Source organism: Variovorax sp. KK3 (assembly GCF_001984055.1).
GTDB lineage: Bacteria > Pseudomonadota > Gammaproteobacteria > Burkholderiales > Burkholderiaceae_C > Variovorax.
On record NZ_LYVO01000060.1, the window covers coordinates 1 to 44,303 of the forward strand.

44 protein-coding genes and 1 pseudogene are annotated in these 44,303 nt (G+C 68.1%); 29 read left to right on the plus strand and 16 right to left on the minus strand.

The window, feature by feature from the left end:
* Positions 1-24: 24 nt before the first annotated feature.
* The 4 genes and pseudogenes from B0W80_RS24100 to B0W80_RS36515 all read right to left on the minus strand — a co-directional run.
* A complete protein-coding gene (locus B0W80_RS24100) occupies positions 25-1,014 on the minus strand; it encodes an isoaspartyl peptidase/L-asparaginase family protein (RefSeq protein WP_077001695.1) in 990 nt (329 codons plus the stop codon).
* Positions 1,011-1,970 carry a MurR/RpiR family transcriptional regulator gene (locus B0W80_RS24105; RefSeq protein WP_083745589.1) on the minus strand — a complete coding sequence of 320 codons (960 nt, stop codon included), beginning with the start codon at positions 1,968-1,970 and terminating at the stop codon, positions 1,011-1,013. The genes B0W80_RS24100 and B0W80_RS24105 overlap by 4 nt, the downstream gene beginning before the upstream one ends.
* 206 nt (positions 1,971-2,176) lie before the next feature.
* The gene (locus B0W80_RS24110; RefSeq protein ID WP_256856675.1) at positions 2,177-2,914 is read right to left on the minus strand and encodes a LysR substrate-binding domain-containing protein; all 738 of its coding nucleotides are present in this window, start codon (positions 2,912-2,914) and stop codon (positions 2,177-2,179) included.
* A gap of 21 nt (positions 2,915-2,935) precedes the next feature.
* A pseudogene (locus tag B0W80_RS36515) lies at positions 2,936-3,112 on the minus strand (LysR family transcriptional regulator); the annotation flags it as partial.
* Positions 3,113-3,209: 97 nt separating this feature from the next.
* Here B0W80_RS36515 and B0W80_RS24115 point away from each other — a divergent pair.
* Genes B0W80_RS24115 through B0W80_RS24135 form a run of 5 tightly spaced genes read left to right on the plus strand, consistent with a single transcriptional unit; the run spans position 3,210 to position 8,110 of the window.
* Positions 3,210-4,094, plus strand: coding sequence for a TauD/TfdA family dioxygenase (locus B0W80_RS24115; RefSeq protein ID WP_077001697.1), 885 nt, complete (start codon positions 3,210-3,212; stop codon positions 4,092-4,094).
* Positions 4,095-4,108: 14 nt separating this feature from the next.
* Positions 4,109-5,197: a mandelate racemase/muconate lactonizing enzyme family protein gene (locus tag B0W80_RS24120; RefSeq protein ID WP_179107011.1), complete on the plus strand. Its 1,089-nt coding sequence runs from the start codon at positions 4,109-4,111 to the stop codon at positions 5,195-5,197.
* A 40-nt stretch (positions 5,198-5,237) separates the two neighbouring features.
* Complete coding sequence (locus B0W80_RS24125; RefSeq protein WP_077001699.1) at positions 5,238-6,221, plus strand: tripartite tricarboxylate transporter substrate binding protein; 984 nt, start codon at positions 5,238-5,240, stop codon at positions 6,219-6,221.
* 37 nt (positions 6,222-6,258) lie between these two features.
* Complete coding sequence (locus tag B0W80_RS24130) at positions 6,259-7,245, plus strand: tripartite tricarboxylate transporter substrate binding protein (protein ID WP_077001700.1); 987 nt, start codon at positions 6,259-6,261, stop codon at positions 7,243-7,245.
* Positions 7,246-7,255: 10 nt separating this feature from the next.
* Positions 7,256-8,110, plus strand: coding sequence for a fumarylacetoacetate hydrolase family protein (locus B0W80_RS24135; protein WP_077001701.1), 855 nt, complete (start codon positions 7,256-7,258; stop codon positions 8,108-8,110).
* A gap of 9 nt (positions 8,111-8,119) precedes the next feature.
* On the opposite strand, the gene B0W80_RS24140 is transcribed toward B0W80_RS24135, so the two are convergent.
* Positions 8,120-8,947 (minus strand): alpha/beta fold hydrolase, encoded by an 828-nt coding sequence (locus B0W80_RS24140; RefSeq protein ID WP_077001702.1) that lies wholly within the window; start codon positions 8,945-8,947, stop codon positions 8,120-8,122.
* A gap of 165 nt (positions 8,948-9,112) precedes the next feature.
* On the minus strand, positions 9,113-10,096 hold the full coding sequence (locus tag B0W80_RS24145; RefSeq protein WP_077001703.1) for a LysR family transcriptional regulator: 984 nt from the start codon (positions 10,094-10,096) through the stop codon (positions 9,113-9,115).
* Positions 10,097-10,328: 232 nt separating this feature from the next.
* Between B0W80_RS24145 and B0W80_RS24150 the strand changes: the two genes are divergently transcribed.
* The 15 genes from B0W80_RS24150 (at position 10,329) to B0W80_RS24220 (ending at position 26,841) form a co-directional block, all read left to right on the plus strand.
* Positions 10,329-11,096, plus strand: coding sequence for a phytanoyl-CoA dioxygenase family protein (locus B0W80_RS24150; RefSeq protein WP_077001731.1), 768 nt, complete (start codon positions 10,329-10,331; stop codon positions 11,094-11,096).
* A gap of 26 nt (positions 11,097-11,122) precedes the next feature.
* Positions 11,123-12,172, plus strand: a complete 1,050-nt coding sequence (locus tag B0W80_RS24155; protein ID WP_256856676.1) for a TRAP transporter substrate-binding protein — start codon at positions 11,123-11,125, stop codon at positions 12,170-12,172.
* A 64-nt stretch (positions 12,173-12,236) separates the two neighbouring features.
* Positions 12,237-13,031: a phytanoyl-CoA dioxygenase family protein gene (locus B0W80_RS24160; RefSeq protein WP_077001704.1), complete on the plus strand. Its 795-nt coding sequence runs from the start codon at positions 12,237-12,239 to the stop codon at positions 13,029-13,031.
* Positions 13,032-13,089: 58 nt separating this feature from the next.
* The gene (locus B0W80_RS24165) at positions 13,090-13,503 is read left to right on the plus strand and encodes a nuclear transport factor 2 family protein (RefSeq protein WP_077001705.1); all 414 of its coding nucleotides are present in this window, start codon (positions 13,090-13,092) and stop codon (positions 13,501-13,503) included.
* A gap of 46 nt (positions 13,504-13,549) precedes the next feature.
* Complete coding sequence (locus B0W80_RS24170; protein WP_143684766.1) at positions 13,550-15,424, plus strand: TRAP transporter large permease subunit; 1,875 nt, start codon at positions 13,550-13,552, stop codon at positions 15,422-15,424.
* A gap of 26 nt (positions 15,425-15,450) precedes the next feature.
* On the plus strand, positions 15,451-17,001 hold the full coding sequence (locus B0W80_RS24175) for a class I adenylate-forming enzyme family protein (protein WP_077001707.1): 1,551 nt from the start codon (positions 15,451-15,453) through the stop codon (positions 16,999-17,001).
* Positions 17,002-17,029: 28 nt separating this feature from the next.
* Complete coding sequence (locus B0W80_RS24180; RefSeq protein WP_077001708.1) at positions 17,030-18,283, plus strand: thiolase family protein; 1,254 nt, start codon at positions 17,030-17,032, stop codon at positions 18,281-18,283.
* Positions 18,284-18,335: 52 nt separating this feature from the next.
* Positions 18,336-19,367 carry a TRAP transporter substrate-binding protein gene (locus tag B0W80_RS24185; protein ID WP_077001709.1) on the plus strand — a complete coding sequence of 344 codons (1,032 nt, stop codon included), beginning with the start codon at positions 18,336-18,338 and terminating at the stop codon, positions 19,365-19,367.
* 11 nt (positions 19,368-19,378) lie between these two features.
* Positions 19,379-20,188, plus strand: coding sequence for a phytanoyl-CoA dioxygenase family protein (locus B0W80_RS24190; RefSeq protein ID WP_077001710.1), 810 nt, complete (start codon positions 19,379-19,381; stop codon positions 20,186-20,188).
* On the plus strand, positions 20,185-21,768 hold the full coding sequence (locus B0W80_RS24195; RefSeq protein WP_077001711.1) for an AMP-binding protein: 1,584 nt from the start codon (positions 20,185-20,187) through the stop codon (positions 21,766-21,768). The genes B0W80_RS24190 and B0W80_RS24195 overlap by 4 nt, the downstream gene beginning before the upstream one ends.
* A 14-nt stretch (positions 21,769-21,782) precedes the next feature.
* Positions 21,783-22,586, plus strand: coding sequence for a phytanoyl-CoA dioxygenase family protein (locus B0W80_RS24200; protein WP_077001712.1), 804 nt, complete (start codon positions 21,783-21,785; stop codon positions 22,584-22,586).
* A gap of 24 nt (positions 22,587-22,610) precedes the next feature.
* Positions 22,611-23,627: a TRAP transporter substrate-binding protein gene (locus B0W80_RS24205; protein ID WP_077001713.1), complete on the plus strand. Its 1,017-nt coding sequence runs from the start codon at positions 22,611-22,613 to the stop codon at positions 23,625-23,627.
* Positions 23,628-23,709: 82 nt separating this feature from the next.
* Positions 23,710-24,957: an acyl-CoA dehydrogenase family protein gene (locus B0W80_RS24210; protein WP_077001714.1), complete on the plus strand. Its 1,248-nt coding sequence runs from the start codon at positions 23,710-23,712 to the stop codon at positions 24,955-24,957.
* A gap of 11 nt (positions 24,958-24,968) precedes the next feature.
* Positions 24,969-25,769: an enoyl-CoA hydratase/isomerase family protein gene (locus tag B0W80_RS24215; RefSeq protein ID WP_077001715.1), complete on the plus strand. Its 801-nt coding sequence runs from the start codon at positions 24,969-24,971 to the stop codon at positions 25,767-25,769.
* A gap of 40 nt (positions 25,770-25,809) precedes the next feature.
* Complete coding sequence (locus B0W80_RS24220; protein ID WP_256856677.1) at positions 25,810-26,841, plus strand: phosphotransferase family protein; 1,032 nt, start codon at positions 25,810-25,812, stop codon at positions 26,839-26,841.
* Between the two features lie 37 nt (positions 26,842-26,878).
* Here B0W80_RS24220 and B0W80_RS24225 read toward each other — a convergent pair whose 3' ends face one another.
* From B0W80_RS24225 to B0W80_RS24255, 7 genes are all read right to left on the minus strand, one after another.
* Entirely contained in the window at positions 26,879-27,856 is a 978-nt protein-coding gene (locus tag B0W80_RS24225; RefSeq protein WP_077001716.1) for a tripartite tricarboxylate transporter substrate binding protein, read from the minus strand.
* Between the two features lie 40 nt (positions 27,857-27,896).
* Positions 27,897-28,445: a VOC family protein gene (locus B0W80_RS24230; protein WP_077001717.1), complete on the minus strand. Its 549-nt coding sequence runs from the start codon at positions 28,443-28,445 to the stop codon at positions 27,897-27,899.
* 64 nt (positions 28,446-28,509) lie between these two features.
* Positions 28,510-29,487, minus strand: a complete 978-nt coding sequence (locus tag B0W80_RS24235) for a tripartite tricarboxylate transporter substrate binding protein (protein ID WP_179107012.1) — start codon at positions 29,485-29,487, stop codon at positions 28,510-28,512.
* A 61-nt stretch (positions 29,488-29,548) separates the two neighbouring features.
* A complete protein-coding gene (locus tag B0W80_RS24240; protein ID WP_077001718.1) occupies positions 29,549-30,331 on the minus strand; it encodes an SDR family oxidoreductase in 783 nt (260 codons plus the stop codon).
* 37 nt (positions 30,332-30,368) lie between these two features.
* Positions 30,369-31,352, minus strand: coding sequence for an NAD(P)H-quinone oxidoreductase (locus B0W80_RS24245; RefSeq protein WP_077001719.1), 984 nt, complete (start codon positions 31,350-31,352; stop codon positions 30,369-30,371).
* Positions 31,349-31,945, minus strand: a complete 597-nt coding sequence (locus tag B0W80_RS24250; protein WP_083745596.1) for a cupin domain-containing protein — start codon at positions 31,943-31,945, stop codon at positions 31,349-31,351. The genes B0W80_RS24245 and B0W80_RS24250 overlap by 4 nt, the downstream gene beginning before the upstream one ends.
* 1 nt (position 31,946) lies before the next feature.
* On the minus strand, positions 31,947-32,513 hold the full coding sequence (locus tag B0W80_RS24255; protein ID WP_077001720.1) for a cupin domain-containing protein: 567 nt from the start codon (positions 32,511-32,513) through the stop codon (positions 31,947-31,949).
* A 153-nt stretch (positions 32,514-32,666) separates the two neighbouring features.
* Between B0W80_RS24255 and B0W80_RS24260 the strand changes: the two genes are divergently transcribed.
* Complete coding sequence (locus B0W80_RS24260; RefSeq protein WP_179107013.1) at positions 32,667-33,584, plus strand: LysR family transcriptional regulator; 918 nt, start codon at positions 32,667-32,669, stop codon at positions 33,582-33,584.
* Positions 33,585-33,599: 15 nt separating this feature from the next.
* Here the strand turns inward: B0W80_RS24260 and B0W80_RS24265 are convergent, their stop codons facing one another.
* Positions 33,600-34,403, minus strand: a complete 804-nt coding sequence (locus tag B0W80_RS24265; protein WP_077001722.1) for a 2-keto-4-pentenoate hydratase — start codon at positions 34,401-34,403, stop codon at positions 33,600-33,602.
* Positions 34,404-34,644: 241 nt separating this feature from the next.
* Here B0W80_RS24265 and B0W80_RS24270 point away from each other — a divergent pair, with 241 nt between their 5' ends.
* On the plus strand, positions 34,645-35,397 hold the full coding sequence (locus B0W80_RS24270) for an SDR family NAD(P)-dependent oxidoreductase (protein ID WP_077001723.1): 753 nt from the start codon (positions 34,645-34,647) through the stop codon (positions 35,395-35,397).
* 176 nt (positions 35,398-35,573) lie between these two features.
* Positions 35,574-35,807: a hypothetical protein gene (locus B0W80_RS24275; RefSeq protein ID WP_077001724.1), complete on the plus strand. Its 234-nt coding sequence runs from the start codon at positions 35,574-35,576 to the stop codon at positions 35,805-35,807.
* Here B0W80_RS24275 and B0W80_RS24280 read toward each other — a convergent pair.
* Positions 35,804-36,760: a LysR substrate-binding domain-containing protein gene (locus B0W80_RS24280; RefSeq protein WP_077001725.1), complete on the minus strand. Its 957-nt coding sequence runs from the start codon at positions 36,758-36,760 to the stop codon at positions 35,804-35,806. The genes B0W80_RS24275 and B0W80_RS24280 overlap by 4 nt on opposite strands.
* Positions 36,761-36,894: 134 nt before the next feature.
* Between B0W80_RS24280 and B0W80_RS24285 the strand changes: the two genes are divergently transcribed.
* Genes B0W80_RS24285 through B0W80_RS24305 form a run of 5 tightly spaced genes read left to right on the plus strand, consistent with a single transcriptional unit; the run spans position 36,895 to position 42,048 of the window.
* Positions 36,895-37,746, plus strand: coding sequence for a MaoC family dehydratase N-terminal domain-containing protein (locus B0W80_RS24285; RefSeq protein WP_077001726.1), 852 nt, complete (start codon positions 36,895-36,897; stop codon positions 37,744-37,746).
* Positions 37,747-37,779: 33 nt separating this feature from the next.
* Entirely contained in the window at positions 37,780-38,940 is a 1,161-nt protein-coding gene (locus B0W80_RS24290) for an acyl-CoA dehydrogenase family protein (RefSeq protein ID WP_077001727.1), read from the plus strand.
* Positions 38,941-38,956: 16 nt separating this feature from the next.
* On the plus strand, positions 38,957-40,135 hold the full coding sequence (locus B0W80_RS24295) for a CaiB/BaiF CoA-transferase family protein (protein WP_077001728.1): 1,179 nt from the start codon (positions 38,957-38,959) through the stop codon (positions 40,133-40,135).
* Positions 40,136-40,167: 32 nt separating this feature from the next.
* Entirely contained in the window at positions 40,168-41,166 is a 999-nt protein-coding gene (locus B0W80_RS24300; protein ID WP_083745598.1) for a tripartite tricarboxylate transporter substrate-binding protein, read from the plus strand.
* 18 nt (positions 41,167-41,184) lie between these two features.
* Positions 41,185-42,048: a CoA ester lyase gene (locus tag B0W80_RS24305; protein ID WP_077001729.1), complete on the plus strand. Its 864-nt coding sequence runs from the start codon at positions 41,185-41,187 to the stop codon at positions 42,046-42,048.
* Here B0W80_RS24305 and B0W80_RS24310 read toward each other — a convergent pair.
* Positions 42,045-42,476: a CopG family ribbon-helix-helix protein gene (locus tag B0W80_RS24310; RefSeq protein ID WP_077001730.1), complete on the minus strand. Its 432-nt coding sequence runs from the start codon at positions 42,474-42,476 to the stop codon at positions 42,045-42,047. The two genes, B0W80_RS24305 and B0W80_RS24310, sit on opposite strands and share 4 nt — an antisense overlap.
* A gap of 180 nt (positions 42,477-42,656) precedes the next feature.
* Here B0W80_RS24310 and B0W80_RS24315 point away from each other — a divergent pair, with 180 nt between their 5' ends.
* Positions 42,657-44,186 carry a DUF4331 domain-containing protein gene (locus tag B0W80_RS24315; protein ID WP_083745599.1) on the plus strand — a complete coding sequence of 510 codons (1,530 nt, stop codon included), beginning with the start codon at positions 42,657-42,659 and terminating at the stop codon, positions 44,184-44,186.
* Positions 44,187-44,303: the final 117 nt, after the last annotated feature.

Sequence of the window (44,303 nt, forward strand, 5' to 3'; positions counted from 1 at the left end):
CGGGGGAGGGCGACATCACGGCGCTCATCGGTGGATCGCCGTCTGCGGCGCCTCGTTGCCGCGTGCATGGCCGCGGTACATGCCTTCGGTGTTGAAGGGCATGCAGACATTGCCCGCGCGGTCGACCGCGATGAGCCCGCCGCTGCCGCCGATGGCCGGCAGCGACTGCATGACCACCGCCTGCGTGGCCTGCGCCAGCGACTCGCCGGCGTAGCGCATGCGCGCGCAGACGTCGTAGGCCGCGGCCACGCGAATGAACATCTCGCCGCTGCCCGTGCAGGAGACGGCGGCGCGCTGGTCGTCGGCGTAGGTGCCGGCGCCGATCAATGGCGAATCGCCGACGCGGCCGACCCGCTTGTTGGTCATGCCGCCGGTGGACGTGGCGGCCGCCAGGTGCCCCTGCAGGTCGAGCGCCACGGCGCCGACCGTGCCGAACTTGCGGCCCTCGTCGAGCGGCGCACCGGGCAGGGTGGTGGTGGCGGCGGTGGCGGTGGCGGCCGACGCCGCGCCGTCGTGATCGAGCACCACGCGGCCGGCAGCCTGCGCGCGATGCAACTGGGCGCGTCGCGCCTCGGTGGAGAAGTAGGCCGGCTCCACCATCTCCAGCCCGCGCTGGCGCGCGAAGGCTTCGGCGCCGGCGCCGGCCAGCAGCACGTGGGCGCCGTCCTCCATCACCGCGCGGGCCGCGCGCACCGGGCGGCGGACGTGGCTCACGCCGGCCACGGCGCCCGCACGCAGGTCGGCGCCGTTCATCACGGCGGCGTCGAGTTCGTGCGTTTCGCTGGCGGTGAACACCGCGCCGTGGCCCGCGTTGAAGAGCGGGCAGTCTTCCAGCATTTCGACCGCGAGGCACACCGCATCGAGCGCCGAGCCGCCCTTCAGCAGCAAGGACTGGCCGGCCTGCACGATGGCGCGCAGGGCCTCGTGGTACGCCTCGGCCGCCGCTGCGTCGAGCGCGGCGGCACTGATGGTGCCGGCGCCGCCGTGAATGGCGATGACGGGTGTGCTTCTCATCGGGTGTTCTTCTTTCTGGAGGACCTGGTGAGCCGGACCGGTGCCGGCCCGGGCTTGATTCTGGCCCCGCCGTGCGGATCGCGCAGATCCTTGGCGCCGTGCAGCCAGGGCATGACGGTCTGCACCACCTTGCTGGCGGCCTGGAAGGCGCCCGGCGCGCGCAGGGCGACGGCGCTGGTCAGTGCTTCGACCAGCGCGAGCACGCTGGTTTCGCAGTTGGGGCGAAAGCGCGTTTCGGTCTGCGCATAGAGCGTGATGTCGGCCAGCGGCGCGAGCGGCGAGCTGGGCCGGTCGGTCAGCGCCAGCACGCCCACGCCCTGCTTGCGGGCGATCTGGGTCAGGGCCAGCGTGTCGGTCAGGTAGCGCGGAAAGGTCAGTGCCACCAGCAGGTCGCGCGGCCCGCCGCGGGACAGCGCGCGGGCGCCGTGCGTCACGCCGCTCATCGATGGCAGCAGCCGCACGTCGGCGCAGTAGGCGTCGAGCCCGTGGTGCAGCAGCCCGGCCAGCCAGGCGCTGGCGCCGAAGCCGGCCACGAACACAGTGCGCGCGCCGAGCACGCGCTCGACCGCCGCCTCGCACGAGGCTGGGCTCAGCGCATGACGGGTGCTCTCGATGTTGCGCTGGCTTTCTTCCAGCGACATCGCGAACACCTCCGCCACCGTCGACGGGTTGGCCAGGTTGCCCCGCAGCCGCTCGACCGGCGCCACCAGCGGCTCGAAGCCGCGGACGAGCTCGGCCCGGAAGCTCGCGTAGCCGTCGAAACCCAGCGCCCGCGCGAACCGGTTGGCCGTGGCCACCGACACGCCGGCCATGGCCGCCAGCTCGTCGATGGGCAGCGTGGCCACCTGCAGCGGACGCTCCAGCACGTAGTCAGCCACCTGGCGGTGCGAGCGCGTGAGCTGCGGCAGGGCCTGGGCGATGCGCTGCGGGACGGTGACGGCGTGGGCGGGTGGCATGCGGCTGCATCGAGTGCATCGAGGGGAGCGGAATGCTCCCTCAAGGTGCGGAAAATGTAAACGGAATTACAACAAGGTGCGCGGGAAGAAAATTTTCGATCATCGCGGCACGATAAGCAAGCGACGGGCCAAGCAGGCCGATCACGACGCGAGTTCGATGGTGCAGCGTCCAGCGTCTGCCCTGATCAATCTGGCCTCGAGAGCATCTAACGCGTGCGGCGCCGGCGACGCACGCCGACAGCGAGACCCGTTCTTTGCTGCGCGATTTGCGCGCATAGCTCGACGAAGAGGGCGGCCGACGGCGATGGGGAGCGATTCTTCGGGGTGATCGCGCAGATCGTCCGATAGGCCGCCGCGCTGTGCATTCGCAAAGGCACCAGGCCCACAAGCCCGATGTTCTCGATCAACGACTCGGGCAGTTCTCCGATCCCGAGATGGGCCGCGATCAGTCCCAGCATGGTGCCGACGTGCGCGACTTCGAACGCCGGCCGCAAGCGCACGTTGTGGCGTGCGAACTCGGTATCGATCAACTGTCGCACGCCGCTGCTGCTGTTCATCACGATGTGCGGATAGGCTTGCACGTCGCGCCATCGCACCTCCGCACGCTGCGTCAGCGCGTGGCCAGCCGGGCAGATCACCACCAGTGGATCGCGGAACAGCTCCAGTTGCACCAGGTCGTCCGCCTTCTGCATGAACGGCGCAAGGGCGAGGTCGGCGGTGCCGCTTCGAACCATTTCCACGCACACGTCCGAGAGCACATCGTGGAGTTCGATGTCGACGTCCGGATGGCGCTGCGAGAAGCGCGCGATGACCCCCGGCGCGAAACTCGCGGCCATCGACGGCGCCGCTGCAACTACCAGTCGGCCGCGCTTGCCGGCGACGAAGTCCTGCACGCGAATGAGCGCCAATGCCATGTTTTCCGTCATTGCGGCGGCCATGCTCATGAACTCGTGGCCCACCGGCGTCAGAGCCACCTTGCGCGTGTGCCGGTCGAACAAGCGGGCGCCCAACGTGTCCTCCAGCCGCTTGATGTTGGCACTGAGGGCGGGCTGCGACAGGTGGCACAACTTGGCTGCCTGGCTGAAGCTCATGGTTCTGGCGACCGCGAGGAAGACCTCGATCTGGCGAAGCGAGACATTCATACTTCAGATGGATAAATACATAACAAAATGAGAATAGACGGATAAATAGGCGGGAATTATCTTCGGTTGTCTGCTCCAACCCGAATGGGAAATCGCCATGAATCACACCGCCGATATTTCGGTCGTTCCGTCCGTCCGTCCCACCGGCGCCGCGCTCGGCGCCGATGTCGAGGGCATCGATCTGAACGATGCGCTGTCCGCTGAGCAGGTGACTGCCGTAAAGGCCGCCTGGGCGCAGCATCAGGTGCTGCGCTTTCGTGGCCAGCAGTCCCTGGACGTCCAGGGACTGGCCGCGTTCTCGCGCCACTTCGGCCCGCTCGACCGGCGTCCGACCGCGAGCGGCGGCATGAGCAGCGTGCACGACGCGCTGCCACCTGAAATCACCGTGATCTCCAACGTCAAGGTCGAGGGCAAGCCGCTTGGTGCGCTGGGCGACGGCGAAGCCGTCTGGCATGCCGACATGACCTACAACCCGCACCCGCCGAAGGGCGCCTGCCTGTACGCGGTTGAAGTGCCACCGGCGGGCGGCAACACCCATTTCTCGAACATGTACCTGGCCTATGAAACGCTGCCGGAGGAGTTGAAGCAGCAGATCGAGGGCCTGAGCTGCGTCCACGACGCCAGCCGGAACAGCGCCGGCGAACTGCGCCTGGGATTCGCTGACAACACCGACCCGCGCCAGACGGTCGGCGCGCAGCACCCTCTGGTGGCGGTGCATGCCGTCACCGGGCGCAAATGCCTGCTGCTTGGGCGGCGTCGCAATGCCTATGTGCCCGGATTGCCGCTGGAGCAGAGCGAGGCCCTGCTGGACCGGCTCTGGGCCCACGCCACACAGCCGCAGCTGACCTGGACCCAGGTCTGGAGCGTCGGTGACGTCATGATGTGGGACAACAGCTGCACGATGCACCGTCGCGACTCGTTCGACCCCGCTTCGCGCCGACTGATGTATCGCACGCAGATCGCCGCCAGCGTCGCGTCATGAGCGCAGGACACCGCATGAAGATCGACAGCGTGTGCGTTCGCCAATTGCACTTTCCGCTGGTCACGCCGTACAAGGTGTCGCTGCTCACGATGCGCGAGTTCGATCCGTTCGTCGTCGAGGTTCGCGACACCGAAGGCCGCAGCGGATTCGGCGAGGCACTGATCGTGCCGGGCTACACCACCGAAACGGTCGAGGGCTCATGGCGACTTTGCTGCACGCTGGCCGAACGCATCGCCGGGCTGGATGCAGCCGACGCCGCGGCGGTGGCCCGTTCCGAAGTCCACGCCGGTGTCGGCGCGGCCAGCGCCGTGCTGGCTGCACTCGACATGCTCGCCGGGCACGAGGTCCTGCGTCCCGTCGAGCAGGTGTCGGTGCCGCTGCTCGCACCGTTGCATTCCGAGGACCCCGGTGCATTGGCGGAAGAGATCGAACAGGCGCTGGGGCGCGGCTTTCGCACACTCAAAGTCAAGGTCGGATTCGCATGGCAGCGTGACCTCGATCAGGTCGAGACGATCCAGCGCCTGGTGGCCGGGCGGGCCACGTTGCGGCTCGACGCCAACCAGGGATTCGACTCGGCCGATGGCATCGCATTTGCCAAGCGCCTGACGCCGCAAGGCATCGAGCTGTTCGAGCAACCTTGCCTGCTGGACGACTGGCGCGCCAATGCCGCTGTGGCGGCGGCCTCCAGGGTGCCGGTGATGCTGGACGAATCGATCTATGACGAGTCCGACATCGACCGCGCTGCCGGCGTGGCCGGCGTCGGCTTCGTCAAGCTCAAGCTCAAGAAGATCGGAAGTGTCGACATGTTGCTGGCCGCCCTCGGGAGGATCCGCGCACTTGGCCTGACGCCAGTGTTGGGCGATGGTGTCTCGCTCGAGATCGGCTGCTGGATGGAAGCTTGCATCGCGGTTCGCGCCATCGACAACGCCGGCGAGATGAACGGCTTCCTGAAAACCCGCGAGCGGATTTTCGAGAACCCGCTGCCGTTCGCGCAGGGCGCCATTCAGATCCCTGCCGGTTATGCACCGCGCATCGATCGCGACATGCTGGTACGCAGCACCTTGCGCGAATCGTCGTTCGCCGCGCGCGCCGTCGTTGCCTGAACCGAACAACAGTGCGTTTGCCGCACGAAATGGAGACACCATGACCCGGTCCATGACAAAGATCCTCGTCCAGCTCGCTTCGGCTGCCTTGTTGCTGGCGGCAGGAGCAGGGGCCGCGGCGGCGACCTTTCCCGCCAAGCCCGTGGTGCTGATCGTCGCCGGGGCGCCCGCCGGCGGTACCGATGCCATCGCGCGCATCGTGTCGGCCGAGCTGTCGCAGTCGCTGGGCCAAAGCGTGGTGGTCGAAAACCGTGCCGGTGCCGGCGGCATCATCGGCACCAAGGCCGTGGCGGGCGCGCCCCCCGATGGCCATACGCTGTTGATGGGCCATGTCGCCACGAATGCCATCGTGCCTGCACTGATCAAGCCACGCCCGTACGACCCCGTCGCCGATTTCGTGGCCGTTGCGATGGTGGGCAGCGCACCCGACCTGCTGGTGGTGTCGTCCAAGAGTGGCATCGACAACCTGGCCGATCTGCTTGCCAAGGGCAGGGCCACGGGCAGCCTTAGCTACGGATCGCCCGGCGTGGGGCTGCCGCAGCACATCTCCGGCTTCGCGCTGGCAAAGGCCTCCGGCGTACCGATGCAGCACGTGCCGTACCGCGGCAGCGCGCCGGCCATCACGGACCTGATCGGCGGCCAGATCTCGATGATGTTCGTCACACCCGGTGCCGCGGTGCCATACCTGAAGTCCGGCCAACTGAAGGCCATCGCCGTCACCTCGCCCAAGCGCAACCGTTTCTTTCCGGAAGTGCCCACCGTGGGCGAGCTGGGCTTTGCCTCGGTGGAGCAAACGGGCTGGTTCGGCGTGTTCGCACCGGCTGGCACCCCTGCCGCGGTGGTTCAGGCGCTCAGCACCGAGATCGGCCGTGCCGTCGGCAAGGCCGAAGTGCGCGCCAGGCTTGAAGCGATGTACCTGGAGCCGGCGACGGATCCGTCCTCGCGCACGTTCAGCGCCTTCGTGAAGGCCGAAGTGGACAAGTGGGCGGGCGTCGTCAAGACGCTCGGCGTCAGCGCCGAATGACGCACCGCTTCGACAACACGAACCCAAGGAGACTTCCATGCAATTGAACATCGGTATAGGTGCCCCGTTGCGGCTGGCCACGGCCGCCGTGGCGCTGCTGGTCGCCTTTGGCTCGCAGGCGCAAGGCGACTACCCGGCTCGCCCGGTGCAGGTCGTGGTGGCCTATCCCGCAGGCGGTGGCACCGACACTCTGGCGCGTCTCATCACGAACGAACTCACGAAGGACCTCGGCCAATCCTTCGTGGTGGTCAACAGGCCCGGTGCGTCGGGACTGATCGGCACCAGTTCGGTGGCGCGGGCCGCGCCGGACGGCTATACCCTGCTGCTCGACACCGGCAACGTCACGCTGCGCCCCGCCATCGAGCCGAGCACGCCGTTTCGGCCCAAGGACTTCGCGCCGATCGCGTTGCTCACCGAATCCCCGGTGGCGCTGGCCGTGAATGCCGACCTGCCCGTGAACTCGGTGCCTGAGCTGATCGCCTACAGCCGCGCCAATCCGGGCAAGGTCAACTACGCGTCAACTGGCCCCGGCTCGCCTCAGAACCTGGTCGGTGAACTCATGAAGAAACAGGCTGGAGTCGATTGGGTCCAGGTGCCCTATCAGGGCGGTGCCGCCGCCCTCAACGATCTGAACGCCGGACGCGTGCAAGTGATGTTCAGCAATCCGGTTCCGCTGATGCCCTACGTCGCCACCCACCGACTCAAGGTGTTGGCCGTGACTTCGCGCGAGCGACTTCCTGCGCTCGACAGCGTGCCCCACATGGCTGAAGCGGGGCAGCGCGATTTCGTCATCGGCTTCTGGAATGGCGTGCTCGCGCCCGCCGGCACGCCCGCGCCCATCGTGAAGAAACTGGGCGACGCCTTGCTGAAGACCGTGGCCCTGCCGCATGTGCGCGAGGCACTGGTGCGACAGGGCAGCGTGCTGACACCACTGGGCCCCGCTCCTTTTGCCAAGTACATGACCGAAGACAGCGCGCGCTGGGAACGCATTGCCAAGACCATCGACTACAAACCCGCTCAATGAAAGATTGCGAATGAAGCTTGGATCGTTCTGGATGGGCGGCAAGCCCGGCTATGGCGTTGTGACCGACGGGGGCATCGTCGATCTCGGGACCGCGCTGGGCGATCGCTACGCCGATCTGCGCAGCCTGCTGGCAGCGCCGGAAGGCCTGGCGCGGGCGCGCGAATACGCGGCCGGCCGCAAGGCCGACGCCGCGTTCGAAGAGGTGGGCTACCTGCCCGTCATTCCGAACGCGGCCAAGATCTTCTGCATCGGGGTCAACTACGCCGACCATCTCGATGAAACGAAGCTCCGCTCGGCCGCCCACCCCACGGTGTTCTTGCGCTACGCCGAGTCTCAGGTCGGCCACCAGCAGCCGATGCTGCGACCGCGCGAGTCGACCCAGTTCGACTTCGAAGGCGAAGTCGCACTCGTCATCGGACGCGGCGGAAGGCGCATCGCCGCGGCCGATGCGTGGCAGCATGTGGCGGGGTTCAGCTGCTACAACGACGGCTCGGTGCGAGACTGGCAATTCCACACCACGCAGTGGGGCCCGGGCAAGAACTTCGCGGCGTCCGGCGCATTCGGCCCGTGGATGACGACTGCCGACGAGTTCGACTTGAACACCACCCCGCTCACACTGACCACACGGCTCAACGGCGATGTAGTACAGCAGTCCGACACCAGCTTGCTGATCTTCTCGGTTCCTGAACTCATCACCTATTGCTCGACCATCCTGCCGTTGGCGCCGGGCGACGTGATAGTGACCGGCACGCCCGGCGGGGTCGGCATGGCACGCCGTCCGCCGCTGTTCATGAAGCCCGGAGACGCTGTCGAAGTCGAAGTGAGCGGTGTCGGCAAGCTTCGCAATACCGTCGAGGCTGATTGAATCGACCCCTTACGCCAACGGTTGCTCGTGCTTCGTGCCGTCGCCCGCCCGCCGCGAAAACGTGTCGAGAATGAGCTGCGTGGTTTCACGCGGAGCATCCCAATGCGGGAAGTGGCCACAGCGTTCGAACCAGTGCATTTGCGCGTCCGGAAACATGGACAGTGCCCGCTTCGCTTGGCGCGGGAAACAGACCTTATCCTGGCGGCCCCACCCGATGACGAGTGATGCATCGATGCTGCCGCGGGGAGCGCCTTTTTGTTCTTCGCCATAGGCCAGTCGATGCAGCAATTCGTCGAACGAGCGTGAGTGTGCATAACTGCGCATTTCGTCGAGGACGACGTCGGGATCGAGCGCCCAAGGTCTTCTGGAAAACTGTGCCAGCAGCATGGTGCGTGCAATCTTGTTGCAGGTGATGGTCGGCATGAGCGGCTGCAACATGCGCACGGCGCGAATCGAGAGCCAGATCGAGGAGAAGAAGGCGTGGCGCTCCCAGCCGCGCCAGAAGCCTCCGGGATCGAGGGAAACGACGGACCCCAAGACGCCGCCGCGGCGCGCCAACTCGAGCACGAGCCTGGCGCCCATCGAACTGCCGACCGCGTCCACGTCGCGCAGGCCCTGTGTGTCGATAAACGAAGTGACTGCATCGCACAGCGAGCGAATCGAAGTTTCACCGCGCAAGGGCGGTGTGGCGCCGAAGCCAGGCAGGTCGACGGCAATGACGTCGTGGCGTGCAGCCAGTGGTTTCCAGATGGTGGACCAGGATCGGGCGCTGCCGCCCAGCCCATGGATGAGCAACAGCGGCTTGCCTGTGCCTGATCGCAGGTGATTCATATTCATGGGTTGATCTCATGTCGGAACGACATCGCGGACTTGTCCGGATGCGCGGTCTTGGACGATCATGCGCCTGATGCAACGTGAAGCGCGTCGGCCATGACGACATCCGGGAACACGGTGCGGGCCTCCCGAGCAGCCGCGCGCGGCCCGCCAACGCTTTCAAGCCGCTCAAGCCCGCGGCCCTTTCTTCTTCGCCGCACGAACCTTGCCCGCCGCAGGCACATCCCCCGGCCCGCTGCGCAGCGCCGCGCGCAGCGTCTCTTCCACCTTCAGCGCAGCGAACTCCGTCTGCACCGCATCCACCATCTTCGCGCTCGCCACCGACACCTTGCGGTTGCTCGGCCAGGCCACCACCCAGGCGGTCTCGAAGCCCTTGATCGGCGCCAGCGAGACGGAGCCGGCCTCGTACTCGCGCAGTGCCGCCGAGAAGGGCACCACCATGTAGGCGACGCCGCGGCACACCAGGTCGATGCTCAGGTGGAGCGGCTGCACGTCCATCAGCACGTTGAGCGGCAGGCCCAGCCGGCTCGCTTCCTTGCTGAGGCCGCTGGTCACGCGGTTCGAGCGCGAGATCAAGAGCGGATGCTTCGCGACGAACTCGAGGTCCACGGGCTGGTCCATGCGCAGCCCCGCGCGCGAAGGGCCGCCGACGACCAGCGGCTCATTCACCAGCAAGCGCGTGCTCAGCGCCTTGCCCTCGGCGTCGTTGCGCAAGAAGATGCCGACGTCGCAGACGCCGCGCGCCAGCGAATCGGCGATCACGTGGGACAGGTTCTCGATCACGCTCAGGCGCACCTTGGGGTAGCGGCGCAGGAAGCCTTCGAGCACGGCGCCGCCGATCAGCACGCGCGTCGATGGCGTCATGCCCAGCACCAGGTGCCCCGATGGCACCTCCGACTCGGCCTGCAGGTCTTCCTTCAGCTGATGCACGTCCTGCAGCAGTTGCCGCGCACGTTCGCCGAGGATCTCGCCGGCCCGCGTGAGCACCACGCCGCGCGAGGTGCGCTCCAGCAGCTTGGTGCCGGTTTCCTCTTCGAGCAGCTGCATCTGCCGCGTGAGCGCGGACTGCGAGATGTAGCGTACCCGTGCCGCCGCAGCGAAGCCGCGGTGCTCCACGATCGAAAGAAAGTAGCCCAGTTGGCGCAGGTCCATGCGCGCCAGTATAGGAAGCGCCCACCGGAATTTTCGATAGGCACCTCGCGAACAGAGTACGTTTGTTTTAAGTAAAAACGCGAATCTCGGCCTCAGCCATCTAATTATTGGATAGCCGACTCGCCCAAATTGAATTTCCTCCCCCTTGGGCATTGGATGACACTGCCATCGAGGACGCGGCGATGCACCGCTTCCATCCAAGGCACGAGAGACAGAGACAGGAGACATGACCATGCTGACCCGGCAACAGATCACCAGCTACGAGGAGCAGGGCCTGCTCGTGCTGCCTTCGTTCTTCGATGCCCAGGAAATCGGCGAACTGATGGCCGACATGCCGCGCATCTGCGAGCTCCAGCGCCCCGAGATCGCGCGCGCTGCCACCGGCGAGATGCGCACGGCGCTGGCCTTGCACCGCTACAGCGAGCCGTTCCGCCGCTTCATGCACAACCCGCGCCTGCTGGAAATCGCGCGCCAGCTCATCGACGACGACGTGTATTGCCACCAGTACAAGATCGTCTGCAAGGACCCGATGGGCACGCTCGACTTTCCCTGGCACCAGGACTACGGCAACTGGCAGGACCTCGACGGCATGCCCGCGCCCCGTGCGCTGAACATCTCGATCTACCTCGATCCGGTCACGGAGTTCAACGGGCCCGTGGCCTTCATCCCGGGTTCGCACAAGCGCGGCCGCATTCCTTCGCTGGCCGAGCAGCCTGCGGGCTTGGAAGGCATGACCACACTGGCGCGGCTCAATCGCGGGGTGATCGAAGACCTGGTCAACGAATTCGGCATGGTCTCGCCCAAGGGGCCGGCCGGCACGGTCGCGATCTTCCACGGGCTCACCGCGCATGCGTCCACGCCCAACATCAGCCCGTGGACGCGCCACATCCTGTACTTCACGGCCAACGGCGTGCGCAACGCGATCCGCCAACCGACCCGCCCCGACTACGTCGCGCATCGCACCTTCGATGTGCTCGAGCCCGAGCTCGCCGCGGCTTGATGCATGAACACGGCAGGAGACAAGGCATGGACTCGCGCATGAACAACACCCAGGCTTCCACCACGAACCGGCGCGGCTTCCTGGCCGGCAGCGCGGCGATGGCCGCCGCCGGCGCACTGCCGCTCTTCAGCATTCCGCGCTATGCGCGTGCGGCAGAGATCAACCTGAAGTACGGCAGCGAGCTGCCGCTCGAGCATCCGCAGGTGGTGCGCATCAAGGAAGCGGCCGAGGCCGTGGGCAAGGAAACCAATGGCCGCGTGAACATCGAGGTGTTCGCGAACGGCGCGCTGGGCAGCATCACCGACATGATTTCGCAGACCCGTTCGGGTGCGATGCAGATGCTCAGCGTCGCCATGGCCAACATGACCACCTTCGATCCGAAGGCGTCGCTCAGCATTCCCTACGCTTTCAGGGACTACGACGCCGTGTGGGCCGCGATGGACGGAGACGTGGGCGCGCATTCGCGCCGCGTGATCAGCCGCTTCGGGCTGCACGTGTTCGACAAGATGTGGGACCACGGCTTTCGCCAGATGACCTCGCGCGTGAAGCCCATCGCCTCACCCGACGACCTGAAGGGCGTCAAGATCCGCGTGGCCGTCGTGCCGATGTACGTGTCGCTCTTCCGCTCGCTCGGCGCGGCGCCCACGCCGATCAACTTCAGCGAGCTCTACACCTCGCTGCAGACGCGCGTGGTCGACGGCCAGGAGAACTCGCTTGCGCTCATCGACAGTGCGCGCTTCTATGAAGTGCAGACCTTCGTGTCGATGACCAATCACATCTGGGAAGGCTACGTCACGGTCTTCAACGACGCGGCGTGGAAGAAGATTCCCGCCAACCTGCAGGACACCATCGCGAAGAGCTTCGCGCAGGCCACGCTTGCGCAGCGCCAGGACATGGTGGCGCTGTCGGGCAAGCTGCAGGCGCAGCTTCAGACCAAGGGCATGAAGTTCAACCAGCCCGATCCGGCGCCGTTCCGCAAGGCCTTGACCGACGCCGGCTTCTACAAGGAGTGGCGCGAGAAGTTCGGGCCCGAGTCGTGGGCCGTGCTCGAGAAGTACAGCGGCAACCTGGCCTGAGCGGCCGGCGGCACGGCAAGACAACCTCAGTCAACACAAGACAAGCCCTCCAAGGAGACCCGAATTGCTGACCCGAGAACAGATCGAAAGCTATGAACGCGACGGCTACCTGGTGCTGCCGGAGCTGTTCACGCCCGAAGAAATCGCGGTGGTGCGGCGCGCCGCATCCGACGTCTACGCCATGGACCGCCCCGAGATCTGGCGCGGCAAGGGCGGCGAATTTCGCCTCGCTTTCGGCGTGCAGCACTACCACCCGGTGTTCGACCTCTTCCTGCGCCACCCGCGCCTGGTCGAGCCCACGCGCGACCTGCTGGGCGGCGATGTGTATTGCCACCAGTACAAGCTGATCAACAAGCAGCCCTTCGGCAAGCTCGACTTCCCCTGGCACCAGGACTTCGCCAACTGGAACGTCTTCGACGGCATGCCCGAGCCGCGCGCGCTGAACATCTCGGTGTTCCTCGATGAAGTCCACGAATTCAACGGCCCGGTGATCTTCATCCCCGGTGCGCACAAGGAGGGCCTGATCCACGCCGACGTGCTGCCGATGGATGGCGTGGACCAGGACGGCGCGCACACCATCACGGGCAAGGAGCTCGAGCGGCTCGCGCGCGCCAACGGCATGGTCGCGCCCAAGGGCAAGGCCGGCACGGCGGTGCTGTTCCACCCGTACATGCCGCACGCCTCATCGCCGAACCAGTCGCCCTGGCCGCGCAGCACCATCTACCTCACGAGCAACCGGGTGGACAACCACATCCGCAAGCCCACGCGCCCCGAGTACGTGGCGCACACCGACTTCACGCCGATCGTGGAAGTCGCCGACGACGCACTCCTCACCTACGAGGAAGCGGCGGCCGCCTGACGACCGGCGCCCCTCCACCGAATGACGAACACCCCGCCGCGGCGGGAATGGCCGAGCCATGCCTGAAAACTTCGAAGCCCGAACCGAGCGAGCACCGGATGCCGACAAGGCCGCGGTGATCGCCGCCGACGACGCGCGCCTCGCGGCCATGTGCGGCAACGACCTGCACGCGCTCGGGCAGTTGCTCGACGACGGGCTCTCGTATTGCCATTCCACCGGCGCCGTCGAGGACAAGTCGCAATACCTCGATGCGCTGCGCAGCGGAAGGGTGAAGTACGTCTCGATGCAGCGCGACATCGCGCATCTCGGGCGCTGGGGCGCGTGTGCCGTCATGCAGGGCACCGTCGGCGTCACGGCCGAGGTCGCGGGGCAGCCCTACCGCACCCGGGCCGCTTTCACCGCCACCTGGGTCGAAACGCACGGCGCCTGGCGCATGGCCGCCTGGCAGGCCACACCGTCGACACACGCCTGACTCATCACCATCGGAAGGACGAACAATGAACGCCGCTGGAGACATCATGGACGCCCATCAGGCCCCAGGACCTGGCAGCACCCTGCCGCCATCCGCCTTCGCCGTGTCGGTGAGGGCCGCGACCGGCTGGCTGGTCAAGGGCATCGAGGCGGTGTGCGCGCTGATCCTGGTGGTCGAGATCGGGCTGCTGTTCACGGGCGTCATCTGCCGCTACGTGCTGCACTACCCGCTGGTGTGGTCCGACGAGCTCGCCTCCATCCTCTTCATCTGGCTGACCATGCTGGGCGCCGTGCTGGCCTTGCACAAGGGTTCGCACATGCGGCTGACGGCCTTCGTCAACCGCCTGCCGCGATGGGCGCCGCTGCTGGGCACCATGTCGCTGCTGCTGACCGTGGTGTTCCTCGCGGCGCTGATGCATCCGGTGTGGGAGCACGTGCAGTCCGAGTCGATCCTCACCACCACGGCGCTGGGCATCCAGAACACCTGGCGCGTGTCGTCGCTGCTCGTCGGGCTGGCGCTGATGCTGCTGCTGAGCGGGCTCGACCTGGCCACGCGAACCAACTTCAAGCAGCTGCTGGTCTGCGCAGCCATCGCGGCCGTGGTCGGTGGCGCATTGTGGGCGGCGGGCCCGTCGCTGCGCGGCCTCGGCAACTACAACCTCGCGATCTTCTTCGTCGTGCTGGTCGGCCTGTGCGTCGCCGGCGGCATGCCGATCGCCTTCGCCTTCGGTATCGCCACCGTCGCCTACCTGGGCTTCACGACCGACGCGCCCATGAGCATCGTCATCAGCCGCATGGACGAAGGCATGTCGCACATCATCCTGCTGGCCGTGCCGCTGTTCGTGGTGCTGGGCCTGCTGCTGCAGATCACCGGCATCGCCAAGGCGATGATCGAGTTCCTGGCCTCGCTGCTCGGGCACGTGAAAGGCGGACTTTCCTACGTGCTGCTCGCCGGCATCTACGTGGTCTCCGGCATCTCGGGGTCGAAGGCCGCCGACATCGCCGCCATCGCGCCCGCGCTGTTCCCCGAGATGCAGAAGCGCGGCTACAACAGCGGCGAGATGGGTGCGCTGCTCTCGGCCTCCGCGGCGATGTCGGAGACGATTCCGCCGAGCCTGGTGCTGATCACCATCGGCTCGGTGCTCGGCGTGTCGATCTCGGCCCTGTTCACCGGCGGCATCATCCCCGCGCTGGTGCTGGCGCTCGCGCTGGCCGTCGTGGTCTGGTTCAAATCGAAGGGCAACGCACCGGCGGTCGCCAAGAAGGCGACGCGCAAGGAAGTGCTGCGCCTGCTCATGGTCGCCGTGCCCGCGCTGTCGCTGCCGCTGGTGATCCGCGGGGCCGTGGTCGAAGGCATCGCGACGGCCACCGAGGTCGCCACGGTCGGCATCGTGTATGCCGTGCTGATCGGCGTGCTGGTCTACCGCACCTTCGACGCGCGGCGCATTTATCCGATGCTGGTGGAAACGGCCACGCTCTCGGGCGCGATCCTGCTGATCATGGGCACCGCCACCGCCATGGGCTGGGCGCTGAGCCAGTCGGGCTTCTCGCGCCAGCTGGTCGCCGCCATCTCGGGCGTGCCCGGCGGCGCAGCCGGCTTCCTGGCCATCAGCATCGTCGTCTTCATCGTGCTGGGCTCGCTGCTCGAAGGCATCCCTGCCATCGTGCTCTTCGGGCCGCTGCTGTTCCCGGCCGCCCGCGCGCTCGGCATCCATGAAGTGCACTACTCGATGGTCGTGGTGCTCGCCATGGGCATCGGCCTCTTCGCGCCGCCCTTCGGCGTGGGCTTCTTCGGCGCCTGCGCCATCGGAAAGATAGATCCCGACAAGGCGGCGGGCTATATCTGGCCCTACATGGCCGCGCTGCTCGCGGGCCTCGCACTCGTCGCTGCATTCCCCTGGCTGTCCACCGGGCTGCTGTAGCCCGCCATCCCCTCGATCTCGCACCCATGGCCATCACCCAACTCTTCGCCCGCGGCGCCTCTCTGCATCCCGCCCGCATCTGCCTGCAGGACGAGACAGGCACCCGCACCTACGCGCAGGTGCGCGATCGCGTCACGCGCCTGGCGGGCCGCCTGAACGCCGCCACCGGCCAGCCGGCCGGCGAGAAGTGCGCCGTGTATTCGCCCAATGCGGCCGTCGCCGTGGAATGCCTGATCGGCATCCAGTGGGCCGGCGCCGTGTACGTGCCGCTCAATCCTAAGAACCACACGCAGGAAAACGTCGCGATCCTCGACAACTGCGACGTCACCACGCTCTTCTTTCACAGCGCGCTCGTCGCGCAGGTCGAGCAATTGCGCGTGGCCTGCCCGCGGCTCACGCGCTTCATCGCCATCGACAAGCCGGTGTCGAACGCGCTCTTCCTCGACGAGTGGATCGCCGACGCCGCACCGCGCGCGACGCCTTTCCCCTTCGAGCCGAACGACGTGGTCGCCATCTACTCCACCGGCGGCACCACCGGCCTGCCCAAGGGCGTGATGCTGACCAGCAACAACTGGGACATCACGGCCGCCAACTTCCATGCGCATACGCCGGTGAAGAAGCCGCCGGTGTTCCTGGCCGTGTCGCCGATCACGCATGCGGCTGGCACCTTCGCCTTCATGGTGATGGCGATCGGCGGCAAGACGGTCATCCTGCCCGGCTTCGACGCCGAGGCGGTGCTGGCGGCGATCGAGCGCGAGCGCGTCACGCACGTCTATCTGCCGCCCACGGCGATCTACATGCTGCTCGAGCACCCCTCCATCCGCGCACGCGACTACTCGTCGCTGGAATACTTCATCTACACCTCCGCGCCCATGGCGGTGACCAAGCTGCGCGAGTGCCTCGACATCTTCGGCCCCGTGATGATCCAGTTCTGGGGCCAGACCGAGGCGCCGAGCTTCTGCACCTGCCTGGCGCGCGAGGACCACCTGGACCTCACGCCCGAACGCGAGAAGCGGCTGCAGAGCTGCGGCCGCCCGACGCTGCTCACGCCGGTGGCCGTGATGGACGAAGAAGGCCGGCTGCTGGCGTCGGGCGAGAAGGGCGAGCTCGTGGTCAACGGCCCGCTGGTGATGGCCGGCTACTACAACAACCCCGCCGCGACGGCGGCCGTCTCCACCTACGGCTGGCACCGCACCGGCGACGTGGGGTACGTCGACGCCGACGGCTACGTGTTCATCGTCGACCGCAAGAAGGAAATGATCATCACCGGCGGCTACAACGTGTACCCGCGCGAAGTCGAGAACGTGCTGCTGGCCCACCCGGCCATCCAGGAATGCGCCGTGGTCGGTGCGCCGCACGACAAGTGGGGCGAGGCGGTGACGGGCGTCATCGAGCTCAAGACCGGCAGCACGCTCGAAGCCGGCGAACTCATCGCCTGGTGCAAGTCGCAGCTGGGCAGCGTGAAGGCGCCCAAGTCGGTCGAGTTCTGGCCGCAGCTCCCACGCACGTCGGTCGGCAAGGTCGACAAGAAGGTGATCCGCCAGCGCTTCTGGGAAGGCCTGGAGCGCGCGATCTGATTTCCATTCAACGCCAACAAGGAATCCAATGACCGATGTCTACGTGATCGCGACGGCCTGCACGCCGTTCGGCAAGTACCCCAACAAGAGCTTCAAGCAGCTCACGCGCGAGGTCTACACCGCACTGCTCGCCGACGCCGGCCTGGCCGACGGCGAGCGCATCGAGACCTCGTGGTTCGCCAACGTGAAGATGGAGATGTTCAAGCAGCCCAACATCCGCGGGCAGGTGTGCTTCTCCGAACTCGTGGCCGAGGGCCTGTTCCCGCAGTACGCGCCCATGTTCAACGTCGAGGGTGCGTGCGCCACCGGCTCGCTCGCCTTCCATGGCGCCTGCAAGGACATCCTGAGCGGCGAATCGGAACTCTCGCTGGCCATCGGCGTCGAGAAGACCTTCATTCCCGACGACCCGAAGCGCCAGTACGAGCTGTTCACCGGCGGCCTCGACCAGATGAACCCCGAGGTGTGGGAAGACTACTACCGCAAGGCCGGCGAGAAGATGGGCCGCCCCTGGTCGCTCAACGAGGGCGGCGGCACGCTGAACATGGACACCTACGCGATCCAGGCCGCGTACCACATGAAGAAGTACGGCACGACGCAGCGCCAGTTCGCAATCGCGGCCTCGAAGACGCACCACAACGGCAGCCTGAACCCGCTGGCGCAGTACCAGTTCGAGGTGAGCGTGGAGAAGGCGCTCTCCGATCGCGAGATCAGCTACCCGCTCACGCGCTCGATGTGCGCGCCCATCGGCGACGGCGCGGCCGCCGCGCTGGTCTGTTCGAAGAAGACGCTGGACACGCTGCCGCCCGCGGTGCGCGAGCGTGCACTCAAGGTCGCCGGCCGGGGCCTGGCCAACGGCAAGTACCGCGACATCGACGAGCCCGGCGTGAGCCACGTCGCGGCCAAGCGCGCCTATGCCAACGCAGGCATCGGCCCGCAGGACATCGACCTGGCCGAGGTGCACGACGCCACCACCTTCGGCGAGATCTTCCAGCCCGAGATGCTGGGCTTCTGCGACCTGGGGGGCGGCGGCAAGCTGCACGAATCGGGCGCGACGGCCATCGACGGCCGCATTCCGATCAACACCTCCGGCGGGCTGATCTCCAAGGGCCACCCCGTCGGCGCGACCGGCCTGTCGATGATCCACGAGATCGCCACGCAGTTGCGCGGCGAGGCCGGAAAGCGCCAGGTGAAGGGCGCCCGCACCGGACTTGCCGAGAACGGCGGCGGCACGCTGGGCTTCGACGACGCGATCTGCGCCATCACGATCCTGCAGCGCCCGTAACCACGCCATCCGCATCCATTCGACCCTCACCCGCACAACCAGGAGACACGACATGAACACGACACCCGAGATCTCGCGCCGCCGTCTGCTTACCGGCTCGCTGCAAGCCGGCGCCGCCATGGCTGTCTTCAGCATTCCCCGCTTCGGCCACGCGGCGGAATTCAACTACAAGTTCGGCAGCAGCATGGCGGCCAACCATCCCTCGACGTTGCGCAACGAGGAGGCCTTCAAGAAGATCCGCGAAGAAACCGGCGGCCGCGTGGACATCCAGTCCTTCCCGGCCGGCGCGCTGGGCAGCGACATCGACATGGTGTCGCAGGTCCGCTCGGGCGCGCTGCAGTTCATGTACCTGCCGCAGGCCCACCTGTCGAGCATGGACCCGCGCGGCGCGCTGCACAGCGTGCCCTTCGCGTTCAAGGACTACAACGCCGTGTGGGGCGCGATGGACGGGGAACTGGGCACCTACATCCGCAGCATCTACACCAAGGTCGGCCTGCACGCCTTCGACAAGGCGAGCGACCACGGCTTCATGCACATGACGACGCGCTCGAAGCCCATCGTCACGCCCGACGACATGAAGGGCCTCAAGGTGCGCGCTTCGGTCGTGCCGCTGTACGTGTCGCTGTTCCGCGCGCTGGGCTCGGCGCCGACGGCGATTCCCTTCCCCGAGCTGTACGTCGCGCTGCAGACGCGGGTGGTCGACGCACAGAACAACCCGCTGCAACTGCTGGAGATCGCCAAGCTCTACGAAGTGCAGAGCTACTGCTCGCTGACCGGCCACACCTGGGAGGGCTATTACAGCTGCGCCAACGGCAAGGTGTGGGGCGCCCTGCCGCCGGACCTGCAGGCCGTGGTGAGCAAGCACATCAACCAGGCCACGCTCAACGTGCGCGAAGACCTGGTCAAGTTCAATGCCAGCGTCGAGGCCAGCCTCACGGCGAAGGGCATGAAGTTCAACCGGCCGGACCGCGAGCCGTTCCGCGTTGCGCTGCAGAAGGCCGGCTTCTACAAGGAATGGCGCGAGAAATTCGGCGCCGAGGCATGGACCGTGCTGGAGCGCTCCAGCGGCAACGGCCTGGCATAGGAGTCGCCGCCATGCAACTCACGCACGCGCAGCTGGCCACCTTCGACAAGGAAGGATGGCTGTTCTTTCCCGAGATCTTCGATGCCGAGGAAATGGCGGCGCTACGCGAGGAGGCGACCCGCGTGCTGGCCGAGCCGCGCGAGGAGATCCGCCGCGAAAAGTCGGGCGCGCCGCGCACGGCCTTCGCCGTGCACCGCTACAGCGAGCTCTTCGAGGCCCTGGCGCACGACCCGCGCCTGGTCGAGCCGCTGGAGCAGATCTTCGGCGAGCAGGTGTACATGCACCAGTTCAAGATCAACGCCATGACCGCCTTCACGGGCGAGACCTGGATGTGGCACCAGGACTTCCCGTCCTGGCACCGCTTCGACGGCATGCCCGCGCCACGCGCGATGAACATCGCGCTCTTCGTGGACGAGGTCAAGCCGATCAACGGCGCGCTGATGCTGATCCCGCGCAGCCACACGCACGGCGCGCTGCCCGATGCCTACGACGACATGACCACCTCGCACCCGGGCTGGTACCTGACGCAGGGCACCGTGTCCGACATGGCCAGCGAAGGCGGCATCGTCGCGCCCACCGGCAAGCCGGGCGGCCTGCTGATGTTCCACGCGAACATGGCCCACGGCTCGCCGCCGAACATGACGCCGTATCCGCGCCGCATCGTGTACCTGACGCTGTCGGCCGTGTCGAACCATCTGGTCGGCCAGCAGCAGCGGCCCGAGTTCATCGCGCACACCGACTTCACGCCCGTGCAGGCCGGACGGCCCGGCGATCTGCGCGACATGATCCGCCGGCGCAGCGGCATCGCGGAGCCCGCATGACCGACATGCCGCCGCTCGCGCAGCGCCACTTCGGCACCGTTTTCGAACGGGCGCTGGCCGCGTATCCGCACAAGACGGCGATCCGCGACCCTGAGCGCGCGCTGAGCTACGCGCAGCTGTACGAAGAGGGCATGCGCGCGGCCGGCGGCCTGTCGCGACTGGGCGTCGAACGCCAAAAGGCGGTGCTCTTGATGCTGGACAACCACGTCGACTTCGTCGTGCTGTGGTGCGGCCTGAGCCTCACGGCGCGCATCGAGGTTCCGATCAACACCGCCTACCGCGCGAACCTGCTGGCGCACATCATCGACAACTCGGCGGCCAAGGTGCTGGTGATCGAGGCCGGGTACCTCGACCGGCTCGTCGAGGTCGAAGCCTCGTTGACGGCGCTCGAAACGGTGGTGGTGCGGGGCCACAGCGACGTGACGCTGCCCGCCCGCTGGAAGCGGCTGGCCTGGGAGGCGCTCTCCGCCGGCGAGCCCGACGGGCCCGCGACGCTGCATCCGGCCGACGTGATGGCCATCCTCTACACCTCCGGCACCACCGGCCCGTCGAAGGGTTCGGTCAACACGCACGGCCACGGCTACACCTACGCGCACCCGTCGAACTTCGGTGCAGCGGGGCTTGACGACGTCGCGCTGGTGCCGCTGCCGCTCTTCCACATGGGCGGGCAATGGGCCGCCGTCTACAACGCCTTCATCGGCGGCGCGACAGCCGTGGTGCTGCCGAAGTTCAGCGCCTCGCTCTTCTGGCAACAGGCCGCGCAGTACGGCGCGACCTACGCGTTCCTGCTCGGCACCATGACGCACTTCCTGCTCAAGCAGCCGGCCTCGCCGCACGACCGGGCCCATGCGCTCAAGAGCATGCTGCTCGTGCCCGTTCCCGCCGAGATCGACGATTTCACGCAGCGCTTCGGCGTCGACCGCATCGCCGCCGCCTTCGGCTCCACCGAGGCCGGCGTCATCGCGCACGCCCCGCTGGGGCGGGGCCGCGCCGGCGCTGCCGGCTGGGTGCGCGATGGCATCGAGACCTTGATCGTCGACGCGCAGGGCCTGGAGGTCGCGCCCGGCGAAGTCGGCGAACTGTGGGCCCGCGCCAAGGAGCCCTGGACCATGATGAGCGGCTACCACGCGATGCCCGAGGCCACGGTCGCTGCCTGGCAGAACATGTACTTCCACACCGGCGACGCGGTGCGGCAGGCCGAGGACGGGCAGCTCGTTTTCGTCGACCGCGTGAAGGACGCGATCCGCCGCCGGGGCGAGAACGTCTCGAGCTTCGAGGTGGAGCGCGAGATCAACGCCCATCCCGACGTGGCCGAGTCGGCGGTGATCGCGGTGCCCAGCGAGTTCGTCGAAGACGAGATCAAGGCCTGCGTGGTGCTGCGCGAGCGCTGCGACCTGCAGCCGCACCAGCTTCACAGCTTCCTGGAGCCGCGCCTGCCGCGCTTCGCACTGCCGCGCTACATCGAGATCCTGTCGCAGCTGCCCAAGACGCCCACCGAGAAAGTGCGCAAGACCGAGTTGCGCACGGCCGGCGTGACCCCCGCCACCTGGGACCGCGAGCGCCACGCCGCGCGCCCTTGAACAGGGACAGACCCATGAGCACCATGACCCCCGGCGAGATCCACGCCCGGTTCGAACGCGACGGCGTCGTGCGCCTGCCGCAGGCGCTGGAACCGAAGTGGCTGCAGCAAGCCGAGCGCGCCTACCAGTGGAGCATCGACCACGGCAGCCGCAACGCGTCGAACTACAACAAGGACGACAGCAGCAAGTTCTACGTCGACACCGGCAACCCCGAGGCGACGCCGGTGTATGCCGACTTCCTCACGCAGTCGCCCGTTCGCGGGCTCGTGTCGGCGGCGTGGGCGAGCCCGCTGGTGCTCTACGCCTTCGAACAGGTCTTCTACAAGGAAGGCGGCTCGGTGCGCAGCCAGCGCACGGGCTGGCACCAGGACTCGTCCTACCTCTCCTTCGAGGGCCACCACCTCGCCGTCATGTGGATCACCTTCGAGCCGGTGGCCCGCGAACATGCGCTCGAGTTCGTGCGCGGCTCGCACCGTGGGCCGTTGTTCGAGCAGCGCGGCGCGGAGCAGGCCACGCGGCCGCTCGTGCCGAAGATCGAGGCCGACCGTGAGCAGTTCGACATCGTCGGCTGGCCGATCGAGCCGGGCGACGTGCTGCTGTTCCATCCCGCCACGCTGCACGGCGGCGGCGGCACCGAGGCGGGCAAGCGCCGGCGCACGCTGTCGCTGCGCTTCGTCGGCGAAGACACGCACTTCGTGCCGCGCCCGGCCGGCAAGGACACACCGCCGAGCTTCCTCGAACTGAACGAGCGCCTGCGCGAAGGCGACCCGTTCCGGCATCCGAGCTTTCTGCAACTGCATCCGCGCCAGGCCGCCTGACGACGGAGCCGAGGAGACCACGACATGACCCCGACGATTTCACGCCGCGCGCTGCTCAAGGGCGGTTCCGCATCGCTGCTCGCACTGCCGTTGGTGCGCGCGCATGCGGCCGATGCGCAGTTCAACTTCAAGTACGCGCACAACGCGCCCGTCAGCCATCCGCTGCACATCCACGCCGACAAGGCCTGCGCGCAGATCCGCGAGCAGACCGGTGGCAAGGTCGCCATCGAGGTGTTTCCGAACAACCAGCTCGGCGGCGACACCGACATGCTGTCGCAGCTGCGCTCGGGCGCCATCCAGTTCCAGACGCTGTCGCCGCTGATCCTGTCCAACCTCGTGCCCAGCGCGTCGATGAGCGGGCTGGGCTTCGTGTTCTCCAACTACGACCAGGTGTGGACCGCGATGGACGGCGACCTGGGCGCCTACGTGCGGGCCCAGATCGCGAAGACCGGCCTGGTCGCGATGGAAAAGATCTACGACAACGGGTTTCGCCAGATCACCACGAGCAACCGTCCCATCCGCACGGCCGAGGACGTGCGGGGCTTGAAGATCCGGGTGCCGGTGAGCCCGCTGTGGACCTCGCTGTTCAAGGCGCTGGGCGCCGCGCCGGCCGGCATCAACTGGGCCGAAGCCTACCTGGCGATGCAGTCCAAGGTGGTCGACGCGCAGGAGAACGCGCTGGGCATCGTCTCGATCGCCAAGCTGTGGGAAGTGCAGAAGTACTGCTCGGAAACCAACCACGTCTGGGACGGCATCTGGTTCCTCGCCAACGGCAAGGCATGGCAGTCGATGCCCGCCAACCTGCAGGAGGTCTGCGCGCGCAACTTCAACGAACAGGCGCTGGCGCAGCGCGTCACCAACCGCCGGCTCAACGAGTCGCTGGCCAGCGAGCTGCAGGCCAAGGGCATGGTGTTCAACAAGCCCGACCTGCCGAGCTTCACTGCGGCGCTGCGGCGCGCGGGCTTCTACCAGGAGTGGAAGCAGAAGTACGGCAGCGAAGGCTGGGCGCTGCTCGAGAAGCACGTGGGCAGCCTCGCATGAGGACGGACCGCCCCTGACACCGCTGACACCACCGACGCCGATCGCTTCCACCGAATTCCCGAAACGCACACGAGGACACCCCTTGCACTTCCAGTTTCCCGAGCACGTCCAGCAACTGCAGCGCAGGATGCGCAGCTTTCTCGACGATGAGATCCTGCCGCACAACGCGGCGTTCGAGCGCATCGCCGCGGAGGGGCGCTTTCCCACGGAGGTGGTCGAGCCGCTGAAGGCGAAGGCGCGCGCCGAAGGGCTGTGGAACCTCTTCCTGCCCGGCCTGCGCGAGGACGAGCCCGGCACGCGCCTGAGCAACATGGAGTACGCGCCGCTCGCCGAGATCATGGGGCGCATCCCATGGGCATCCGAAGTGTTCAACTGCAACGCGCCGGACACCGGCAACATGGAGCTGCTGCACCTGTTCGCCACGCCCGCGCAACGCGACCGATGGCTGGTGCCGCTGATGGACGGGCGCATCCGGTCCTGCTTCGCGATGACCGAGCCGGACGTGGCTTCGTCGGACGCGACCAACATCGCGACCACGATCCGGCGCGACGGCGACGAATGGGTCATCGACGGCCGCAAGTGGTTCACCACCGGCGCGATGCATCCCAGCTGCAAGCTGGCGATCGTGATGGGCGTGACGAACCACGAGGGCGATGCACCCAAGCATCAACGCCATTCGATGGTGCTGGTGCCGCTGGACACGCCCGGCGTGCAGGTGGTGCGCAACGTGCCGATCATGCATCACCATGCGCCAGAAGGTCACTGCGAAGTCGCGTTCACCGGCGTGCGCGTGCCGCTGGCCAACCTGGTGGGGGAAGAGAACGCCGGCTTCGCGCTGGCCCAGGCGCGGCTCGGTCCGGGCCGCGTACATCACTGCATGCGCACCATCGGGCAATGCGAACTCGCGCTCGAGCTGATGTGCGACCGCGCGCTCGCGCGCCGGGCCTTCGGCAAGAACCTCGCCGACTTCGCGAACGTGCAGGACTGGATCGCCCATTCGCGCGTCGAGATCGACCAGGCCCGGCTCCTGGTGCTGCAGGCCGCGTGGAAGATGGACACGCTGGGCAACAAGTCGGCCCACATCGACGTCTCGGCGATCAAGCTGGTGGCGGCCCAGTTGCAGACCCGCGTGGTGGACCGCGCCATCCAGGTGTTCGGCGCGATGGGCATCACGCCCGACACGCCGCTGTCGTACCTCTGGTCGTGGGGCCGCGCCATGCGCTTCTTCGACGGGCCCGATGAAGTGCACCTGCGCACGATCGCGCGCCACGAACTCGCGCGCGCGAAGGAGCGCCCGGGTTCGACCGCCGTCTACCTGCGCAAGGCATAGGCGCATCCATCATGGCCTACCCCGACAAGCCGAGCGAGGGCAGCGTGCTGCACTGGCGCGAAGGCGGCATCGCGCATCTGCGCTTCAACCGGCCGCAGGCGTTGAACGCCATCGACGTCGACATGGCCACGGCCTTCGGCGCAGCGTGCGAGGACATCGCGGGCGACCCGGCGGTGCGCGTGGTGTGGATGTCGGCGGAAGGCCGCGCCTTCATGGCCGGTGGCGACATCGCATCGATGGCGGCCGACCCCGTGCCCGTGGCCGACCGGTTGATCGCAGGCATGCACGGCGGCCTGCAGGCGCTGGCCGGGCTCGATGCACCGGTCGTCGCGAGCGTGCACGGCGCGGTGGCGGGGGCGGGCCTGGGCGTGATGCTCGGCGCGTCGGACCTCGTCATCGCGGCCGAGGGCACGCGCTTCTCGGTGGCCTATCCGCTGATCGGCGCGAGCTGCGACTGCTCCACCTCGTGGTCGTTGCCGCGGCTCGTGGGCCTGCGCAAGGCGCTGGAACTCGCGCTGCTCTCCGACACCGTGTCTTCCGACGAGGCGCTGCGCCTCGGGCTGTGCAACCGCGTGTTGCCGCCGGCGGAACTCGAGGCGGAAAGCCGCAAGCTGGTCGAACGCCTCGTATCCGGCCCCACGCGCGCGTTCGGCCGCATTCGCCGGCTCATGCGTGCCTCGATGGCGTCGACGCTTTCCGATCAACTGGAGGCCGAGGCCGAGGGCTTTCGCGCCTGCGCCGCGACCAGCGACTTCGCCGAGGGCGCGTGTGCGTTCCTCGCCAAGCGGCCCGCTCGCTTCAGCGGGCAGTGACGGGCGGTGACATGGCGAACCTGAACATCGTCGAGCGGCCGTGGACAACGTGAACGCGGAAGCAGGCTTCGAACCCGGCGCGCTGCGCGCATGGCTGCGCGAGCAGATGCCGGAGCTGCAAGGCGCGATGCGGCTCGATCGCATCGGCGGTGGCCAGTCGAACCCGACCTTCTTCGTGAGCTTCGAGCGCGGCCCGCAGCTCGTGCTGCGCAAGCAGCCCGCGGGCGAGCTGCTCAAGTCCGCGCATGCCGTCGACCGCGAATACCGCATCCTGCGCGCGCTCGCACCGACCGACGTGCCGGTGCCGCAAGCGCTTTTCTATTGCGACGACCGCGAGGTGATCGGCACGCCTTTCTACGTGATGGAGCGGCTGCAAGGGCGTGTGATGAGCGACTACGCGCTGCCCGACATCGCTCCCGGCGAACGAAGCGCCTATCTGTTCGCCATGGCCGAGACACTGGCGCGGCTGCATGCCGTCGATTGGGCCGCGGCGGGCCTGGGCGACTACGGCAAGCCAGGCGCCTATTTCACGCGCCAGATCTCGCGCTGGACCCGTCAATGGCAGGCCTCGAACACCGCGGAGAACGCGGACGTCGACCGGCTGATCGAATGGCTGCCCGCGCACATCCCGCCGGGCGACGAGACCACCATCGCGCACGGCGACTTCCGGCTCGGCAATCTGATGTTCCATCGGACGCAGCCGCGCGTGATCGCGGTGCTCGACTGGGAGCTGTCGACCCTCGGCCATCCGCTCGCGGACGTGGCCTACAGCACCTTGCCGTGGCGCACGGCGCCGGACGTCTTCGAGGGCGTGCGCGGCCTGGATCTGCAGGCCTTGCAGCTGCCCGGCGAGCGCGAGTACTTGCGCGTGTACCAGCAAGCGAGCGGGCGACGCGACGAGGTGCAGCCCTTCCACCATGCCTTCTCGATGTTCCGCTTCGCGGTGATCCTCGAAGGCATCAAGGCGCGCGCGCGGGCCGGCAATGCCGCGGCGGATGACGCGGTGGCGGTGGGCGGGCTGTCGTCGCGGTTCGCCCGCTACGGCGCGGAGATTGTTGCCGCCGAGGGGTAGTGCGGTGGTGCGAAGGTGCGGGCCGCCGGGTCCGACATCAGTTGAGCATCGGCACCTTCGCATCTCGGATCACGCGCGCCCAGCGCTGCGCCTCGGTGTCGAGAAACACGCGCGTCTGCGGCAGCCCGAGCGGCGCGACCGCGAAGCGCTGCTTGGCGAAGGCCTCGCGCACGTCGGGCCGCGCGAGCACCTTGCCGGTAGCGGTGTTGAGGCGCACCAGAACGGCCTGCGGCGTCTTCGCGGGCGCCATCAACATGCCCCACGACGCCACCGAGAATCCCGGCAGGGTCTCGGCCACGGTCGGCACCTGCGGAAACTCGGGCAGCCGCTCGGTGCCGGTGAAGGCGATCATCCGGAGCGCGCCCGATTTGGCGTGCTGCTCCACCTCGGTCACGTTGCCCAGCAGCAGCTGCACGCGGCCCGAGAGCAGGTCGGGGATCATCTGCGGCGAGCTGTAGGGCACGTGCGTCAGCTCCACGCCGGCCATCGCGGCGAACATCTCGCCGGCCAGGTGCGAGTTGCTGCCGAGGCCGTGCGAGGCGAAGGACACCTGCCCCGGGTGGGCCTTGATGTAGGCGATCAATTCGCTCACGGTGGTGACGGGCAGCTCCTTGCTCACCACCATCACGTTGGGCACCGTGGTCACCAGCGACACCGGCACCAGGTCTTCCATGGGCCTGTAGTTGAGCTTGAGCAGCTGCGAGCTCACCACCTGCGCGCTGCTGGCCGTCAGCAGCAGGGTCTGGCCGTCGGGCGGGGCCTTGGCCACCGCCTCGCCGCCGATGTGCCCGGTCGCGCCCGTGCGGTTGTCGACCACCACCGGCTGGCCCAGTTCGCTGGCCAGCCCGGTGGCCAGGATGCGCCCCAGCACGTCGACGGCACCGCCGGCCGCGAAGGGAATCACCAGCTTGATCGGCCGATCGTTGGCGATCGGCTGCGACCACGCACCGGTGGCAACGAGAAGGGCCAGCGCGCCGACGGCTGCGCGGCGATGCCGCTGAAATGGGGTGCTCATCGAATGTCTCCAGTTTGAATGTGTTGTCGTGTCCGGCGCGTCAGCGGTGGCCGCCGAGCGTGATGGTGCGAATGGGGTCGCGCCCGTCCCAGTCCACCGCGGCATCGGCCACCATGTCGAACACCTTGCGCTTGGCGGCGGTGAGGCATGACAGCTCGACAACGGTGCCCGGGTGTGCCTCCTGTTCGAAGTAGACGAGGCGGCCTGCCGGCTCGACCGATGCGCCGGACATCGCCACGCGGAAGCCGGCCGTCTCGGCCTTGGCGAGCATGTCGTCGAAGCCTTGCTCATCGACCCAGAACGCGATGTGCTGCAGGCCGGTGTGGCCGGCCGCCGTGAAGTCGCGGTACATCGAGGGCGCATCGTTGAGCTGCTGGATCAGTTCGATCTGCACCGGGCCGCACTGCGCGAAGCCGGCGCTGATGCGCATGTCCGATGGCTTGCCGCGGTAGCGGAAGTCGATGATCTGCGTCTCCGGCAAATGGAAGAAGGGGCCGACGCGCAGCACCTCGGTCCAGTGCCGCATGGCGGCGTGAATGTCGGGAACGACGTAGCCCATCTGGCGGATGGGACCGAAGAGTGCGCTCATGGTGGTTCGATCGTTGGGTTGAAAGGGTTTGCTTCGTGTCGATGAGGAAGGTGTCGGCGAGCGTTCAGTTGAGCATCGGCACCTTGGCCTCGCGCACAACACGGGCCCAACGGTCCGATTCGGTCCGCAGGAAACCGGCCGTCTGCGCCACGTCGCGCGGCGCGGCCACGAAGCGCTGCCTGGCCATGCTGGCCTGCACCTCGGCGCGGCCCAGCAGGCGAACGCAGGCGTCGTTGAGCTTGCGCACGATGTCCGGCGGCGTCTTCGCGGGCGCGAGCATCATGCCCCACGCACCGACGTTGTAGCCGGGCAAGGTTTCGGCCACCGTGGGCAGATCGGGAAACTCCGACAGGCGCGTCGGGCCGGTCACGGCCAAGGCACGCAGCGTGCCTTCCTTGATGTGCTGCTCGACCTCCGGGATGTTCGCGATCTGCACCTGGATGCGTCCTGCCAGCAGGTCCGGGACGAGTTGCGCGGCGCTGTAGGGCACGTGGACGATGTTCACTCCCGCCATCGAGCCCAGCATTTCGCCCGCCAGATGCAGGTTGCTGCCGAGCCCGTAGGAGCCGTACGACAGCTTGCCCGGGTTGGCCTTGGCATAGGCCACCAGCTCGGCGATGGATCGCACGGGCAGGTCTTTGTGGACCACCACCATGTTGACGACCGTCACCACCAGCGCGACGGGAACCAGGTCTTCCAGCGGGCGGTAGTTCAGGCGCATCAGGTGCGGGCTGACGGCCATCGAGCTGCTGGCCGCGAACAGCAGCGTGTAGCCATCGGGCGCCGCACGCGCGACTGCTTCGCCGCCGATGTGGCCGGTGGCGCCCGTACGCGTTTCCACGACGACCTGCTGGCCCAACTCGGAGGAGAGGGCGGCGGCCAGGATGCGGCCCACCACGTCCAGCGCATTGCCGGCCGGGAACGGCACGACCATCTTGATGGGCCGTGCCGGGTAGGCGTCTTGCGCGGCCAGGGACGCGCCGGGCGCGAGCGCCGCCGCGGCGGCCCAGGCGAGCGCGGTGCGCCGATCGATCTTCTTCATGTTGTCTCCATGTCCTTGTGTGCTGCAAGTCGGTGAGATGCCGGTGGGTGCCGGCATGCGTTCAGCGCAGCAACTGCCATCCGCCATCCACCGAGAACTCCGAGCCGGTGATGTACGACGCCGCGTCCGAGACGAGGAAGGCGATCAGCCCGGCCACGTCTTCCGGCGCACCGGGCGCGCCGAGCGGCATGCGCCGCACGGAGTCGCCTACCGCGTCGCTGGCGCTCTCGGAGGCGCGCGCGCCGAGCTGCGTGGTGATGCTGGTCAGCATGCGGGTCGCGATCATCCCGGGGTGGACCGAGTTGCAGCGCACACGCCGGCCGTCCTGCCCACCGGCCAGCGCGACGGACTTGGTGAGCTGCGTCACCGCGCCCTTGCTGGCGCCGTAGGCCACGCCCTGGGTGGTCGGGTAGTACGCGCCCACCGACGATAGATTGACGATGGCGCCGCGGCCCGCCGCGGTCATCACGGGCATCACCTCGCGGCAGCCCAGGAAGGTGCCGTCGAGGTTGACCGCGAGCACGCGACGCCATTCGGCGAGCGTCGTCTTCTCCAGCGTGCCGGCCACGACGTCGCCTTCGATGCCAGCGGCATTGACCAGGATGTCCAGGCTGCGCGGCCCCCGTGTCAGCGACGCGACGGCCGCCTTCCAGTGCGCCTCTTGCGTGACGTCGAGCGCGAGGAACTCGCCGCCGATCTCCTCGGCCAACGCCTCGCCGCCCACGCCGGGCAGGTCGCCGATGGCCACGGCGCAGCCCTCGCGCCGCAGCGCCCTGACGGTGGCTGCCCCGATGCCGCGTGCGCCACCCGAGATGAGCGCAGTCCTTCCTTGCAACGATGTCATCGGCGGTCTCCTGTCGTCCTGTTTCATCGGCGCGGCCTCAGTCGACACGGAGCACCAGCTTTCCGAAATGCTTGCCGGCCTTCATGTGCGCCTGCGCCTGCGCGGCGTCGTCCAGGCCGAACACCGTGTCGACGACAGGCCGCAGAAGCCCCTGCGCGAAGGCCGGCAGCAGGAAGTCGCCGGCCTTCTTCACCAGCTCCGCATGCTCGTCGACGCTGCGCGAGCGGAAGCTCACGCCGATCAGGCGAATGCGCTTGCGCGAGTGCTCGTCCAGGTCGAGTTCGCCGGTCCATCGGCCCAGGCGGCCGACGTTGACGATGCGCGCCCGTACGGCGGCGCAGCGGATGTCGCCGGGCAGCGTGTCGCCGCCGATGTTCTCGATCACGACGTCGGCGCCATGCCCGCCGGTCAGCGAGAGCACGGCCTCGGCGAAGTCGGTGGCCTTGCTGTCGATGCCGTGTTCCAGGCCGAGCGCGGCCAGCCGCTCCAGCTTGTGCGCCGAGGTCGAGGTGCCGATGACACGGCCCGCGCCCAGCAGCTTGGCGACCTGGATGGCCGCGATGCCGACGCCCGAACTCGCGGCCTGCACCAGCACGGTTTCGCCTTCGGCCAGCTCGCCGTTGGTCACCAGCGCATCGTGCGCGGTGCAGAAGGTGGCCGAGGTGGCGGCCGCATCGGTCCACGACATGCCTTCGGGCACCGGCATCGCGAGCCGGTGGTGGATGCAGCAGTACTCGGCATACGCGCCCGCAGCCATGCCCATCACGCGGTCGCCGACCGCGAAGCCGCGCACGCCGTCGCCGGTGCCCACGACTTCGCCGGCCATCTCCAGCCCTGCGATGGCCGCCGAGGTATCGCCGCCGCTGCCGAAGTGGCGGGCGGCCCGGTAGAGGTCGGCGAAGTTGACGCCGGCGGCGTGCACGCGCACGAGAAGCTCGCCGTCGCGCGGCACCGGGCGCGGCAACTCGCGCATGACGAGTTCGGCCTGGCCGTCGACCTGTTCGATGCAGACGGCCTTCATGCGGCACCTGCCCGTTCGAGCGCCGCCGTGCCCGGGTTGCCGCGTGGCAGCGGCTCTGCACTGACCGCCACGAAGCAGACGCGGCACGGCCTGGCCGACCGGTTGGCCCATGCATGGCGCGTGCCGCGCTGCACGAGGATGTCGCCGGGCTTCATCAAAGTTTCGCCCACGTCCATCATGGCGACGATCTCGCCCTCGAGGACGACCGCGAAGTCCAGCGTCTGCGTGCGGTGGAATGCCGCATGGCGCGTGCCTTCGTTGGCCATGACTTCTCCGCCGCCGAACTGCGCGAAGGTGGCGTTGGCGTCGTCGGCGGACCAGTTCAGCTCGCGGTCCGGTGGGAAATGCACCACGCGGCAGATCACGCCATCGGTGGCCGGCGCCAGCGAGAAGGGCAGCAGGGCGCCGTCGGCATTGCCGGCGTTCGAAGGCGGCAGCCCGTCGCAGCGCCAGATCTCCGCCATGCCCATGCTCGGCGCGTGATCGGCCTGCACCATCACGGGTGCGTCACCGTCGCTCACGATGACGGAGCGTCCCTGGGCATCGTGCCCGGTCACGATGCGGCGCGGGCGTTCGATCCACGGCTTGTCCACTTCAGACCCCCATCTCGAAGCTGAAGCCGATGCGCTCGAAGGCCTGCTTCGCCTCCGCGCCGAAGCGCTGCTCGATCTGCTGCCCGACGGCGGGCGCGTAGTAGATGTCGTTGAGCGCTTCGGCGCCCTGCACCAGCACCAGCAGCAGCGCGTCGTCGTTCGCCTTGTTGATGAACTGGCGCCCGGTGCCGGCCGGCACGGCGATCAGGTCGAAAGGCTGCAGCAGCGTGGCGTGCTCCGCGTCGTCGCCCCAGCGCACTTCCCATTGGCCGGTGAGCGCCATGAAGGTCTCGTGCGTGTCCATGTGGGCGTGCAGCAGGGGCCCGTTGCCGGGCGGGCACTTGACGATGCTCACCGCCAGGCCGGGCGCGCCCACCACGGGCGCCGCGGCGGTCATGCCCTTGTCGCCGGGCGGGGACATCAGCATGTAGATGGTCTTGGCAGCCAGCATCTCGAAGGCGGCCTGCGGAATGCCGCGCTTCTCGTACTCGCCTTTCTGCGGCTTGAGGTCGGCAAAGCGCGCGATGCGGCTTTCCATCTGCGCGGGGGTCACGGGAATGGTCTTCATGGAACTCGGTCGGGAAGTGGTGGTGTGGCCCAAGTCTCAGCCGCGCCGATGCAATGCGCCATGGGCAGAGGCCGATGGCGCCATCGGCGCGGGTGATCACCGATGACGCATGCTTGGGGGTACGGTGCAATGCACGCGACTTTCAACGACCCCATGCCGACCCCCGACATCGACCTGCACCTCTTGCGCTGCCTCGACGCGCTCGTCACCGAGCGCCACGTGACGCGCGCCGCCGACCGCCTGGGCATGAGCCAGTCGGGGATGAGCACGGCGCTGGCGCGCCTGCGCACCGTGTTCGACGACCCGATCCTCGTGCGCACGCCGTCGGGCATGCAGCTGTCGGAGAACGCGGCCGAGATCGCCGGCGCCGCGCGGCGCGCGCTCAACGAGATCGACTTCGCGATGGCGCGGCGCGGGCCCTTCGACGCGGCCACGTCGTCGATGACCTTCAACCTGATGGGCAGCGACTACTTCGGCCTGATGATCCTGCCCGGCCTGATCGAACGCGTGCGCGCGCAGGCGCCGCACGTGCTCGTCAAGGTGGCGTCGCCGCAGCCCGCCCGCATCCGCGAGTCGCTGGCCAACAGCGAGACCGACCTGGTGATCGGCTTCTTTCACGACATCGCCGACGGGCTCTACCAGACGGTGGTGGTGCAGGAGACGCTGTGCTGTGTGGCCAGCAAGCACCACTCGAGCATCCAGGGCGGCCTGTCGCTCGACGACTATGCCGCGGCCGACCACGTCTACTTCGGCTCGCCGCCCGAGATGGTGTCGTCGATCGAAGTGATGCTCGAGCGCGCCTTGCCGCTGCTGGGCATCCAGCGGCGAAGCTGCGTGCAGGTGCCGACCTTCGGCGTGATGCCGCGCATCCTGGCACGCACCGACCTGCTCGCCACCATGCCGCTGCGGGTGGCCGAGAGCTTCGCGCAATCGCTGCCGCTGCAGGTGCTGCCGCTGCCCTTCGAGTTGCCCTCGTTGCCGGTGCGCGCCATCTGGCACGAGCGCATGCACGAGAACCACGCGCATCGCTGGCTGCGCGGCCTCGTGCAGGACGTCGGCCGCAGCCTCTGAAAGCCCTGCGGGCGCTCAGGCGAAGTCGACCGAGATGCGGCCCAGGCCCTCGATGGAGGCTTCGAACCGATCACCTCGCGCGATGGCGACCATCGGCCCGAGCGCGCCGGTCAGCACGATGTCGCCCTGGCGCAGCGGTTCGCCGCAGCGCGCGGCCTGCCGCGCGAGCCACAGCGCGGCGTTGAGCGGATGGCCCAGGCACTCGTGGCCGGCACCGGTGGACACCCTGTCACCGCCGCGCGACATCGTCATGCGCGCGTCGCGCAGCGACAGCTGGTCGAGCCGCCGCGGGTCGGCACCGAGCACGAAGCCGGCGGCCGAGGCGTTGTCGGCCACGGTGTCGAACAGGCGGATGTCCCAGCCGCGCACGCGGCTGTCGACGATCTCGAGCGCCGGCAGCGCGTAGGCGGTGGCGTCGATCAGGTCGACCAGGGACGGCTCGGCTTCGACGATGTCCTTGCCGAGCACGATTGCCACTTCGGCTTCGAGCTTGGGATGGATGTAGTCGGACAAGGGCACGGTGGCGCCGTCGCCGTAGGCCGTCGAGCGCCACAGGTAGCCGTAGTCGGGCTGGAACACGCCGAGCTGCTTGCGAACCGACGCCGCGGTGAGCCCGATCTTGCGGCCGATGGTGCGATCGCCGCCGGCCACGCGGCGCGCGCGCACCTGGCGCTGCACCGCATAGGCGTTGGCTTCGTCGGCTGGCCAGCCGAGGCTTTCGGCTTTCAGCCTCAGCGGTTCGCAAGGCTCGCGGCTGTCCGTGGCGTCGAGGAGCGCCTGGGCGAGAACATGGGAAGGATCGTGATTCGGGGATGACATGCAGGGCCGTTCGTTGAGGGGGTGTCGAAGGCTTCGCATTCCATCAGTCCGCCGTGCGAGCGGCAATGCGCGCCGCGCGATTCCGCCATCGTTGCCGCGGATGGCGGCATCACGCGCGGCCGATTGCCCGGGCGCCTGCGCGAACTTACGGTAGCGGCTCCTCAACACAGCTGCGCATGCGCTTTCTCATGATCGAACTCGTCTCGCTCTTCCCTCCTGGCCCGCTCGAAGGGGCGTCCGCATGAACCGGCTCGACATGAAAGGCCGCGTCGCCATCGTCACCGGCGGCGCACAGGGCATCGGCCTTGCGGTCGCGCAGCGCATGCTGCAGTCGGGAGCCACCGTGGTGCTCTGGGACACGAATGCCGCGCAGCTGGCGACGGCCCGCCGCGGCCTGGTGCCGCTGGGCGAAGTGCGCACGGCCGTGGTCGACGTGACCGACGACAAGGCCAGCGCGTCGGCCGTGGCCGAGGCCGTCGAGGCGCACGGGCGAATCGACATCCTCGTCAACAGCGCCGGCATCACCGGCGGCAACGGCCCCACGCTGGAACTCGACCCGCAGGTGTGGCGCCGCGTCATCGAGGTCAACCTGGTCGGCACCTACCTGGCCTGCCGCGCGGTGGCGCCGCACATGGTGCGCCAGGGCTACGGCCGCATCGTCAACATCGCCTCGGTGGCCGGCAAGGAGGGCAATCCGAACGCCTCGCACTACAGCGCATCCAAGGCCGGCGTGATCGGCTTCACCAAGTCGCTGGGCAAGGAGCTGTCGCGCACCGGCGTGCTGGTCAATGCGGTGACGCCCGGCGCGGCCAGGACGCCGATCTTCGATTCGATGAAGCAGGAGCACATCGACTTCATGCTGTCGAAGATCCCCATGGGCCGCTTCCTCGGCGTCGACGAGGCCGCCGCCATGATCGCCTGGCTGGCGACGGAAGACTGCGCATTCAGCACCGGGGCGGTGTTCGATCTGTCGGGTGGGCGGGCGACGTATTGAGCGGCCCGTTCGTCGGGCTATGACTTTCGTCGGATGGCGGCTGTGAAGTTCTTGGCGTTTCAATATCCTTTCGTGCAAACCAAAGCATTCATTTGCGTGAGAATTCGGACACCCAAGACGGCTGCGCGAGCGGCCGGATTCCAACACCACCCACCCGCCCCCGTGCGCTGCGACTTATGCGAAGTGACACCGAGTACCGCCACCTGCTCCAGAAATGCCGGGCCGCCCGCGAGGAAGGGCTCGACACCCTGTCCAGCGGAGAACGCCTGGCCGCCGCCCTGGTGCTGAACCGCCCCGAGTGGCTGGCCGCCATGGGCGTGACCATCGCCGAGGCGATCGACCGCATCGGCCTGATCAGGTGCTCGATGCTGCTCGAAGTGCAGCGCGACCTGGTGGCGCAACCCGCCTAGTTGCCGCGCCGCCCGGGGCGCGAAGCGGGCGGACCGACCCATCGGGCGGGCCAGGCGCCCAAGGCGACCATCTGCCGCAGCACGTCCTGCAGCAGCGCGCCGACGGCCGCTTTCGCCAGGCTGTCCGGCCGTGTCGCGTTGGTGCTGCAGACCACGCGCCTGAGCATGGCGGGGCTGTCGATCACGGCCGTGCGCAGGCGGCCCGCGGCCACTTCCTCGGCGACGGCGCCCAGCGGCAGGATGGTTTCGCCGATGCCCGCTTCCACGACGCGCTTGACGATGCCGAGCGATTCGATCTCGGCCACCACGTTCAGCTGCAGGTTCAGCGGCGCGCAGGCCTCGTCGATGATGCGCCGCAGGCCGTGGTCGCGGCCGGGAATCAACAGCGGGCGGCCGGCCAGCGCCGTCAGCGCGAGCTTCTTCGGCATCTTCCCGCTCGCCGCGCCCGACACCAGCACGAGCCTGTCGTCGAGCAGCGCGCGCTTGGCGAGTCCGGGCTCGGGCTCGTCGCCGTACATGAGCGCCAGGTCGAGCCGGCCCGACTGCAGCCATTCGCGCAGGAAGCCGCTGTAGGCCTCGACGATCTTCAGCCGCACTTCGGGCAGCTGCGCCCGGCATGCGGCGAGCACGGGCATGGTGGCCGTCAGCGCCACGGTGGTGGTGAAGCCGATCGCGACCTCGCCGCGCGGCACGGAGCCGTAGTCCTGCACGGCCGTGCGGGCGCGTTCCAGGTCGGCCAGCACCACCCGGGCATGGTCGAGGAACACCTTGCCCGCCTCGGTCAACGTGATGCCGCGGCTCGACCGGTCGAAGAGCTGCGTGCCGATCTCGCTTTCGAGCGCGGCGATCTGGTGGCTCAGCGCCGGCTGGGCCACGTGCAGCTTGGCCGAGGCCTTGAGCAGGCTGCCGGCCTCGCTGGCGCCGATGAAGTAACGGAGTTGTCGCAGTTCCATGGCGTCGGGCCAATACGGTCTGGGTCGACGCATTATGGGCGTGGCTATGCGAAATCGCGATAGCCGGTAGCCGCATTCGGTATTTCCGTTATATCGGCGGGCAGCCCAGAATCGCGTTTCCAGGAGACACCTTCATGACCCTCGACATCGAGCACCTGCGCACGTGGATCGGCCAGACCGCCCGCGTCGACGACGTGGTGACGCCCGTTCCGCTGCACGCGCTCACGGCCACGCTCGACCGCGACGATCCGCCGTTGGCGGCCGACGACAGCCTGCCGCCTTGCTGGCACTGGCTCTACTTCCTGCCGATCCACCGCCAATCCGAGATCGGGCCCGACGGCCACCCGAAGCGCGGTGGCTTCCTGCCGCCGGTGCCGCTGCCGCGCCGCATGTGGGCCGGGAGCCAGCTGCAGTTCAAGGCGCCGCTGAGGGTCGGCCAGGCCGTCGCGCGCAGCTCGCGCATCGCCGACGTGCGGATGAAGGAAGGCCGCACCGGCCCGCTGGTCTTCGTCAACGTCGACCACGAGATCCGGGCCGACGGTGAACTGGCCATCGTGGAGCGGCACGACATCGTCTACCGCGACAACCCGAAGCCCGGCGACCCCGTGCCCGCCCTGCAGGCCGCGCCGGCCGATGCCGAATGGACGCGCGAGATCGTGCCCGACGACGTGCTGCTGTTCCGCTATTCCGCGCTCACCTTCAACGGCCACCGCATCCACTACGACCGCAAGTACGTGACCGAGGTCGAGGGCTACCCGGGCCTCATCGTGCATGGCCCGCTCATCGCCACGCTGCTGCTCGACCTGCTGCGGCGCCAGTTGCCCGAGGCGACGGTGAAGTCCTTCTCGTTCCGCGCCGTGCAGCCGATCTTCGATATCGCGCCGTTCACCGTCTGCGGCCGGCGGGAGGATGCCGAGACGGTCAAGCTCTGGGCTCGCACGCCGAGCGGCCACCTGGCGATGGAAGCCATGGCGCAGTTGCACTGAACCCCCACGAATCCACGCAGATCAAGGACACCGATGTTCAACGAACCCGACGACTACCAGGAAATCCGCGATGCCGTGCGCGGCATGTGCCGCCAATTCCCCGACGAATACTTCCGCAAGGTCGACGAGCAGAAGGCCTACCCCGAGAAGTTCGTCGACGCACTGATGGAAGCCGGCTGGCTGGCCGCGATGATCCCCGAGGAACATGGCGGCACCGGGCTCGGCCTGGGCGCGGCCAGCGTGATCATGGAAGAGATCAACCGCTCGGGCGGCAATGCCGGCGCCGTGCATGGCCAGATGTACAACATGGGCACGCTGCTGCGCAACGGCAGCAAGGCGCAGAAGGAGAAGTACCTGCCCGGCATCGCGGCCGGCAAGCTGCGCATCCAGTCGATGGCGGTGACCGAGCCCACCACCGGCACCGACACCACCAAGATCAAGACCACCGCGGTCAAAAAGGAAGGCCGCTACGTCGTCAACGGCCAGAAGGTCTGGATCTCGCGCGTTCAGCATTCCGATTTGATGATCCTGCTGGCACGCACCACGCCGCTGGCCGAGGTCAGGAAGAAGTCCGAAGGCATGTCGATCTTCATCGTCGACCTGAAGCAGGCCATCGGCAACGGCCTGACCGTGCGGCCCATTCCGAACCTGGTCAACCACGAGACCAACGAGCTGTTCTTCGAAAACCTCGAGATCCCCGAAGAGAACCTGATCGGCGAGGAGGGCCGGGGCTTCAAGTACATCCTCGACGGGCTCAACGCCGAGCGCACGCTGATCGCGGCCGAATGCATCGGCGACGGCTACTGGTTCATCGAGCGGGCCCGCAAGTACGCCAACGAGCGCATCGTGTTCGACCGCCCGATCGGCAAGAACCAGGGCGTGCAGTTTCCCATCGCCGATGCCTTCATCGAGGTGGAGGCCGCCAACCTGATGCGCTTCGAGGCGGCCCGCCGTTACGACGCCCACCAGGACTGCGGCGCGCAGGCCAACATGGCGAAGTACCTCGCGGCCAAGGCCAGCTGGGAGGCGGCCAACGTCTGCATGCAGACCCACGGCGGCTTCGGCTTCGCGAACGAATACGACATCGAGCGCAAGTTCCGCGAAACGCGGCTCTACCAGGTCGCGCCGATCAGCACCAACCTGATCTATGCCTACGTGGCCGAGCACATCCTCGGCCTGCCGCGCTCCTTCTGACCCGCGAGGTTCTTTCATGACACGACCCCTGGATGGCGTGACCGTCGTCACGCTGGAGCACGCCATCGCCGCTCCGTTCTGCACCCGGCAGCTGGCGGACCTCGGCGCCCGCGTGATCAAGGTCGAGCGGCCCGGCGTCGGCGACTTCGCACGTGCCTACGACGAGCGGGTGCAGGGCATGGCCTCGCACTTCGTCTGGACCAACCGTTCGAAGGAAAGCCTGACGCTGGACGTCAAGCATCCCGCGGCGCGGCCGGTGCTGGCCCGGCTGCTGGAAGACGCGGACGTGCTGGTGCAGAACCTGGCGCCCGGCGCGGCCGCGCGGCTGGGCTTGTCCTTCGAGGCGCTGCACGAGAAGCACCCCAGGCTCATCGTGTGCGACATCTCGGGCTACGGCGACGACGGGCCTTACCGCGACAAGAAGGCCTACGACCTGCTGATCCAGAGCGAGTCGGGCTTCCTGTCCGTCACCGGCTCGGACGCGGAGCCCGCCAAGGCCGGCTGCTCCATCGCCGACATCTCCGCCGGCATGTACGCGTACTCGAGCATCCTGGCCGCACTGCTGCAGCGCGGCAAGACCGGCAAGGGCAGCCGCATCGACGTGTCGATGCTCGAGAGCATGGTCGAGTGGATGGGTTTTCCGATGTACTACGCGTTCGAAGGCGCGGCGCCGCCGCCCCGCGCGGGCGCCGCCCACGCCACGATCTACCCTTACGGCCCCTTCCCGGCCAGCGACGGCACGGTGATGCTCGGCCTGCAGAACGAGCGCGAGTGGGGCGCCTTCTGCAAGTCGGTACTCGAGCGGCCGGCGCTGGCGGCCGACGAGCGCTTTGCATCCAACACCAGACGCGTGGCCCACCGCGGCGAACTCCGCGCAGTCATCGTGCAAGCCTTCGCCTCGATGACCATGGCGCAGGTCGTCGAGCGCCTGGAGGCCGCACAGATCGCCAACGCCAGCGTCAACGACATGCACGATGTCTGGAACCACCCGCAGCTGAAAGCGCGGGGACGCTGGACCGAGGTCGCCACGCCCGGCGGCCCCATCCCGGCGCTGCTGCCGCCGGGCACCACCGAGGCCTACGCGCCGCGCATGGATGCCGTGCCAGGGCTCGGCGAGAACACCGACGCCATCCTGCAGGGGCTGGGCTGGACGCGCGAGGACATCGCGTCCATGCGCAGTGCGGGCGCCATCTGACATTCGACATTCACGAACCGGAGACACCTGACATGGCACCGAACCAGAACCTGAAGTGGAAGACGGCCTTCTTCACCATGGCAGGATGGGCCCTGGCCTGTACGGCGAGCACGGCCTGGTCCCAGGCCTACCCCACCAAGCCGATCACGCTGGTGGTCCCGTTCGCCGCCGGCGGCCCGACCGACGTGGTGGCACGAACCCTGGGCGCGGCCATGACCCGGACGCTCGGCCAGACCGTGGTGGTGGAGAACAAGACCGGTGCGGGCGGCACCATCGCCGCCGCCTACACCGCACGGGCCACGCCCGACGGCTACACATTCCTGATCCACCACAACGGCATGGCCACCGCGCCGGCGCTCTACCGAAAGCTCAACTACAAGCCGCTGGCCGACTTCGACTACGTCAGCCAGGTCATCGACGTGCCGATGACCGTGGTCGGGCGCAAGGACCTGCCGGCCAAGGATTTCAAGGAACTCATGGCCTACGCGAAGGCGAACGGCGACAAGATCAACCTGGCCCATGCCGGCCTGGGCGCGGTGTCGCACCTGTGCGGCGTGCTGCTGCGCCAGGCGATGGGCGTGTCGATGACGACGGTGCCCTACCAGGGCACCGGCCCCGCCATGAACGCGCTGCTGGCAGGCCAGGTCGACCTGCTCTGCGACCAGACCACGTCGACCACGCCCTACATCAAGGCCGGGTCGATCAAGCTCTACGGCGTCACCACCGCGTCGCGCCTCAAGACGCTGCCCGACACGCCGACGCTCGCGGAGCAGGGCCTGAAGGACTTCCAGGTCGTGGTGTGGCACGGCATCTATGCGCCGAAGGGCACGCCGAAGGAAGCCGTCGACAAGTTCGGCGCCGCGCTCAGGACGGCCCTGAAAGACCCCGCGGTCGCGCAGCGGCTCGCCGAGCTGGGCGCGATCGTTCCGCCCGACGCCAAGCTGACGCCGGCCGGCCTGCAGAGCTGGCTGCAGCAGGAGTCCGCGCGCTACGAGCCCGTGATCAAGGCCGCCGGGCAGTTCGCCGACTGACGGGCTGGAGCGCAAAGCATGACCGACACCGCCGAACTCGCCGCCGCGCGCAGCTTCCTGTTCGTGCCCGGCAATCGCCCCGAGCGCTTCGACAAAGCCTTGCAGAGCGGCGCCGATGCGATCGTGGTCGACCTCGAAGACAGCGTGCCGGCCGCCGCCAAGGCCGCGGCGCGCGAGGCCATCGCTGGGCACTGGAGCGCGCTCACGCAGCAGCACGTACCGCTCGTGCTGCGCATCAATCCCGCCGACGGCGCATCGGGCCGGCAAGACCTCGAATGGCTGGCAGGGCTGGGTGCACCCGCGGCCGTGATGGTGCCCAAGGCCGAATCGGCGCTGAGCCTGTCGCAGGTGGCGGCCAGGCTGCCCGGCACGGCGCTGCTGCCGCTCGTCGAAAGCGCGGCTGGCTACGCGGGCGTCGATGCCATCGCCGGCGCGCCGCAGGTGCTGCGCCTGGTGGTCGGCCACATCGATTTCATGGCCGACACCGGCATCCGGTGCACGGAAGGCGAACCCGAGCTGCTGCCCCTGCGCTTCGCCGTCGCCATCGCCACGAGGCTGCACGGGCTCGCACCGGCCGTCGATGGCGTCACCGTGGCCATCGACGACGATGCATTGCTGCGCGCGGACACGCGCCGCGCGCTCGGCCTGGGCTTCGGCGCCAAGCTGTGCATCCACCCGCGGCAGGTGGCCGTGGTGCATGCGGCCCTGCTGCCCACCGACGACGAAGCGGCGTGGGCCGAACGGGTGGTCGCTGCCGACGCGGCTTCGGGCGGCGCCGCGGTGCAGCTCGACGGCCGGATGGTGGACCTGCCCGTGGTGCTGCAGGCGCGGCGGACCCTGGCGCGGCTCGGCAGGAAGCCCGGCGCGGAGCCGGGACGCTAGGCGTCCGTCATGTAAGCACGCATCGCGACCGACGGCCGCACCTGCTGGTCGGCGCCCTTCAGGCCGGCGATCTCGTCGGCGCAGGCCCTGACGTGGCTCGCGGCGCCCGCCAGCACGACCATTTCGAGGAAGTGGTCTCCGTCCAGCGGCACGCGGCTGCTGCTTTTGACCAGGATGCGGTTGTCGTTCAGCAGGCGCACGAGGCGCGTCGCCACCGACGGCTCGCTGTGCGTGCACAGAAAGCCCACGTGGGCCACGCACGGGCTTTCGTCGGGCAGCACCGACCGGCCTCGAAGATCGGCCCGATCCAGCGCGAAGCGGATCATCTCGCGCACGGCGGCCGAGCGGTTGGTGTAGCCGCCGTCCAGCACGAGCTGGTCGAGCTGGCGGGCCAGGTGGGGTTCTAGCGAAATGGTCACGCGACTCATGGGTCTCTTTCTGGGGGTCTGCGGCTGGTACGCCGCCGGTGCCCCAGCGGATTCGGCTTCCGGTATGAACAAGCTGTAAGTTGAGTAAGACCTTTCATCTGCTTCGTCCTACCGATCGCGACGGGGGCGAAACCTAATGTGTGGGCGGCCATTACAACCATTCCACTGCCGAGGCTGACCATGCAACCTTTCAAACCCACCGCCGTTGCCGCCTGCGCGGCCGTGGCGCTCCAGCTGATGTGCGGCGCCGCCCTGGCGTCCAGCCACCGCGAGGCCCCTTTCATCGCCGGGATGCCCCAGCTCGACGCGACCGATCTGTACATGTTCCGAAGTTATGAGACGGGCCGGCAGGACTTCGTGACCATCCTGGCCAATTACCTGCCGTTCCAGGATCCGCAGGGCGGGCCGAACTTCTATATGTTCAACCCGAACGCGCAGTACGAGATCCACATCGACAACAACGGCGATGGCGCCGAAGACATCACCTTCCAGTTCCGCTTCAAGAACACGTCGAAGGCCACGGCCCTGACGGTCGGCGGCAAGTCGGTGAAGATCCCGCTGATCAACAGCGGCCCGATCGCCGCGGTGAACGACCCCGCGCTGAACGTGCGCGAGACCTTCACCGTCGACGTGGTGCGGGGCACGCGCCGCGGCGGCAACAAGGCGTCCGTCGTCAACGCGACCAACGGGCAGGCCCAGTTCGACAAGCCGGTGGACAACATCGGCGACAAGGTCTTCGGCAGCCAAGCCGCCTATGCAGCCTACGCCGCGCAGCACGTCTATTCGGTCAACATCCCCGGCTGCCAGACGCCGGGCCGCGTGTTCGTCGGCCAGCGCAAGGAACCGTTCTACATCGCGGTCGGCAAGACCTTCGACCTGTTCAACCTGAACCCGCTCGGGCCGGAGACCGGCGGCAACAACAACGACCTGGAAAGCAAGAACGTCAGCACGCTCGCGATGGAGCTGCCGATCGCCTGCCTCACCGCGAACAACGAGCCGGTGATCGGCGCCTTCACCACGGCCAGCGTTCGTCAGGGCCGCCTGATCAACGGCTCGCCGGGCACCGGCCTGAACAAGGCCTCGCTCGAAGGCGGCCCGTGGGTGCAGGTGTCGCGCCTGGGCATGCCGCTCGTCAACGAAGTCGTGATCGGCATCGACGACAAGGATCGCTTCAACGCCTCCAAGCCCAAGGACGACGTGACCAAGTTCGCCGACTACGTCACCAACCCGGTGCTGCCGGCGGTCATCGAGAAGCTGTTCCCGAGTGCCAAGGCGCCGACCAACTTCCCGCGCACCGACCTGCTGACCGTGTTCCTGAAAGGCATCGCCGGTGTGAACCAGCCCGCCAACGTGGTGCCGGCCGAGATGCTGCGGCTCAACACGTCGACGCCGGTCGCGGCCCCTGCTGCGCAGAACCCGCTGGGTGTCGCCGGCGGCGACAAGGCCGGCTTCCCGAATGGTCGTCGACCCGGCGACGACGTGGTCGACCTGTCGCTGCGCGTGGCGATGGGTGCCTTGTGCGTGCTGACCGGCACGGGCGATGCACTGCAGGTGGGCTGCAAGCCGTCGGACGCACCGGCTGGCGGCCTGGCGCTGACGGATGGCGTGCGAAAGACGGCGGCCAATTACGGCACGGCGTTCCCGTACCTCACCACGCCGATCTCCGGCAACTTCAACCCGCCCGCCGTCGCCGGCACCACCTATCCTTGAGGCTAATCTCATGAAAGCATCGAAGAAAGGGCGGTTGATTGCCGCTCTGGTGGGCGCCCTGGTCCTGGCGGGTTGCGGCGGGCGGGTTGAAGTTGCCGGAGATCGGCGTGGTGAGGT

Excerpts from the sequence above, each read along its gene's own strand:
- B0W80_RS24225 (WP_077001716.1), bottom strand. The coding sequence starts at position 27,856 with ATGAGCACCCCATTTCAGCGGCATCGCCGCGCAGCCGTCGGCGCGCTG.
- B0W80_RS24290 (WP_077001727.1), top strand. The coding sequence starts at position 37,780 with ATGTTCAACGAACCCGACGACTACCAGGAAATCCGCGATGCCGTGCGC.
- B0W80_RS24145 (WP_077001703.1), bottom strand. The coding sequence starts at position 10,096 with ATGGACCTGCGCCAACTGGGCTACTTTCTTTCGATCGTGGAGCACCGC.
- B0W80_RS24135 (WP_077001701.1), top strand. The coding sequence starts at position 7,256 with ATGAAGCTTGGATCGTTCTGGATGGGCGGCAAGCCCGGCTATGGCGTT.
- B0W80_RS24200 (WP_077001712.1), top strand. The coding sequence starts at position 21,783 with ATGAGCACCATGACCCCCGGCGAGATCCACGCCCGGTTCGAACGCGAC.
- B0W80_RS24270 (WP_077001723.1), top strand. The coding sequence starts at position 34,645 with ATGAACCGGCTCGACATGAAAGGCCGCGTCGCCATCGTCACCGGCGGC.
- B0W80_RS24140 (WP_077001702.1), bottom strand. The coding sequence starts at position 8,947 with ATGAATATGAATCACCTGCGATCAGGCACAGGCAAGCCGCTGTTGCTC.
- B0W80_RS24180 (WP_077001708.1), top strand. The coding sequence starts at position 17,030 with ATGACCGATGTCTACGTGATCGCGACGGCCTGCACGCCGTTCGGCAAG.
- B0W80_RS24300 (WP_083745598.1), top strand. The coding sequence starts at position 40,168 with ATGGCACCGAACCAGAACCTGAAGTGGAAGACGGCCTTCTTCACCATG.
- B0W80_RS24190 (WP_077001710.1), top strand. The coding sequence starts at position 19,379 with ATGCAACTCACGCACGCGCAGCTGGCCACCTTCGACAAGGAAGGATGG.
- B0W80_RS24240 (WP_077001718.1), bottom strand. The coding sequence starts at position 30,331 with ATGACATCGTTGCAAGGAAGGACTGCGCTCATCTCGGGTGGCGCACGC.
- B0W80_RS24125 (WP_077001699.1), top strand. The coding sequence starts at position 5,238 with ATGACCCGGTCCATGACAAAGATCCTCGTCCAGCTCGCTTCGGCTGCC.
- B0W80_RS24255 (WP_077001720.1), bottom strand. The coding sequence starts at position 32,513 with ATGAAGACCATTCCCGTGACCCCCGCGCAGATGGAAAGCCGCATCGCG.
- B0W80_RS24245 (WP_077001719.1), bottom strand. The coding sequence starts at position 31,352 with ATGAAGGCCGTCTGCATCGAACAGGTCGACGGCCAGGCCGAACTCGTC.
- B0W80_RS24115 (WP_077001697.1), top strand. The coding sequence starts at position 3,210 with ATGAATCACACCGCCGATATTTCGGTCGTTCCGTCCGTCCGTCCCACC.
- B0W80_RS24280 (WP_077001725.1), bottom strand. The coding sequence starts at position 36,760 with ATGGAACTGCGACAACTCCGTTACTTCATCGGCGCCAGCGAGGCCGGC.
- B0W80_RS24155 (WP_256856676.1), top strand. The coding sequence starts at position 11,123 with ATGGACTCGCGCATGAACAACACCCAGGCTTCCACCACGAACCGGCGC.
- B0W80_RS24265 (WP_077001722.1), bottom strand. The coding sequence starts at position 34,403 with ATGTCATCCCCGAATCACGATCCTTCCCATGTTCTCGCCCAGGCGCTC.
- B0W80_RS24170 (WP_143684766.1), top strand. The coding sequence starts at position 13,550 with ATGGACGCCCATCAGGCCCCAGGACCTGGCAGCACCCTGCCGCCATCC.
- B0W80_RS24285 (WP_077001726.1), top strand. The coding sequence starts at position 36,895 with ATGACCCTCGACATCGAGCACCTGCGCACGTGGATCGGCCAGACCGCC.
- B0W80_RS24235 (WP_179107012.1), bottom strand. The coding sequence starts at position 29,487 with ATGAAGAAGATCGATCGGCGCACCGCGCTCGCCTGGGCCGCCGCGGCG.
- B0W80_RS24310 (WP_077001730.1), bottom strand. The coding sequence starts at position 42,476 with ATGAGTCGCGTGACCATTTCGCTAGAACCCCACCTGGCCCGCCAGCTC.
- B0W80_RS24215 (WP_077001715.1), top strand. The coding sequence starts at position 24,969 with ATGGCCTACCCCGACAAGCCGAGCGAGGGCAGCGTGCTGCACTGGCGC.
- B0W80_RS24295 (WP_077001728.1), top strand. The coding sequence starts at position 38,957 with ATGACACGACCCCTGGATGGCGTGACCGTCGTCACGCTGGAGCACGCC.
- B0W80_RS24230 (WP_077001717.1), bottom strand. The coding sequence starts at position 28,445 with ATGAGCGCACTCTTCGGTCCCATCCGCCAGATGGGCTACGTCGTTCCC.
- B0W80_RS24165 (WP_077001705.1), top strand. The coding sequence starts at position 13,090 with ATGCCTGAAAACTTCGAAGCCCGAACCGAGCGAGCACCGGATGCCGAC.
- B0W80_RS24110 (WP_256856675.1), bottom strand. The coding sequence starts at position 2,914 with ATGAGCATGGCCGCCGCAATGACGGAAAACATGGCATTGGCGCTCATT.
- B0W80_RS24315 (WP_083745599.1), top strand. The coding sequence starts at position 42,657 with ATGCAACCTTTCAAACCCACCGCCGTTGCCGCCTGCGCGGCCGTGGCG.
- B0W80_RS24260 (WP_179107013.1), top strand. The coding sequence starts at position 32,667 with ATGCCGACCCCCGACATCGACCTGCACCTCTTGCGCTGCCTCGACGCG.
- B0W80_RS24130 (WP_077001700.1), top strand. The coding sequence starts at position 6,259 with ATGCAATTGAACATCGGTATAGGTGCCCCGTTGCGGCTGGCCACGGCC.
- B0W80_RS24100 (WP_077001695.1), bottom strand. The coding sequence starts at position 1,014 with ATGAGAAGCACACCCGTCATCGCCATTCACGGCGGCGCCGGCACCATC.
- B0W80_RS24175 (WP_077001707.1), top strand. The coding sequence starts at position 15,451 with ATGGCCATCACCCAACTCTTCGCCCGCGGCGCCTCTCTGCATCCCGCC.
- B0W80_RS24185 (WP_077001709.1), top strand. The coding sequence starts at position 18,336 with ATGAACACGACACCCGAGATCTCGCGCCGCCGTCTGCTTACCGGCTCG.
- B0W80_RS24105 (WP_083745589.1), bottom strand. The coding sequence starts at position 1,970 with ATGCCACCCGCCCACGCCGTCACCGTCCCGCAGCGCATCGCCCAGGCC.
- B0W80_RS24305 (WP_077001729.1), top strand. The coding sequence starts at position 41,185 with ATGACCGACACCGCCGAACTCGCCGCCGCGCGCAGCTTCCTGTTCGTG.
- B0W80_RS24195 (WP_077001711.1), top strand. The coding sequence starts at position 20,185 with ATGACCGACATGCCGCCGCTCGCGCAGCGCCACTTCGGCACCGTTTTC.
- B0W80_RS24275 (WP_077001724.1), top strand. The coding sequence starts at position 35,574 with ATGCGAAGTGACACCGAGTACCGCCACCTGCTCCAGAAATGCCGGGCC.
- B0W80_RS24150 (WP_077001731.1), top strand. The coding sequence starts at position 10,329 with ATGCTGACCCGGCAACAGATCACCAGCTACGAGGAGCAGGGCCTGCTC.
- B0W80_RS24120 (WP_179107011.1), top strand. The coding sequence starts at position 4,109 with ATGAAGATCGACAGCGTGTGCGTTCGCCAATTGCACTTTCCGCTGGTC.
- B0W80_RS24205 (WP_077001713.1), top strand. The coding sequence starts at position 22,611 with ATGACCCCGACGATTTCACGCCGCGCGCTGCTCAAGGGCGGTTCCGCA.